The sequence below is a fragment of the Sulfitobacter sp. KMM 9851 genome (genome assembly GCF_057178245.1).
Map to the genome: position 1 here is coordinate 170098 of NZ_CM169991.1, position 57671 is coordinate 227768.

The 57671-nt window shown below is 58.6% G+C and carries 55 protein-coding genes (2 of these 55 only partly in view); 38 read left to right on the forward strand and 17 right to left on the reverse strand.

All coding sequences use genetic code 11. From position 1 onward, the window contains the following. The 3 genes in view from AC1965_RS00840 to AC1965_RS00850 are tightly spaced (at most 21 nt apart) and all read left to right on the forward strand, a layout consistent with a single transcriptional unit that may run on beyond the window. Positions 1-84, forward strand: partial view of an ArsR/SmtB family transcription factor gene (locus AC1965_RS00840; protein ID WP_483885420.1) — the final stretch only. It extends 249 nt beyond the left edge of the window; the window shows 84 of its 333 coding nt (coding positions 250-333); its start codon lies off the left edge, out of view; it ends in the stop codon at positions 82-84. After that, entirely contained in the window at positions 74-508 is a 435-nt protein-coding gene (locus AC1965_RS00845; protein ID WP_483885421.1) for an SRPBCC family protein, read from the forward strand. The genes AC1965_RS00840 and AC1965_RS00845 overlap by 11 nt, the downstream gene beginning before the upstream one ends. 21 nt (positions 509-529) lie before the next feature. After that, the gene (locus AC1965_RS00850; RefSeq protein WP_483885422.1) at positions 530-844 is read left to right on the forward strand and encodes a YciI family protein; all 315 of its coding nucleotides are present in this window, start codon (positions 530-532) and stop codon (positions 842-844) included. 73 nt (positions 845-917) lie between these two features. Here AC1965_RS00850 and AC1965_RS00855 read toward each other — a convergent pair whose 3' ends face one another. Then, a complete protein-coding gene (locus AC1965_RS00855; RefSeq protein WP_483885423.1) occupies positions 918-1898 on the reverse strand; it encodes an asparaginase in 981 nt (326 codons plus the stop codon). 179 nt (positions 1899-2077) lie between these two features. Between AC1965_RS00855 and AC1965_RS00860 the strand changes: the two genes are divergently transcribed. Both AC1965_RS00860 and rlmN read left to right on the forward strand, forming a co-directional pair. After that, complete coding sequence (locus AC1965_RS00860) at positions 2078-2608, forward strand: invasion associated locus B family protein (RefSeq protein ID WP_483885424.1); 531 nt, start codon at positions 2078-2080, stop codon at positions 2606-2608. A gap of 150 nt (positions 2609-2758) precedes the next feature. Further along, the gene (rlmN, locus tag AC1965_RS00865) at positions 2759-3952 is read left to right on the forward strand and encodes a dual-specificity RNA methyltransferase RlmN (RefSeq protein ID WP_483885425.1); all 1194 of its coding nucleotides are present in this window, start codon (positions 2759-2761) and stop codon (positions 3950-3952) included. A gap of 85 nt (positions 3953-4037) precedes the next feature. Here rlmN and AC1965_RS00870 read toward each other — a convergent pair whose 3' ends face one another. Continuing rightward, positions 4038-5180: an NAD(P)/FAD-dependent oxidoreductase gene (locus tag AC1965_RS00870; protein ID WP_483885426.1), complete on the reverse strand. Its 1143-nt coding sequence runs from the start codon at positions 5178-5180 to the stop codon at positions 4038-4040. A 491-nt stretch (positions 5181-5671) separates the two neighbouring features. Here AC1965_RS00870 and AC1965_RS00875 point away from each other — a divergent pair, with 491 nt between their 5' ends. From AC1965_RS00875 to AC1965_RS00935, 13 genes are all read left to right on the forward strand, one after another. Continuing rightward, entirely contained in the window at positions 5672-7165 is a 1494-nt protein-coding gene (locus tag AC1965_RS00875; RefSeq protein WP_483885427.1) for an ABC transporter substrate-binding protein, read from the forward strand. A gap of 50 nt (positions 7166-7215) precedes the next feature. Then, the gene (locus tag AC1965_RS00880; RefSeq protein WP_483885428.1) at positions 7216-8160 is read left to right on the forward strand and encodes an ABC transporter permease; all 945 of its coding nucleotides are present in this window, start codon (positions 7216-7218) and stop codon (positions 8158-8160) included. Next, the gene (locus AC1965_RS00885) at positions 8157-8975 is read left to right on the forward strand and encodes an ABC transporter permease (RefSeq protein WP_483885429.1); all 819 of its coding nucleotides are present in this window, start codon (positions 8157-8159) and stop codon (positions 8973-8975) included. Before AC1965_RS00880 ends, AC1965_RS00885 begins: the two co-directional genes overlap by 4 nt. Then, positions 8976-9950 (forward strand): ABC transporter ATP-binding protein, encoded by a 975-nt coding sequence (locus AC1965_RS00890; protein ID WP_483885430.1) that lies wholly within the window; start codon positions 8976-8978, stop codon positions 9948-9950. It abuts the gene before it with no gap. After that, the gene (locus AC1965_RS00895) at positions 9943-10731 is read left to right on the forward strand and encodes an ATP-binding cassette domain-containing protein (RefSeq protein ID WP_483885431.1); all 789 of its coding nucleotides are present in this window, start codon (positions 9943-9945) and stop codon (positions 10729-10731) included. Before AC1965_RS00890 ends, AC1965_RS00895 begins: the two co-directional genes overlap by 8 nt. Continuing rightward, the gene (locus AC1965_RS00900; protein WP_483885432.1) at positions 10728-11534 is read left to right on the forward strand and encodes a metallophosphoesterase family protein; all 807 of its coding nucleotides are present in this window, start codon (positions 10728-10730) and stop codon (positions 11532-11534) included. Before AC1965_RS00895 ends, AC1965_RS00900 begins: the two co-directional genes overlap by 4 nt. Positions 11535-11761: 227 nt before the next feature. Then, complete coding sequence (locus tag AC1965_RS00905; RefSeq protein WP_483885433.1) at positions 11762-12325, forward strand: helix-turn-helix domain-containing protein; 564 nt, start codon at positions 11762-11764, stop codon at positions 12323-12325. Between the two features lie 71 nt (positions 12326-12396). Beyond that, entirely contained in the window at positions 12397-13989 is a 1593-nt protein-coding gene (locus tag AC1965_RS00910) for an ABC transporter substrate-binding protein (protein WP_483885434.1), read from the forward strand. 81 nt (positions 13990-14070) lie between these two features. Next, on the forward strand, positions 14071-15180 hold the full coding sequence (locus tag AC1965_RS00915; RefSeq protein ID WP_483885435.1) for a M24 family metallopeptidase: 1110 nt from the start codon (positions 14071-14073) through the stop codon (positions 15178-15180). After that, complete coding sequence (locus tag AC1965_RS00920; RefSeq protein ID WP_483885436.1) at positions 15174-16181, forward strand: ABC transporter permease subunit; 1008 nt, start codon at positions 15174-15176, stop codon at positions 16179-16181. Before AC1965_RS00915 ends, AC1965_RS00920 begins: the two co-directional genes overlap by 7 nt. Next, complete coding sequence (locus AC1965_RS00925; protein WP_483885437.1) at positions 16181-17086, forward strand: ABC transporter permease subunit; 906 nt, start codon at positions 16181-16183, stop codon at positions 17084-17086. The genes AC1965_RS00920 and AC1965_RS00925 overlap by 1 nt, the downstream gene beginning before the upstream one ends. A gap of 3 nt (positions 17087-17089) precedes the next feature. Next, positions 17090-18067 (forward strand): ABC transporter ATP-binding protein, encoded by a 978-nt coding sequence (locus AC1965_RS00930; RefSeq protein WP_483885438.1) that lies wholly within the window; start codon positions 17090-17092, stop codon positions 18065-18067. Beyond that, positions 18064-19023: an ABC transporter ATP-binding protein gene (locus AC1965_RS00935; protein ID WP_483885439.1), complete on the forward strand. Its 960-nt coding sequence runs from the start codon at positions 18064-18066 to the stop codon at positions 19021-19023. The genes AC1965_RS00930 and AC1965_RS00935 overlap by 4 nt, the downstream gene beginning before the upstream one ends. Before the next feature lie 3 nt (positions 19024-19026). On the opposite strand, the gene doeB is transcribed toward AC1965_RS00935, so the two are convergent. The 7 genes from doeB to ehuR form a co-directional block, all read right to left on the reverse strand. Next, complete coding sequence (gene doeB, locus AC1965_RS00940) at positions 19027-20016, reverse strand: N(2)-acetyl-L-2,4-diaminobutanoate deacetylase DoeB (RefSeq protein WP_483885440.1); 990 nt, start codon at positions 20014-20016, stop codon at positions 19027-19029. Next, positions 20013-21194, reverse strand: a complete 1182-nt coding sequence (gene doeA / locus AC1965_RS00945) for an ectoine hydrolase DoeA (RefSeq protein WP_483885441.1) — start codon at positions 21192-21194, stop codon at positions 20013-20015. Before doeA ends, doeB begins: the two co-directional genes overlap by 4 nt. Before the next feature lie 29 nt (positions 21195-21223). Continuing rightward, positions 21224-22021 (reverse strand): aspartate racemase/maleate isomerase family protein, encoded by a 798-nt coding sequence (locus AC1965_RS00950; RefSeq protein WP_483885442.1) that lies wholly within the window; start codon positions 22019-22021, stop codon positions 21224-21226. A gap of 181 nt (positions 22022-22202) precedes the next feature. Continuing rightward, positions 22203-23489 carry a TRAP transporter large permease gene (locus AC1965_RS00955; protein ID WP_483887090.1) on the reverse strand — a complete coding sequence of 429 codons (1287 nt, stop codon included), beginning with the start codon at positions 23487-23489 and terminating at the stop codon, positions 22203-22205. 3 nt (positions 23490-23492) lie between these two features. Next, positions 23493-24131 (reverse strand): TRAP transporter small permease, encoded by a 639-nt coding sequence (locus AC1965_RS00960; RefSeq protein WP_483887091.1) that lies wholly within the window; start codon positions 24129-24131, stop codon positions 23493-23495. A 73-nt stretch (positions 24132-24204) separates the two neighbouring features. Continuing rightward, complete coding sequence (gene dctP, locus AC1965_RS00965) at positions 24205-25215, reverse strand: TRAP transporter substrate-binding protein DctP (protein ID WP_483885443.1); 1011 nt, start codon at positions 25213-25215, stop codon at positions 24205-24207. A 138-nt stretch (positions 25216-25353) separates the two neighbouring features. Beyond that, on the reverse strand, positions 25354-26730 hold the full coding sequence (gene ehuR / locus AC1965_RS00970; protein WP_483885444.1) for a MocR-like ectoine utilization transcription factor EhuR: 1377 nt from the start codon (positions 26728-26730) through the stop codon (positions 25354-25356). 64 nt (positions 26731-26794) lie between these two features. Here ehuR and AC1965_RS00975 point away from each other — a divergent pair, with 64 nt between their 5' ends. The 10 genes from AC1965_RS00975 to AC1965_RS01020 all read left to right on the forward strand — a co-directional run bounded on the left by AC1965_RS00975 (position 26795) and on the right by AC1965_RS01020 (position 36389). Beyond that, positions 26795-27292, forward strand: coding sequence for an Lrp/AsnC family transcriptional regulator (locus AC1965_RS00975; protein WP_483885445.1), 498 nt, complete (start codon positions 26795-26797; stop codon positions 27290-27292). Between the two features lie 141 nt (positions 27293-27433). Further along, positions 27434-28909 carry an NAD-dependent succinate-semialdehyde dehydrogenase gene (locus AC1965_RS00980; protein WP_483887092.1) on the forward strand — a complete coding sequence of 492 codons (1476 nt, stop codon included), beginning with the start codon at positions 27434-27436 and terminating at the stop codon, positions 28907-28909. Positions 28910-28957: 48 nt separating this feature from the next. Next, positions 28958-30328, forward strand: coding sequence for an aminotransferase (locus AC1965_RS00985; protein WP_483885446.1), 1371 nt, complete (start codon positions 28958-28960; stop codon positions 30326-30328). A gap of 304 nt (positions 30329-30632) precedes the next feature. Then, positions 30633-31583 (forward strand): glycosyltransferase family 2 protein, encoded by a 951-nt coding sequence (locus tag AC1965_RS00990; RefSeq protein ID WP_483885447.1) that lies wholly within the window; start codon positions 30633-30635, stop codon positions 31581-31583. Then, complete coding sequence (locus AC1965_RS00995) at positions 31583-31975, forward strand: GtrA family protein (RefSeq protein ID WP_483885448.1); 393 nt, start codon at positions 31583-31585, stop codon at positions 31973-31975. Before AC1965_RS00990 ends, AC1965_RS00995 begins: the two co-directional genes overlap by 1 nt. 6 nt (positions 31976-31981) lie before the next feature. Next, the gene (locus AC1965_RS01000) at positions 31982-32743 is read left to right on the forward strand and encodes a class I SAM-dependent methyltransferase (RefSeq protein WP_483885449.1); all 762 of its coding nucleotides are present in this window, start codon (positions 31982-31984) and stop codon (positions 32741-32743) included. Positions 32744-32746: 3 nt separating this feature from the next. Next, entirely contained in the window at positions 32747-34168 is a 1422-nt protein-coding gene (locus tag AC1965_RS01005) for a hypothetical protein (protein ID WP_483885450.1), read from the forward strand. An 81-nt stretch (positions 34169-34249) separates the two neighbouring features. Beyond that, on the forward strand, positions 34250-34858 hold the full coding sequence (locus AC1965_RS01010) for a carboxymuconolactone decarboxylase family protein (protein WP_483885451.1): 609 nt from the start codon (positions 34250-34252) through the stop codon (positions 34856-34858). A gap of 200 nt (positions 34859-35058) precedes the next feature. Further along, positions 35059-36033: a response regulator gene (locus AC1965_RS01015; protein ID WP_483885452.1), complete on the forward strand. Its 975-nt coding sequence runs from the start codon at positions 35059-35061 to the stop codon at positions 36031-36033. Continuing rightward, complete coding sequence (locus tag AC1965_RS01020) at positions 36030-36389, forward strand: Hpt domain-containing protein (protein WP_483885453.1); 360 nt, start codon at positions 36030-36032, stop codon at positions 36387-36389. The genes AC1965_RS01015 and AC1965_RS01020 overlap by 4 nt, the downstream gene beginning before the upstream one ends. A gap of 61 nt (positions 36390-36450) precedes the next feature. On the opposite strand, the gene AC1965_RS01025 is transcribed toward AC1965_RS01020, so the two are convergent. From AC1965_RS01025 to AC1965_RS01035, 3 genes are all read right to left on the reverse strand, one after another. After that, the gene (locus AC1965_RS01025) at positions 36451-36822 is read right to left on the reverse strand and encodes a response regulator (protein ID WP_483885454.1); all 372 of its coding nucleotides are present in this window, start codon (positions 36820-36822) and stop codon (positions 36451-36453) included. 12 nt (positions 36823-36834) lie between these two features. Then, positions 36835-38442 (reverse strand): ATP-binding protein, encoded by a 1608-nt coding sequence (locus AC1965_RS01030; protein ID WP_483885455.1) that lies wholly within the window; start codon positions 38440-38442, stop codon positions 36835-36837. A gap of 193 nt (positions 38443-38635) precedes the next feature. Next, entirely contained in the window at positions 38636-41731 is a 3096-nt protein-coding gene (locus AC1965_RS01035; protein ID WP_483885456.1) for a CHASE domain-containing protein, read from the reverse strand. Between the two features lie 609 nt (positions 41732-42340). Here AC1965_RS01035 and AC1965_RS01040 point away from each other — a divergent pair. Together AC1965_RS01040 and AC1965_RS01045 are read left to right on the forward strand one after the other, a co-directional pair. Further along, positions 42341-43954 (forward strand): GMC family oxidoreductase, encoded by a 1614-nt coding sequence (locus AC1965_RS01040; protein WP_483885457.1) that lies wholly within the window; start codon positions 42341-42343, stop codon positions 43952-43954. Between the two features lie 211 nt (positions 43955-44165). Beyond that, positions 44166-45128 carry an NAD(P)H-dependent flavin oxidoreductase gene (locus tag AC1965_RS01045; protein ID WP_483885458.1) on the forward strand — a complete coding sequence of 321 codons (963 nt, stop codon included), beginning with the start codon at positions 44166-44168 and terminating at the stop codon, positions 45126-45128. A gap of 2 nt (positions 45129-45130) precedes the next feature. Here the strand turns inward: AC1965_RS01045 and AC1965_RS01050 are convergent, their stop codons facing one another. Next, entirely contained in the window at positions 45131-45538 is a 408-nt protein-coding gene (locus AC1965_RS01050; protein ID WP_483885459.1) for a CopD family protein, read from the reverse strand. A gap of 155 nt (positions 45539-45693) precedes the next feature. Between AC1965_RS01050 and AC1965_RS01055 the strand changes: the two genes are divergently transcribed. Next, positions 45694-48711: an aminotransferase class III-fold pyridoxal phosphate-dependent enzyme gene (locus tag AC1965_RS01055; protein WP_483885460.1), complete on the forward strand. Its 3018-nt coding sequence runs from the start codon at positions 45694-45696 to the stop codon at positions 48709-48711. Here AC1965_RS01055 and AC1965_RS01060 read toward each other — a convergent pair. After that, positions 48708-49565, reverse strand: coding sequence for an LOG family protein (locus tag AC1965_RS01060; protein ID WP_483885461.1), 858 nt, complete (start codon positions 49563-49565; stop codon positions 48708-48710). The genes AC1965_RS01055 and AC1965_RS01060 overlap by 4 nt on opposite strands. 177 nt (positions 49566-49742) lie before the next feature. Between AC1965_RS01060 and dapD the strand changes: the two genes are divergently transcribed. The 3 genes from dapD to AC1965_RS01075 all read left to right on the forward strand — a co-directional run bounded on the left by dapD (position 49743) and on the right by AC1965_RS01075 (position 51294). After that, positions 49743-50570: a 2,3,4,5-tetrahydropyridine-2,6-dicarboxylate N-succinyltransferase gene (dapD, locus tag AC1965_RS01065; protein ID WP_483885462.1), complete on the forward strand. Its 828-nt coding sequence runs from the start codon at positions 49743-49745 to the stop codon at positions 50568-50570. 57 nt (positions 50571-50627) lie between these two features. Further along, positions 50628-50882: a GlsB/YeaQ/YmgE family stress response membrane protein gene (locus AC1965_RS01070; RefSeq protein WP_483885463.1), complete on the forward strand. Its 255-nt coding sequence runs from the start codon at positions 50628-50630 to the stop codon at positions 50880-50882. A gap of 73 nt (positions 50883-50955) precedes the next feature. Beyond that, positions 50956-51294 carry a hypothetical protein gene (locus tag AC1965_RS01075; protein WP_483885464.1) on the forward strand — a complete coding sequence of 113 codons (339 nt, stop codon included), beginning with the start codon at positions 50956-50958 and terminating at the stop codon, positions 51292-51294. Here the strand turns inward: AC1965_RS01075 and AC1965_RS01080 are convergent. After that, entirely contained in the window at positions 51260-52165 is a 906-nt protein-coding gene (locus AC1965_RS01080) for an EamA family transporter (protein ID WP_483885465.1), read from the reverse strand. The genes AC1965_RS01075 and AC1965_RS01080 overlap by 35 nt on opposite strands. Before the next feature lie 82 nt (positions 52166-52247). Between AC1965_RS01080 and AC1965_RS01085 the strand changes: the two genes are divergently transcribed. Further along, positions 52248-52739: a MarR family winged helix-turn-helix transcriptional regulator gene (locus AC1965_RS01085; protein WP_483885466.1), complete on the forward strand. Its 492-nt coding sequence runs from the start codon at positions 52248-52250 to the stop codon at positions 52737-52739. On the opposite strand, the gene AC1965_RS01090 is transcribed toward AC1965_RS01085, so the two are convergent. Continuing rightward, positions 52724-53818, reverse strand: a complete 1095-nt coding sequence (locus AC1965_RS01090; RefSeq protein ID WP_483885467.1) for a Hint domain-containing protein — start codon at positions 53816-53818, stop codon at positions 52724-52726. The genes AC1965_RS01085 and AC1965_RS01090 overlap by 16 nt on opposite strands. Position 53819: 1 nt before the next feature. Further along, on the reverse strand, positions 53820-55400 hold the full coding sequence (locus AC1965_RS01095) for a Hint domain-containing protein (protein WP_483885468.1): 1581 nt from the start codon (positions 55398-55400) through the stop codon (positions 53820-53822). 265 nt (positions 55401-55665) lie between these two features. Here AC1965_RS01095 and dapE point away from each other — a divergent pair, with 265 nt between their 5' ends. The 3 genes in view from dapE to AC1965_RS01110 are tightly spaced (each overlapping or abutting the next) and all read left to right on the forward strand, a layout consistent with a single transcriptional unit that may run on beyond the window. Then, positions 55666-56811 carry a succinyl-diaminopimelate desuccinylase gene (dapE, locus tag AC1965_RS01100; RefSeq protein ID WP_483885469.1) on the forward strand — a complete coding sequence of 382 codons (1146 nt, stop codon included), beginning with the start codon at positions 55666-55668 and terminating at the stop codon, positions 56809-56811. After that, positions 56808-57230: a GNAT family N-acetyltransferase gene (locus tag AC1965_RS01105; RefSeq protein WP_483885470.1), complete on the forward strand. Its 423-nt coding sequence runs from the start codon at positions 56808-56810 to the stop codon at positions 57228-57230. Before dapE ends, AC1965_RS01105 begins: the two co-directional genes overlap by 4 nt. Next, a protein-coding gene (locus AC1965_RS01110) for a TIGR04282 family arsenosugar biosynthesis glycosyltransferase (protein WP_483885471.1) crosses the window boundary here: on the forward strand, positions 57227-57671 show its 5' portion. It continues 128 nt past the right edge of the window; 445 of the gene's 573 nt are visible here — the first part of the coding sequence; it begins with the start codon at positions 57227-57229; its stop codon lies beyond the right edge, outside the window. The genes AC1965_RS01105 and AC1965_RS01110 overlap by 4 nt, the downstream gene beginning before the upstream one ends.

The window sequence follows — 57671 nt, forward strand, 5'->3', positions numbered from 1 at the left end:
ATTTCGCATCGCGCCTTTTGGGAGGCTGGTCTGGACCGGCTCGAAGCGGTGTTAGCAGAAACGGTCGGGGGCGATGATGACTGATATCCGATTAGCGCGCGACTTTGCGGTGACGCCTGCGCGCCTGTTCAAGGCACTTTCGACCCACGCGTTACTGATGCAATGGTGGGGCCATGACGGGATGCAGATTCCCGACGAACGACTTGATTTCAGCCGCCTTGGCCCGTGGCACGCGGTGATGATCAGCGACGAAGGCAACCGTTTCAAAATGTCCGGGCAGGTGACACATGTCGACCCGCCGCACAGCATCGGCTTTACTTGGGGGTGGCATGATCCCGATGATCAGCGCGGCCCGGAAAGCCATGTGATGTTTACGGTCGAGAAGACACCGACGGGCGCGCGGCTGACGATTGATCACCGTGCATTGCCAAATGACGACGTGGCGCGCCAGCATGAAAAAGGCTGGGGTGGACCCCTGAACAGGCTGGAACGCCTGCTTGCCGAATAACCAACCAAGGAGGAAAGAACGATGCCTGATTTCATGTTTGCCTACCATGGCGGCAAAATGCCCGAGAGCGAAGAAGAAGGCGCGCGGATGATGGCCGCCTGGGAGGCGTGGTATACCGAGTTGGGCGATAATGTCGTTCACCCCGGAAATCCGGTGGGCATGTCCAAAACGGTCAGCGCCAAGTCTGTGACGGACGACGGTGGGCCCAATCCATTGTCCGGTTTCACTATTGTGCGCGCTGCCGACATTGACGCGGCCTGCAAGATGGCGGCGCGGTGTCCAATGGTCGCCGATGGTTCCGGCACCGCCGAGGTCGCGCCCATCGTCGAGATGTAGCGCGACCCTATTTTCACTTTTTTGGACTAAAAATACCTTCTGTCGGTGGCTGCAGGCGCCACCGATGAATGGGTCAGGCCAGCCCGGCCGCCGGTTTCAGCATACCCGTTTCAACGCCGCGCCAGTTTTTGATCGGCGCGTTCATGCGCTTTAGGGCGGCGGGGTGGTTTGCATCCAGCGCGCCCAACCGCACCAGCAGTGCCGTGATGGCGCATTCGGCGGCGCGGGTGGTGCCGCAGGCGGCCTTGAGCGCGATACCCAATTTGCGGTCCGGCAGAATCGCGATGAAGAAGCCCTCTGCCCCGGTTTTTAGCGCCACCTTGCCGTCCATCGCGCGCATCAGCTCTGTGCAGGCCCGGCCCTCGCCAGCGACCAGTTCCGGGTGTAGACGCATCGCCTGCTGCAGGCGGGCCTCGGCCGATCCATCGGGTGCTGCGGCAAAACGCGCCATGGCGCGGGCCATGCCGTGCAAGGTGCTGGCGTGGTTCGGGGCGGAACAGCCGTCGATGCCATACCCGGCCGAGGTTTCGCCAACCGCATCCTCAAACGCGTCGAGGCAGGCGCGCTGAACCGGGTGGTCAAGGTCGATATATTCAGGGCCCGCGCCCAGATGTTTGCTGAGGGTCAGAAAACCTGCGTGTTTGCCGGAGCAGTTGTTATGTATTTGGCATGGGCTTTCATGAGCGCGGATCAGGGATTCGCGGGCGTCGCGGTCGTTGGGTTCTTGTGGGCCGCAACGAAAGGCACTGTCATCCAGACCCAGTGTATCCAGCCAGACGCCAACACGGTCGGTATGGATCGCCGCCCCCTGATGTGACGCACAGGCCAGTGCGAGTTGTTCGGTGCTCAGCCCGGCGGCATCGGCGGCCCCCGAGGTGATCAGCGGCAAGGCTTGCAGCATCTTTGATGACGAGCGTGGCAGGATCACGGCCTCGGGATTCCCCCATGCCTCGACGATCTGGCCGCTGTCATCGCAGATCACCGCATGGCCGGAATGTACGCTTTCGAGGAAGGGACCGCGCCATATTTCAGCAAAGGGAGCCGGGTTCACCATCAATTCATCCTTTTAGTGGGCGAAAACCTGCCAATCAGGCTTTCGTCTGTCGCGTGTTTGACGTTATTATGATTGTTGTCGAGAAGATAACAGGCGCTGGCAAGAGAGCAACCCACGCAAGGGGGGCCAAGGGGCGGTTGGTAGATGATTGAGGTCAAGGACGGCTGGAGGCTGGACAGATGGGAATGATGAAAGCATGTGGTCTTGCGTTGGGGGTTACGGCCCTGATGGCAAGCAGTGCATGGGCACAAGATCAAAGCACAAACCGGGTGGCGGCGAAAACCGACTGGAGCGTGTTTGTCGAAGATAACCCGACCGAATGCTGGGGCGTGTCGACGCCAAAGGAAATGGTGAACTCGCGCGATGGTCGTGTGGTTGCGGTGAACCGCGGCCAGACCTTGCTGATGGTGTTTTATCGTCCTTCGGCAGGTGCCAAGGGGCAGGTGGCCTTTACCGGTGGCTATCCCTTTGCATCGGGGTCGACCGTCAATATGAACGTCTCGGGCACGCAGTTCGAGCTGTTTACTGAGGGCGAGTGGGCTTGGCCTGCGACGACAGAGGACGACAACAAGATCATCACGGCGATGAAACGCGGTGCTGATGCGGTGCTAACCGGCAAGTCCGGGCGTGGCACCCAAACTCAGGACACCTTTTCCTTGCTGGGCTTTACCGCTGCTGTCGAGGATGCGGAAAAGCGCTGCGGCGGGTAAGTCACGCAGCACTGATCGACGTGACAGCCCTGCACACTGCGGGGCTGTTTTGTTTTGTGCCGGTATCGCGGCAGCCCTTGGGCCGACTCCTTTTGCAAATGGCGCGGAACCTTATATAGAGGCCCATCTACTCTGATCGGAGATTCTTCCATGTCTGTATCTGACACGCCATCCGCGCCCATCACCCAAGATGTGATGACAATTCCGCGTAAATTGCCGGAGGGGCCAATCAATCTGGTGGGTCTGACCCGCGAGGCCATGCGTGCCGCGTTGATCGCCCATGGCACGCCAGAAAAGCAGGCCAAGATGCGGGTTGGGCAGATCTGGCAGTGGATCTATCAGTGGGGTGTGCGCGACTTTGACAGTATGACCAACCTGTCGAAAGCGTTTCGCGCCGAACTGGCTGAGGCCTTTGTAATCGCGGTGCCGGAAGTTGTAACCAAGCAGCTCAGCGAAGACGGCACGCGGAAATATCTGGTGCGGATCGCTGGCGGGCATGAGGTTGAGGTCGTCTACATCCCCGAAGAAGGCCGCGGCACGCTATGCGTATCGAGCCAGGTGGGCTGCACACTAACGTGTTCGTTCTGTCACACTGGTACGCAGAAGTTGGTGCGCAACCTGACCGCCGCCGAGATTATTGGTCAGGTCATGGTGGCACGGGATGATCTGGGTGAATGGCCGGAGCAGGGACCGCTGAAAGAGGGGCCGCGCCTGTTGTCCAATATCGTTCTGATGGGCATGGGCGAGCCGCTGTATAACTTTGAGAACGTGCGCGACGCGATGAAAATCGCCATGGACGCCGAAGGCATCCAGTTGTCGCGCCGCCGGATCACCCTTTCGACCTCTGGCGTAGTGCCGGAAATTCACCGTACTGCGGCCGAGATCGGCTGCCAGTTGGCGGTGTCATTTCACGCCACCACGGATGAGGTGCGCAACAAGCTGGTGCCGATCAATAAACGCTGGAACATCGCCGAACTGCTAGGGGCACTGCGGGAATACCCCAAGGTCAGCAATTCCGAACGGATCACCTTTGAATATGTGATGCTGGAGGGGGTAAATGACAGCGACGCCGATGCGCATCGGCTGGTCGAGCTGATCCGTGGCATCCCCGCCAAGATCAACCTGATCCCCTTTAATGAATGGCCCGGCGCACCTTACAAGCGGTCCTCGAACAACCGCATCCGCGCCTTCTCGGAGATCGTATATCAGGCCGGTTATGCCAGCCCGGTACGTAAGCCGCGCGGCGAGGATATTATGGCGGCCTGCGGTCAGTTGAAATCGGCGACTGAGCGGGCGCGCAAGTCGCGCAAGGAAATCGCGGCTGAGGCCGGTTTGGACAGCTAAGTATTTCGTACCGTCCGCGCGATCAAACCGGCCCCGGGGGGCCAGCCCCCCGAGGGTATTTTTGGTCGAAAAAAGCCAAGCCAGCCTAGCGCGGTTCCGAGAGACCTTTGCGTTCGCGGGCGAGGGCGCTGATGGTAACGCCTTGGGCGGCGATATCGTCTGGGATATCCTGATGCATCACCAGCGCGGCGGCCGTGCGGGCCATGGCGGGCGCGGTTTGGATGCCATAACCGCCTTGACCAGCGAGCCAGAAAAAGCCTTCGGCTTGGGGGTCATATCCGACCACGGGATCGCCGTCGGGCAGGAAGCTTCGCAGCCCGGCCCATTTGTTTTCGATCCGCCGCATGGGCAAGTTAAAGGCGTTTTGAATACGGTCGACGCAGATGGCGATATCCAGTTCTTCTGGCTGGGCATCGCAGGGCGCGCTGGGCGCTTCATCGGCGGGCGAAATCAATAGCTTACCGGCGTCGGGTTTGAGATAAAACTCTTCTTCGACGTCCACAACCATGGGCCAGTCATCTACGTTCATGCCGTCTGGGCCCGCCACGATCAGCACGGTGCGGCGTTTCGGCGTCAAGCCCGCAGGGCGCACGCCGGCCAGTTCGGCCAGTTCGTCGGCCCAGGCTCCGGCGGCATTGATGACCACGGGCGCAGCAAAGTTTCCCGCCTTGGTTTCGATCTGCCACGCCCCATTTTTTCGCTGAACCGCGCGCACTTCGGCATCAAGGCAAAGCGTGCCACCCGCAGCGCGAAAGCTGCGCAGGTAGTGCTGGTGCAGGGCATTTACGTCGATGTCGGCTGCGGTGACATCGCGCAGGCCCGCGGCGGCATGGCCGCGTCGAAGCAGGGGCACTTCGGCCTCGATCTCGCGCACTGTCATGAGTTCGACGTGGGGTTGTAGCGCGACATATTGATCCGAAAGCACATCCATCTGATCGTCGCGGGCGACGAAGACCACGCTTCGGGGGCGCAGCAGCGGATGATCCACGTGTGGGCTATCCGGGGTGTGGAAAAAACTGGCAGAGGCGCGCGACATTGCCCGTATTACCGGAGGGCCATAGGTTTCGGTGAACAACGCGGCAGACCGCCCCGTTGAATGGCGGCCCGGCATGGTTTCACGCTCGACCAACAACACGCGGCGATGCGCGGCCAGTTCTGCGGCCACCGAGGCGCCGGCGATGCCCGCCCCGACCACAATGCAATCAAAGGTCGCTGCCGTATCACCCATTGTCAGCTCTCCTTTGGGTGGAATGCTAACACCGGGTTTCAACACGTAAAAGGTATAACTTTCTAGTTTTAAACCGGGAAGGTGCGGCCGATGCGCGCCTGTTGCCGGTTGAAGGTGTTGCACGGGAATCCAATCCAGGCAGCGTGTGGCGTTACCCTGTGGTGTGCAAATGGGGCTGTGACGTTGTGGTTCAAGGGGGGTGATTGGGTCGATCAAACGCCGGGGGACTGTTTCCAATGCGGTGGGTCGATCGGGCGTATCTATACCAAAGTCGGGGGATTCGGATGCGAGGATTGGTGTGGGTATGTTAAGTGCGCAACACGCGGCTTTTCTACTATGGCGGGAGCTAAGTTGCCGATTTGTAAAGGATTTGCGAAATTTCTGGGCGGTGGTGCAAAGGCGTTGACCCCTCGGCGGTAGGCGCGCAATCTATAGGGGGCAAAGGCGGCTGATCTGGTCGTGGCTGCCTCATGCCACAAGGAGGTCTGCTCATGTACCGTTTGCCCCAACCCACCGTTTTTCCCGTTCTGGCGCTTGGTCTCGGATTTGGTCTGATGGCCGGTGCGGCCCAGGCTGCCGATCTGGTGATCGGATTGCAGCAAGAGCCCACGTCGTTAGACCCGACAGCGGATGCCACGGCGTCGATTGATGGCATGATGACGCAGAACGTATTCGAATCGCTGACAATCGTCGCCGAAAACGGTGAGGTACAGCCGAACCTTGCCGAAAGCTGGGAGGTGTCGGAAGACGGTCTGACCTACACATTCCATCTGGTCGAAGGGGTGACGTTTCACGACGGTACGGCGCTGGATGCAGCAGACGTGGTGTTTTCGTTTGACCGCGCCATGGGCGACGGCAGCGTGAACCCGTCAAAGGATATTTTCGAGCCGATCGAAAGCGTTAGCGCGGTCGATCCGCAGACTGTTGAGATCAAGCTAAGTGGCAAGGATGCGTTTTTCCTGTTCAATATGGGGCAGGGTGACAGTGCGATCATTGCCGCCGAAAGCGTCGAGACAAATAATACCGCACCCGTGGGCACCGGGCCTTTCAGGTTTGACAACTGGACGCGGGGGGATCGGCTGACGCTGGTCAAGAACCCCGATTACCGCGATGCGGGCGATGTGGCGCTGGATAAGGTGACGTTCCGGTTCATCTCCGACCCGGCGGCCGCAACCGCCGCTATGTTGGCCGAAGAGTTGGACGCATTTCCCGGTTTCCCCGCGCCCGAGCTGTTGCCACAATTCCAATCCGATCCGCGGTTTCGCGTGAATGTCGGGTCGACAGAGGGTGAGGTCATTCTGGCGATGAACAACGCCAAGGCACCGTTTGATAATGTCGAGGTACGTCGCGCCGTGGCCACGGCAATCGACCGCGAAGAGATCATCGACGGGGCGATGTACGGTCAAGCCGTGCCCATCGGCAGCTTTTATCCGCCCCATGGCACCGCCTATGTCGATCTGACGGGGGCCTATCCACACGACACCGAGGAGGCCAAGGCGATGTTTGAGGCAGCAGGTGTTGCGGGCCAGACCATGACATTGCGCGTGCCGCCGTTTCCTTATGCCACCCGGTCCGCCGAGATCATTCAGGCGGAACTGGCTGCTGCCGGGATTGATGCCAAGGTCGAGAATGTGGAATGGGGGTTCTGGATCGACGAAGTCTATAAGAAAAAGAATTACGATATGACGATCATCGCCCATACGAGCCCCAACGATATGGGAAATTTTGCGCGCGGGCCGGACTATTTCTATGGCTACGATGACGCCGACTTTACCGCCCTTTGGAACAGTATCCAAACCGAGGTGGACGCAGCCAAACGTGACGAATTGCTCAAGCAGGGCCAGCAGATGTTGTCGGATCAGTCGGTGCATGCCTTCTTGTTTCAGATGCCGCTGCTGAGTGTTTTCCGCAAAGAGGTCGAAGGCTATTGGGCATCTTCGCCAGTGCTTTACATGCCTTTGAAGGGTGTCAGTATCGCCAATTAATCGGTGTGGCTGCGGCGGCCTTGTGCTGTTGCGGCCTCTGGACCTGACGCATGGTATATTTCCTTTTTCGCCGCACGCTGGGGTTTGTACTGACGCTGCTTGCGGTGTCGGTGGTTGTTTTTGCTGTGATGAATGTACTGCCGGGCGATCCGGCGCTGACCATTCTGGGTATGGACGCGACCGAGGATGCACTGGCTGCATTGCGCGACCAGTTGGGGCTGAATGAACCGTTGGTCACGCGGTATTTCTCTTGGATCTGGCAGGCGCTGCAGGGCGATTTTGGCATCAGCCATTCGTTTCGGGTGCCCGTGGCCACGCTGATCGCAGAGCGGTTGCCGATGACCGTTTCACTGGCTGTAGCAGGGATGGTGGTGACGCTGGTTCTGGCACTGTCGCTGGGGGTTGGTGCCGCGGCACAGCACGGCAGATTTGGGGATTGGGGCGTGATGTTCCTCAGCCAGTTGGGCATTGCGGTGCCGGCGTTCTGGCTGTCGATCCTGCTGGTCATGCTGTTTGCGGTGAAATTGCGCTGGCTGCCGCCGGGGGGGTTTTCTGGGTGGTCTGATCCGATTGCCGCGATACGGTCGCTGGCGCTGCCCACGGCCGCACTTGCGCTGGTGCAGTCGGCAGTGCTGGCGCGGGTGACACGGTCATCGGCGCTTGAGGTGATGCGGCAGGATTTTGTGCGGACGGCGCGGGCGAGTGGTCTGTCGCAACGGCGTATATTGTGGCGGCACGTGTTGCCCAACGCGCTGGTGCCGATTGTCACAATCGTTGGTATGCAATTTGCCGCCTTGGTCACAGGCACAATCGTGATCGAGAACGTGTTTTACCTGCCGGGGCTGGGGCGGTTAATCTTTCAATCCATCGCCAACCGCGATCTGCCGACGGTACAGGCGCTGGTAATGCTGTTTGCGGCCATCGTGGTGACCGCAAATTTCGTGGTCGATCTGCTTTATGTCGTGATTGACCCCCGGCTCAAGGCGCGGGCATGACGCGGCTGCCTGCAAACTTCATTTTGGGCGCGGTGCTGGTCAGCGTCGTGGTGGCCATCGCTGCGTTGTCGCTGGTCTGGACGCCGCATGATCCCACGCTGATGACGATCAAGGACAAGTTTGCAGCGCCCACGGCGACCCATTGGCTGGGCACCGACCAGTTGGGCCGCGATGTGGTGGCACAATTGATGGCGGCGGCGCGCAATTCAATGACGGTGGCGCTGATTGCCGTGTTGCTGGGCGGGTCAATCGGCGTATCTCTGGGGCTGCTGGCGTCCGCGCTGGGTGGATGGGTCGAGGATGGGGTGATGCGACTGGCCGATCTTGGCTTTGCCTTTCCGGCCTTGTTGTTTGCCATCATGCTGGCGGCGGTGTTCGGGCCATCGCTGACCAATGCGGTGCTGGCGATTTCGTTCATCAATATCCCGATTTTTGCCCGTGTCACGCGCGCCTCGGCCAACCAAGTTTGGACGCGCGATTACGTGGCGGCGGCGCGGGCGGCAGGCATGGGGCGGTTTGCCATCAGCCGCGACCATATCCTGCCCAATGTCGCCGCCGCGATCATCGTGCAGGCCACGATCGAATTTGCCGTGGCGATTCTGGCCGAGGCGGCGCTGAGCTATCTTGGCCTTGGGGCGCAACCGCCGGCGTCGAGCTGGGGGCGGATGTTGTCAGAGGCGCAGACGTTGATGTATCTCGCACCACAACTGGCGGTCTATCCGGGGCTGTGCATTGTGACGGCGGTGCTGGGGTTTGGCCTGCTGGGCGACGGGCTTCGCGACATCACCGATCCCCGGCTGGTGCGGGAGCGTTGAATGATTGAGCTGGATCACCTTTCAGCCCATTTCGGACAGGCGACGGCGCTGCGGAATGCGATGTTGGTGATCCGTCGGGGTGACCGGCTGGGCGTTGTCGGCGAAAGCGGGTCGGGCAAGACCTTGTTGGCGTTGTGTCTGATGGGAATGGCCCCCGACAGCGCACATCTAACTGGCAAGTTGCGCATCGACGGGCGGGACATGTCCAACGCGCGTGAGGCCGAATGGCAGGCGCTGCGGGCGCGGCGGGTCGCTATGATCTTCCAAGAGCCGATGGCGGCGCTGAACCCGCTGCGGCGGGTTGGCGATACGGTTATCGAACCGATGATGCTGCATGATGGGTTGAGCCGAAAACAGGCACTAAACAAGGCGCTTGCCCTGTTTGATGAGGTGGGCATCCCCGATCCAGCCGCACGGCTGCGTCAGTTTCCGCATGAGCTGTCGGGCGGGCAGCGGCAGCGGGTGCTGATCGCGCTGGCACTGGCCTGCGACCCGGCATTGCTGATCGCTGACGAACCGACCACTGCGCTGGATGCGAATGTGGCGCTGCGGATTACGGATTTGCTGGTGCGGCTGGCCCAAGAGCGCGACATGGCGTTGGTGTTCATCAGTCACGACTTGGCCGCCGTGTCCCGCGCCACGCGCGATATCGTGGTGATGTACGGCGGCGATATGGTTGAGCATGGACCGACGGATCAAGTGCTCTCTGCACCGTTGCATCCCTATACACAGGGCCTGTTGGGCGCGCGGCCTGACCCGACTGTATTGGCACGGGACGCAGCGGGCAAGCGGCGGCGGTTGCCGACAATCCCGGGCAGTGTGCCGCCCTTGGATCAACTGCCGGAGGGGTGCCGTTTTGCCGGGCGATGCCCCGTCGAGTTACCACACTGCGCCTCACAGAAACCGGAAATGCGTGAGACTGATCAGCATCGCAGAGCAGCATGTTTTCTGATGGAGGAGGCCCGTAATGTCTGACGTGCCTTTGCTAGAGGTCTGCAATCTGACCCGTCGCTACCACCTGCCGCGCAAATCTTTGCTGCGCCGACCCCCGGTGCTGACCGCGGTTGAGAATGCCAGTTTTACTTTGCGCGCTGGCGAAACGCTTGGGGTGGTAGGCGAAAGCGGATCGGGTAAATCGACGCTGGCCCGGATGATCATGGCGTTCGAGCGGCCAGACGCGGGTGACGTGCTGTTTCAGGGGCAGAACCTCAACACCACGTCTGCCAGTGGATTGCGAAAGCTGCGGCAGCAGTTCCAGATGGTGTTTCAGGACCCGTTTGGCTCGCTCGACCCACGCCGCCGGGTGGGGTGGTCGATTGCCGAACCCCTGCGCGCCATCGGCGCGGATGCCAATACGCCGCGCCGTGTGGCCGACGTGCTGGATCAGGTCGGGCTGCACCCCGGTGATGCGGGCAAGTATCCGCACGAGTTTTCCGGCGGGCAACGCCAGCGTATCGCAATTGCGCGGGCCATCGTGACGCGCCCTGCATTGCTGGTGGCAGACGAGGCGGTATCGGCGTTGGATGTGTCAGTGCAGGCGCAAATCCTGAACCTGTTGATGGATCTGCAAGACGATCTGGGGCTGGGGATATTGTTCATCAGCCATGATCTCGCTGTGGTGGCGTCGATCTGTGATCATTTGCTCGTTTTGCAGCATGGCAGGACCCTCGAGACGGGCACGGCTATCGAGGTATTGCGCGCACCAAAGCACCCTTATACCAAAACCCTGCTGAAGGCCGCAGGAGTACGCCCATGACCCGCTTTGTCCATCTGACCGACCTGCATGTTTCGCACCCCGACGCCGATGATGCGCATTTGCAGTCGGACACGCCCGAAACGCTGAGGCGTGTGGTGGCGGTGATCAACGACATGACCCCGCAGCCCGATTTCGTGGTGGCCAGCGGTGATCTGACCAACCAGGGCGATGTACAAAGCTATGAGTTGGTGCGCGATACATTCGCCAGGCTACGTGTGCCGCTGATACTCGCGCTGGGGAATCACGACAAACGGGCAGCGTTCAATGCGGTATTTAGTCCGGGCGTGGGCGACGCCCCCTATTTTCATGATTCGTCCCACGGCGATCTGCATGTCATCACACTAGACAGCAGCGTGCCGGGGCGGGTGGCCGGCGCGATTGATGCGGCGCAGTTCGACTATCTTGCGGCGGCTTTAGGTCGGCATCCAGAGATGGCAAAGCTGATCGTTATGCACCACCCGCCGCGCGTTGATCCTGATGCTTTGGTCTGGGGCAGTCTGGACACGGATAGTTCAGAACGACTGGCGGATCTGTTGCGCGGGCGCGATGTGGCAGGCATCCTGTCGGGGCATGTGCATATCAACCAGGTAAGCCATTGGCACGGCATCCCGGTGGTTATTTCAAACGGCCTACATTCCACGGTGGACCTGATGGAGACCACCGATCTGCGTATCGTCGAAGGCACCGGTTTCGGGCTTGGCGATTGGCGACCCTCCGGTTTGTCGGTGTCCTTTGTGCCGCTCAGCCCAGCGGGGCGAGAATTGGGATTGATTGATCGGACACGGCTTGCTGCCTTTCGGTAAATGATCGGTTCAGGTGCAAGTCCGGCCAATCCTGGCTGAGGCGGCATAGGTAAAAAAATTATTGTTGACCCTAAGCGATTTTACTTTCACACAATGGTGAAAAATAAATGGTCACCTCCGGCGACAAGATCGGACAGGCCACAGGGAGAAGATATTTGCCGCCTGCAAAGCGCGATAGCGTGACCGAACTGGGCCCGCGGATTCGCAAACAGCGACATCGTTTATCCATGACGCTTCAGCAATTGGGCGCGGCATCGGGCGTGTCCGTTGGGTATCTGAGCCAGGTGGAGCGCGGGTTGGCGACGCCGTCTCTTGGCACCCTGTCGCAGGTCGCGGCGGCGATGCAGGTCGAGGTCAGTTTCTTTATCCACACCCCACGCACACAGGACAGCCTGACACGAGGCGGCCAGCGAGCGCGGTTTTCGCTGGATGGGTCATCAATGGAATACGAACAGATCGGCGCAGACTTCCCCGGCCATGAACTAACGTCGTATATCATGATCGTGCCGCCGGGTTATGCGTCTGAGCAGGTGGTCCATGAAGGTGAAGAGATAGTTTATATTCTGGACGGCGAAATTGCTCAGGTCGTTGATGGCAGCGAATATGTTATGACGCAGGGCGATAGCATGCATTTTCTTGGAACCAGTCCGCATTCGTGGTCAAACAAGGCCGACCGACAGGCGCGGTTACTGTGGGTAGGGCTTATGCACTACGACCAATCCGGTGAGCTTCAGCAGATACGGCCAGACGTGGGTGCAATGACACCCCGGCTTGTGCCGTTGCGCCCATAACGGGCGCACAACCCCGCGGCGAGGATATCCGCCGCCACGAACAATCGATAAATCAGGAGAGAGAGAAAAACATGTCTTTTACAACCAAACTGGCCACTGGCGCCTTGCTTGCCGCGCTGGGTGCGTCGGCTGCATCGGCCCAATCGCTGGTCTACTGCTCCGAAGGCTCCCCCGAGGGGTTTGACCCGGCGCTGTACACCGCCGGCACCACCTTTGATGCCTCCAGCCACCCGATCTACAACCGTCTGGCGGAATTCAAGGTCGGCACAACTGAGACCATCCCGGCCCTGGCCGAAAGCTGGGAAGTCTCTGAGGATGGCAAGACCATCACCTTCAAGCTGCGTCAGGGGGTCAAGTTTCACTCCAACGACCAGTTCACGCCAACGCGCGATTTCAACGCGGATGACGTGATTTTCAGCTTTGACCGTCAGGGCAACCCCGAGAACCCCTACAATCAGGTTTCCGGCGGCACATGGGAATACTTTGGTTCCATGTCGATGCCAGAGCTGATCGAGAGCATTGAGAAGGTCGATGATTATACTGTCGTCTTCAACCTGACCCGCGCCGAGGCACCAATCATCGCCAACATGGCGATGGATTTTGCTTCGATCGTGTCCAAAGAATATGCCGATGCAATGCTCGAAGCTGGCACACCTGAGATGGTGAACCAAGCGCCGATCGGCACCGGCCCATTCACGTTCCAAGCGTACCAGAAAGATGCGGTCATTCGCTATCTGCGTAACGATGAGTACTGGGGCGACAAAGCCAAGGTCGAAAGCCTGATCTTCGCGATCACGCCGGATGCATCGGTTCGCTACCAGAAGGTTCAGGCGGGCGAATGTCACGTGACTGCCTATCCAAACCCTGCTGATGTTCAGGCAATGAAAGACGCCGAAGACATCGTAGTGATGGAGCAAGAAGGTCTGAACGTGGGCTATCTGGCCTATAACACCAAGGTCGCGCCATTCGACAACGCCAAGGTGCGCAAAGCGCTGAACATGGCGATCGACAAGCAGTCGATCATCGACGTGGTGTTCCAAGGCTCCGGCGAAATCGCCAAGAACCCGATCCCACCGACCATGTGGTCCTACAACGCTGCAGTTGAAGACGACAGCTATGACCCGGAAGCAGCCAAGGCGATGTTGGAAGCTGAAGGCGTGTCCGATCTGACCCTGAAGATCTGGGCCATGCCCGTACAGCGTCCTTACAACCCGAACGCCCGCCGTATGGCAGAACTGATGCAGGAAGATTTTGCAAAGGTCGGCGTGACAGTTGAGATCGTGTCCTACGAGTGGGGCGAGTACCTTGAGCGGTCGAAAGCAGAGGACCGTGACGGTGCCGTGCTGCTGGGTTGGACTGGTGACAATGGCGATCCAGACAACTTCCTGGCCGTTTTGCTGGGCTGTGACGGTGTTGGCCGTTCGAACCGCGCCCAGTGGTGCAACGAAGAGTTTGATGCACTGATCCAGAAAGCCAAGGTTCTGCCAACGCAGGAAGAGCGTGCGAAACTTTACGAAGAGGCACAGGTTATCTTCAAGGATCAGGCCCCTTGGGCGACCATCGCGCATTCGGTTGTCTACATGACCATGCGTCCCGAAGTTGAAGGCTATGTTGTTCACCCGCTGGGTGGCCACATCTTCAACCAGGTTGGTCTGTCGCAGTAACTCTGCATAGAAAATGAGTTGGGGGGTGGCATGTCGTGCCGCCCCCTCCTTTTAATGCGATTACCTACGGGAACCGATACCTTGTCAAACGCTCTGAACGATCGCCTGTCCGACTATGCGGCTATCGCCACTGATTTGGGCGTGGATGCCGTGGCGCTGGTGCCTGGCCCGAATTTCACACGTGCGGTGCAGCACAGTTTCATGAGCCACGAACGCCCGTTTCTGCTGGTAATTCCTGCAAATGCTCCCGCTGCGGCACTGGTGCCGAACCTCGAGTTGGGCAGCTGGGAGCTGGTCGGGTTCGATGGCGCAGTTTTTGATTGGCGTGATCAGACAGGCTACAAGGATGCCTTTGCCGCGTTGATGACGCATCTTAAGATTTCGTCACTCGCGGTCGAAGGCCAGGTGATGCGGGTCTTTGTGCATCATGCGCTGAAACAGGCCCAACCAGATTTGAAGATCATCGACGCCGAGCGCGAAATTTCCGCGCCGCGCATGGTCAAAACGCCGCAGGATGTGGCCGCGATGCGCGCCGCGATTGAAATTTCTGAACGTGCGCTGCACCGCACCATCGACAGCATCAAACTGGGCCAGTCCGAAAAAGACATTGAACAAAAGCTCGTACAGATGCTCTTTGCCGAAGGGGCAGACGATCTGGCGTTTCACCCGATTGTGGCCGCCGGCGATGGATCGGCACGTCCGCACGCCAAGGCGCGCAGCGATTACAAGGTCAAGGCGGGCGATGCGCTACTGTTTGATTTTGGTGCCCGCAAAAACGGCTTTGCCGCCGACATTACGCGCACGATCTTTCTGTCACATGTCAGCGATGAAGGGCGCGCGGTCTATGACACCGTTTTGCGCGCCAACCTTGCCGGGCTGGCTATGACCCGCGCTGGCGTGACGGCGCATGACATTGATGACACAGTGACGTCGGTACTCGAAGCGTCGCCCTATGCGGACCGCATCCGAACCAAGACCGGGCACGGTCTGGGCCGCGAGGTGCACGAGGCTCCTTATATCATGCGGGGCAACCACATGATTTTACCTGCTGGAACTGTGTACACCAATGAACCGGGCCTTTATGAGATCGGAAATTTCGGCGTGCGCATCGAAGATGACGTGCTGATTACCGACGATGGCTGCGAAGTCCTAACCCAATTTCCGAAGGAACTGATGGTGCACCCGTGCTGAAATATATTCTGAGCCGCCTGGCCACATTCGTGCCGACGTTTATCGGCGTTACATTGATATCCTTTGCGTTCATCCGGGTGTTGCCCGGTGATCCAATCGTCGTGATGGCCGGAGAGCGCGGCATCTCTGACGAACGCTATCAAGAGTTGTCGCAGCAGTTAGGCTTTGACCGGCCCATATACACGCAGTTCTGGGACTATCTGCTGGGCGTGATGCAAGGGGATCTGGGCAATTCATTCGTCACCAAACGCCCGGTCTGGGATGAATTTTTCGCGCTCTTCCCCGCCACCTTGGAACTGTCACTCTGCGCCATGATATTTGCCATCGCGCTGGGTCTGCCTGCCGGGGTGATTGCAGCCGTGAACCGCGGCAAGTTCTTTGATCGCGCGCTGATGTCGACCGCTCTGGTGGGCTATTCGATGCCGATCTTCTGGTGGGCACTGCTGCTGATCATCGTGTTCTCGGGGAATCTGCAATGGACGCCGGTGTCGGGTCGGATTGACCTGCTTTATTACTTCCCCAATGCCACCGGGTTCATGCTGTATGATAGTATCGCGTCGGGTCAAAAAGGGGCGTTCCTGTCCGCTGTGCGGCATCTGATACTGCCGACGATCGTCTTGGGCACCATCCCCTTGGCCGTTATTGCGCGGCAGACCCGCTCTGCCATGCTTGAGGTTCTGGGCGAAGATTATATCCGCACTGCGCGCGCCAAGGGCATGTCGGCCGGGCGGATCAATGGTATCCACGCACTGCGCAACGCGCTGATCCCGGTCATCACCGTGATCGGTCTGTCGGTGGGCACATTGCTGGCGGGCGCCATTCTAACCGAAACGATCTTTAGCTGGCCGGGCATCGGCAAGTGGATGGTCGACAGCATCTTCCGCCGCGATTATCCGGTCGTGCAGGGCGGGCTGTTGCTGATTGCCGTGATGGTGATGATCGTGAACCTTACCGTTGATATGCTCTATGGCATCATCAACCCCAAGATCAGGAAACGTTGATGACTGATACAACTTCAGCCGAAGCCGAAATGGTCGTGGATCGTCCCGGCCGTTTGCGCGAATTCTGGTTCTACTTCCGTGAAAACCGCGGTGCGGTGATCGGGCTCTGGATCTTTGCCGTCTTTGCGTTTCTCGCGGTCTTTGGCCCCTGGATCGCCCCACATGATGCCACTGCACAGTACCGTGCGGCGACCCTGCAACCCCCCGTTTGGCAAGATGGCGGTAGCTGGACCCATATTCTGGGCACCGATCCGCTGGGCCGGGACATGCTGTCGCGGCTGATTGTTGGCGCCCGGTATTCGTTTTTTGTCGGGATCGTCGTTGTGTCCATCGCGGCCTCAGGCGGGATCATCATCGGATTGATCGCCGGCTTTGCGCCAAGGTGGTTGGACAGCATCATCATGCGGGTGATGGATATCATCCTGGCCTTTCCATCGCTGTTGCTGGCGCTCGTGCTGGTTGCCATCCTCGGCCCATCACTGACCAACGCGATGATCGCCATCGCGATTGTGTTGCAACCGCATTACGTGCGCCTGACGCGTGCAAGCGTGATGTCGGAACGGCAAAAAGATTACGTAACCTCGGCGCGGGTCGTGGGGGCGGGGACACTGCGGTTGATGTTCATCACCGTGCTGCCCAATTGTCTGGCCCCGATCATCGTGCAAGCGGCACTGTCGTTCTCCACGGCGATTCTGGATGCAGCGGCTCTTGGCTTCCTTGGGATGGGGGCGCAGCCGCCCACGCCAGAGTGGGGTACAATGCTGGCCGAAGCACGCGAATTTATCCTGCGGGCCTGGTGGGTCGTAACGTTCCCCGGCCTTGCCATTCTTGTGACGGTTCTGGCCATCAACCTTATGGGCGACGGGCTGCGCGACGCCCTTGACCCCAAACTGAAGCGGAGCTGATTTATGTCTTTGCTACGTATTCGCAATCTTTCTGTCGATTTTGCCACTGCAACGGGCAAGTTTCGCGCGGTGGACAGGGTCGACCAGGATGTCGACACGGGTGAAATTCTTGCCATCGTCGGCGAAAGTGGGTCGGGAAAATCGGTGTCGATGTTGGCGCTGATGGGATTGCTGCCCTGGACCGCGACGGTGACCGCCGACGAGCTCAGCTTTGACGGGCATGATCTGCTGAACATGTCCAGCCGCGCGCGGCGGCGGATCGTTGGCAACGATCTGGCGATGATTTTCCAAGAACCGATGTCGTCGCTGAACCCTTGTTTCACGGTTGGCTGGCAGATCAAGGAATCGCTGCGGTTCCACCTGAAGATGAACCGGGCAGACCGCCATAAACGCGCGATCGAGCTGTTCGAGCAGGTCGGCATCCCGGACCCCGAAAAGCGGCTGTCGGTCTATCCGCACCAAATGTCGGGCGGGATGAACCAGCGGGTCATGATCGCCATGGCGATTGCGTGCAAACCCAAGTTGCTCATCGCGGATGAACCAACGACGGCACTGGATGTGACCATTCAAGCGCAGATTCTTGACCTGCTGGCGTCCCTGCGGGACGAAACCGGCATGGGGCTCGTGCTGATCACTCATGATATGGGTGTGGTCGCCGAAACCGCCGAACGCGTCAGCGTGCAATACGCGGGCCAAAAGATCGAAGAACAACCGGTTCTGCCCTTGTTCCGCACGCCGCATCACCCCTACACTTCGGCCTTGCTGGACGCACTGCCAGAGCGGGCAACGGAAAAACGACTGCCGACAATTCCTGGCGTGGTGCCGGGCCAGTTCGACCGGCCTGCGGGGTGCCTGTTTTCGCCGCGCTGCAAGTTCGCCAACGCCAAGTGCAAGTCTGAAAATCCTCCGCCGCTGAGCGAGGATCTGGGCCATGCGCGCTGTTTCTATCCGCTTAATACCGATGAAAGGGTCGCATCATGACCGCCCCTGTAATGTCTGCCGAGGCGCTAGAGCGTCACTATCAGGTTGGCGTTGGCCTGCTGCGTAAACCGCAAACACTCAAGGCCGTTGCCGGGCTGAATTTCGCGTTATATCCCGGCAAGACGCTGGCTGTCGTGGGCGAAAGCGGCTGTGGCAAGTCCACGTTGGCGCGCATGGTCACGATGATCGAAGAGCCCACCGCCGGGTCGCTGACGCTGGACGGCAAGGCCGTCACGCCTGATGACTGGGCCGACCTGCGCCAGCATGTGCAGATCGTTTTTCAGGACCCTTACGGATCGTTGAACCCGCGCCAGCAGATCGGGACGATCCTGCAAGAGCCGCTTGTGATCAACCGCAAGGATATGTCACGCAAGGACCGCGAGGAAAAAGCCCGCGAGATGCTGCGCCTTGTCGGGCTGCGGCCTGAACATTACGACCGCTATCCGCATATGTTTTCCGGCGGGCAGCGCCAGCGGATCGCGGTGGCCCGTGCGCTGATGCTAGACCCAAAGGTCCTGGTGCTTGACGAACCGGTTTCCGCGCTTGATTTGTCGATCCAGTCGGCCATTTTGAACCTGCTGGTTGATCTCCAAGAACGGCTCCAGCTTGCTTATCTGTTCATCAGCCACGACCTAAGCGTGGTGCGCCATGTGGCCGATGATGTGATCGTGATGTATCTGGGCCGAGCGGTGGAAAAGGGACCCAAGGACGAGGTGTTCAACAGCCCTCGTCATCCTTACACGCAGGCGTTGCTGTCTGCGACACCGCGCGCCGATCCCGAAGGCGGCAAGGAACGGATCAAGCTGGTGGGCGAATTGCCGTCACCGCTGGCGATCCCGGATGGCTGCCCGTTTGCGCCGCGCTGCTGGAAGGTGCAGGACGTCTGCCGGGGTGAACGGCCCCGGCTGGAAGGCACGCCGCATGGCGCCGCCTGCTATTTCCCCGATAACGTCTGAGCCTTAAACCTTCTGCGCGACCACGCCAATGCAATCGCCCATCTTGACCAGCCCCGGCACATGCCGGGCGGTCAAGATGCCGCTAAGGTTTGCATGGGCGGTAGTCGCAGCTTGACCGCTGCGGTCAGTGGGCCACAGCCGCGCGATGGGCTGGCCCTGTGTAACCTCATCGCCAAGATCGACCAGCGGCTCCAACAGGGCGCTTTCCTCACTGAAGGTGAAGCAACGCCCGTCAGGCATGTCGAGCGTGACGCTGGGCGCTCGCTCGGGTTCCCCTTGCAGTATCCCAGCATGAATCAACAGGTTCCGTGCGCCTTTGCGGGCAACGGCGACACTGGCGGCGGTCGACGTGCCTGCACCCCCCAGTTCGGTGGTGACCAGCACCTTGCCCTGTTCCTCTACTTCGGTGTCGAACATGCCGACACTGTCGATCTCAAGCATTTTCATCGAATATGGCGCGTTAAATGCGTCCATCGCAGCCATACAAGCCGCTTCGAGCTTTTTGTCCGGCAGGATATGTGCGGCGGCGAAAGGCAGGAAATCGAGCGTGCGCCCGCCCGAGTGGTAATCCAGCACGATATCGGCCAGCGGTACCAGTTCCGTGGCAATGAAATGCGCGATCTTTTGCGTCACGGTACCATCTGGGCGGCCCGGAAAGCTGCGGTTCATATTGCCACCGTCGATCGGTGAACAGCGCCGTCCAGCGGCAAAGGCGGGTTGGTTCATCATCGGCAGGATGATCACCCGCCCGGTCAGTTGCGCCGGGTCCAGCGTGGCGGCCAGCTCCTGCAACACAATCGGGCCTTCGTATTCGTCACCGTGGTTTCCCCCGGTCAGCAGGGCCGTCGGCCCCTCGCCGCCTGCAATCACGCTGATGGGTACCATGACCGACCCCCACGCGCTGTCATCGCGGCTGTAAGGCAGGCGCAGGAAGCCGTGATGCGCACCTTTGGCGTCCAGTGGGATGGTTGGGGTGATTGGGTTCTGGGTCATGCTGAGACAAACAACTTTCTGGGGGTGGTGCAGAAACACTCATAGCCGTCTTCAGTGATGCGGATCGGCTCGGTGATCTCAAGCCCGCCATCATCAAGCCAAAGTGCCGGCATGAAGTGGAACGTCATGCCAGGTTCAAGGATCGTGCTGTCGCCCCGTCGGAACGAGATCGTGCGTTCGCCCCAATCGGGGGGATAGCTGATGCCGATAGCATACCCGCAGCGGCTGTCTTTTTCAAAGCCGGCCTTGTTGAGTGTCTTGTTAAAGGCGTTTGCAATGTCTTCGGCACGGTTGCCGGGCTTGGCCTGTTCAAGCCCGGCGTCCATTGCATCCAGCACCGCCTGTTCGGCATCGCGGTATTTTTGCGGGACGTCGCCAAAGAACAGTGTGCGGGACTGCGGGCATTGATAACGTCGATGCGCACCCGCAATTTCGAAAAATGTCGCTTCGTTGGGCTGCATCGGGCGGTCATCCCATGTCAGGTGCGGCGCAGTTGCATCCATGCCGGACGGGGCCATCGGTACGATGGCGGGGTAGTCGCCCCAGAACCCGTGCGCGCCACGGATGCCGGTGGCGTAAATCTCGGCCACGAGATCGTTCTTGCGCATACCGGGCACCGCCACTTCGAGAATGCGCAGGTGCATTTCCTCGACGATGCGCGCGGCGCGTTCCATATATTCGATTTCGCGTTCGGATTTGACGGCCCGCTGCCAGTTAACCAAGGCGGTGGCATCCAAGAACGTGGCATCGGGCAGTTTGCGCAGCAGCGTGGCATGGGCGGCAGCGGAGTAGTAGTAGTTGTCCATCTCGACGCCGATGCGTGCTTTTTCAAGCCCTAGTTCACCTAGCAGGCCCGACAGATCCTCCATCGGGTGTTTTTCGGGGTTTTGCACATAGGTGTCATCATATCCACGGATGCGGTCGTCTTCCATGAACACGGTGCGCCGGGCACCTAGGGCATCCATGCCCCGGCCCCACCATGTCGGTTCACCTTCCTGTGTCAGGATGACAGTCTGAAAGACATAAAAGGACCAGCCATCATAGCCCGATAGCCAAGACATGTTGGACGGGTCGCTGACGACGACAGCGTCCATGCCGCGGTCAGCCATGACCTTGCGGGTTTTGTCGATGCGGCGCTGGTATTCGCTGTTGGTAAAATTCGCCTCATAGGTAGTCATTTGCCTGCCCCGTTCCCTATCTGAATGCCCTAATCAAGAATGCCTCTGGCGTGGTCTTCGGGCATCTCGCAATCGAACAGGCGGCCATACCCGCTCGGCCTTCCGGTCACGCCGCCCATACGGGCAAGCGCCCAGCACAAGGCCTGATTTGATGTCACGACGGGTTTGCCCAATTGCGCCTCGATCCTGTCTATCACATCGACGCCACGCATCGCCGTGCAGGACAAGAAGAACGCGTCGACCTGCGGCGTGTCTAATGCGATAGCGGCGTTGATCATGCTGTCTGCGTCAACGCGTGCCATATCGCGGTCATCTTCAAGCCCGAAAGCGCCGTTGCGAATGACGTTTAGGCCTTTCTCCTCAAAATAGCTGGCCAGCGGTGCGGCAGTGTCAGCCAGATAGGGAGTGATCATTGCAACACGGTGCAACCCCAGCGCGGCAAAGCCTGCGATGGCGGCAGAGGCGGGTGTGATAACCGGCACGCCGGGCAGGCCGTCGGCGATGGCACGTCGTACCGTGGGGTTGCCAATGGCCACGGCAGCCGACGTGCAGCAGAATGCCACCGCAGAAAGCTGTACACCCGGCACGAGCAACCCGGCGGTGCGCGCCAGATCGGGGACTATGGCACGCAAGCGAACCTGCGTTATCGGGTTTTCAAAGGCGATACGTGCCACGTGCAGTGATGCTTGTTCCTTGTCGATCAGTCGCGCGGCATCCCGTTCTAATGTCAGATCGGTCGATAACAATATCGCGCCCAACCGCGTTGGCCCGTCACTTGGAGCGCTTAAACGACAGTCAAGCGTTTCGCTAAGAGCGGCCTGGGTCATTGGCGCAGTTCCTTCCTGTTAGACGACGAAAATGCGGGCATCGCGTCAGCCCCGTGATTTGATGTGAGACCGATCCTAGCAGGAATCAGTCCCCGGTGGCACCCAGCGCGCGGTCGGCGTTCTTTGATCTGTCGTAGGGGGGCAAGCACATGGGTGAACATGGGGACGATCCGGGCCTAGATTATTTGGCAAAGGCAAGATCACGTAGGAACAGCGCAATCTGCGGACAAAAAATCAGCGTCACAGACAGGCTGAGCAGCATCAATATGAACGGCGGCGTGCCACGGATCACCTCCATGTAGGGGCGTTTAAACACGGCGATGGCAGTGAATATATCACAACCGAAGGGAGGCGTGGCAGAGCCGATGGCGACCTGCAACGTGATCACCGTGCCAACCAGCACTGGGTCAAGGCCCACGGATTTTACCACCGGGGCAAAGATCGGCACCAAAACGAGGATTACGACAATGGGGTCCACGAACATGCAGCCGATGAAAAATGCAATTGAGATGACAAACAGCACGCCAATTGGCCCCATGGTGTCAATTCCGATACCCGACAGCAGCGCCTGCGGGATCTGGGCAAAGGATATAACCCATGAAAACGCGGCCCCAGCGGCGACGAGGATAAACACCACAGCGGTGATCAACCCGGTGGATTTCGCAGTGGCATAGATGCCCGCCATGTCAATTTCGCGAAACACCACCATTTCGAGGAAGATGGCGTAAAGCACGCAGGCCGCCGCCGCTTCGGTCGGGGAAAAAACGCCGCCATAGATACCGCCAATGATGATGGCCGGAAAGCCGAGCGGCCAGAGCGCCTTTTGCACTGCTAGGGTGCGTTCGCCCCAGGTCGCCTTGTCCTCGGTCGGCACGTCATGGCGATAAGCGTAGATCACTGAATAGATCGAAAACATAACGAGTATCAGCAGCCCCGGGCCGATGCCCGCGATGAACAGTTCGGCGATCGAGGTGTTTGATACGACGCCATAGATGATCATCCCGATCGATGGCGGGATCAGAAAGGCGATGTCGGAGGAATTGACGATCAGAGCCAGCACGAAGCTGTCCTTATACCCGGCCTTGAGCATACGAGGCCGCAGCGGCGAGCCGACGGCCACGACGGTGGCCTGTGTCGATCCGGATACCGCGCCGAACATCGTGCAGGCGGCAGCGGTGGTGATGGCCAGCCCGCCTTTCATATGGCCGACAAAAGCCATGACCATATCAATCAACCGCCCTGCTGACTGCCCTCGCGTCATGATATCGGCCGCGAAAATGAACATCGGCACTGCGATCAGGGATGCGGGCCGGACGCCGGCCATCATCTGCTGGATCATGGTTTCAAGCTGCCCAAAGCCACCAAACAGCGTGTAGAACCCGACGAACGCCCCGACGATGAGCGGGATCATCATGGGAAAACCCAGCAGCAAAAGAACGATCATAATGGAAAAGATGGTAGTGGCGATCGCTCAGACCTCCCGCTGGGTTTCGTCATAACCTTCCAACACGTTGGTCGACAGGTAGATGTCCGGTTCGATCATGTTCTTGATGCCGGTCAGCAGGTATTGCAGGCCCGTCATGAAGAAACCCACGGGTACCCAGACCAGCGTCCACCACACCGGCACCTGCAGCGCAGGCAGCAACCGACCGCGCCCGGCCTGGGTCTGAATGTATTGCAGCGCATACCAGGCCAGCCCGAACATAACGACGGCGGTGGTAAGGGCGATGATAATCATCAGCGCCTTGCGCGGGCGCGGGGGAACAGCATCGAAAAACGCGGACATACGAATGTGACGCCCGTGCCGCGCGGCATAGGAAATACCGGCAAATGTGATCAGAATGATCAGGATGCTGTTCAGCTCTTCGGAAAAGAAGATTGACCTTTGAAACACGAACCGTCCGACGACATTCGCGCTGGTGTTGGCCACCATCAGTAACACCCCGATCGCCAACATTACGGATTCCACACGGCTGAGCGCAGTGTCGAGCGTGCCGAGTAGACCCGGTAAGCTGGACTTGTACGGTCCGATGGGCGCGTTGTCGGTGCCGGTCGTCTCCGTCTGCGATTGCAGTCGCGAGTTGTGTTTATCGTCCGTCACCGGCGTGATCCCGTAACTGATGTAGCAATGCACATTAGGTGGAATGGCCCCCCCGAGCGATAGGTGCCGGGGGGGAAGGAGGCTATTTCACCGCTTCAAGATCAGCTTTGAACTGTTTTAGAAGTTTTTTTCCGCTGTCGCCGGTCATCTCGATGAAAGCGGCTTCGACTTGGGCGGCCTTGTCTTTGAACGGCTGGCGCTCTTCCTCGGACAGGATGTTGATCTGCATTTCCGGCTTGGCTTCGGCGATGTTTTTCAACGATGCCTCCTGAAGGCCTGACTGATAATCGAGGATATACTCGAACGCGGCATTAGACGCGTCGCGAACCAGTTTCTGATCGTCATTAGACAGACCATCAAAGAAATCCTTGTTGGCCATCACGGCAGAGGTGAAATTGTTGTGACCAATACAGGTGATGACCTCGGTCACCTCATACATCTTGGTGGATTCCAGATAGAAACCGGGGTTTTCCTGACCTTGAATGATGCCCGTCTGCATCGCCCCATAAACCTCACCCCAAGGCAGGGGGGTGGGTGTTGCGCCAAAGGCTTTGTAGCTTTCAACCAGCAGAGGGTTGGTCATCACGCGGAATTTGACCTCGTTCAGGTCTTGGGGGGTTTTGACCGGTTCCTGTGTGGTCATGCAAACGTCACCCTCGGGGAACATGTTGAGAAGTTCGAGACCCTGTCCGGCATATAGGGCGGGAAACATCTCATTAATCGCTTTCGAACTGCGGAAGAATTCGAACAATTTTTCGTCGTCTTGTGGCAGCAGATAGGGAACAAAGAATACCTGCGCTTCTGGGATCAGCGCGCCGGTAAAGCCGGGTGACTGGTCGACGAATTGCAGAATACCGGCCTGGGCCTGCTCCATCGTGTCGACGGATTCGCCCAAGGTTCCATAGGGGAACAACTGCACGTCGTGGTCGGAATTCGCCTCGATCTCTTGCTTGAATTTCTGCGCATACTTGCCCTGCACCTCGTCCAGGGACTCTTCGAAGGCATAGCGCCAGGTTTCGGCAGTGGCGGCACCGGCCAAGGTGGACGCAGCAGCTAGGACTCCGCCGGTAAGGATGGTTTTGAAGGTTCGCATGAAACTCCCTTTCATTCTTTGGAACGCACAACCGAACGGCAGCGGCGCAGCGATTGTCTTGATCGGGCGATCATTGAAAGGGAAGGTAATCATGTCAATGCGATTATTGAACCATGACAATTTGCGCCGCTCGGCACGTCACCTTCCACTCCAGATATCGCGGGCGATCCGGTCAATGGTGCGAATCCCGCGGGCAAAATCGGGAAAAGGCAGCCCGCCAAGGGCAACACGAATCCCGGCGTGGCGGTCATGCGGGCCGATGGCAAAGCTGGTGCCGGGCGCAACCGCCACCCGCGCGCTGCGCAAGGATTGCACCAGCTGGCTTTCCTCCTGAGCGTCGCGGCAGCAGACCCAAAGGTGCAGCCCATTCGGGCTTGTACGATATGGCAAATCGCGCAGAACTGTGGCGGCGTAGTCCGCGCGGTCACGCAGGGCCAGCCGCTGACGAAGAAGCAGGGCCTCGGCTGTGCCATCGTCAATCCAGCGCGCGGCGATTTCTGTCATCAGGCTTGTCGCCATCCAGTTGGTCATCAGATGCCGGTTTGCTGCCGCCGATCCCAAGTGGTCTGGCACCACCAGATAGCCTGCGCGCAGGCCGGGCAGCAGGCATTTGGTGAAACTGGTAAAGTACAGCACCTGTCGCGGCGCAAGCGCAGCGAGTGGTGGTGGCGGGGCGTCTTGTAACGGGCCCCAGGCCTGATTTTCGATGATCATCACGTCATGCTGCCGGGCCACGTCGATGACATCTCTTCTGCGCCGTTCCGACATGGTAAACCCCAGCGGGTTGGCCCCGTTTGGCATGACACAAAGCGCTTTGACCGGTTCGGTCCTGCACGTACGCTCCAGCGCTTCGGGGCAAATCCCGTCCTCGTCCACCGTAACGCCCTGCAACTGAAGCCCTAGGAACCGGGTAAGCGGGCGCAGGGTATGGTGCCCGATGTATTCGGCTAGGATCAGATCGCCGGGACGCGCGACGGTCATCAAGGCGACATTCATCGCGCTGGTGCTGCCGTTGGTTGGGATCACGATGCTGGTGTCAGGATTCAGGCCGCACAGGGACAGCCATTTGTGCGTTGTCTCTGCCGTGTCGGCGGTCAGCGCATCCTGTCTGAAACTGTCCATGACGGTGGCAGGTATTGACCGGGCCAGGCTGCGCAGCACCTTTTGCATCGCCTCTTCGTGGGCGTGATCGGTGACCGGTTTCAGGATCGACATATCCAGCAATTGCCCGGATATCTTCGTGCTGACAAAGGGCATTGAAATGTTGTCCGTGGCGGCACGCACAAATGTGCCGCGCCCCACTTCGCCGATAATCTTGCCGCCCTCGATCAGTTTGTCGTAGGCCCGGCTGACGGTTTGCACGCTGAGCGACAGGTCAAAGGCCAACTGCCGTTGGGTGGGCATTCGGTCACCAGGTTTCAGAGTGCCGTTCTGTATCGCCGCCTCAACCGCCTGGGTCAAAGAACGGTAAGCCGGACGTTTCAGGGCGGTGGGGTCGGGGCGCCAATTTGTCATGACTGTAATGATCATCGCAATCATCACAATTGACAAGCCGACGTGCCGTACCCATGACTGCGATATGGGATTTCTAAAGTTGGATAAGCGCGATGTCGCCTTGTTGTCGATCCTGTCCCGAGAGGGACGGATTGCCAAGGCCGCGCTTGCTGCCCAGGTCAATCTGAGCGCCACTGCTTGTGGCGATCGGTTGGCCCGACTGGAATCTGCCGGGATCATTTCAGGTTATCGTGCCGACGTGGCGCTGCGCCACCTTGCGTCGCATGTGACGGTTTTCGTGCAGGTCGAACTGGGCAGTCACCGCGCCGAGGCGTTTCAGCGGTTCGAATCCGTGATCGCCCAGCACGACGAAATCGTGAACTGCTGGGCGCTTGGGGGCGGGTTCGATTACCTGATGCAGGTGATCAGCTGCGACATCGACAGCTATCAACGCCTGATGGACGCGCTGCTGGAACAGCAGGCGGGCGTGGCGCGGTATTTCACCTATATCGTGACGAAATCCGTGAAATCGGCGCCGCCGCCATTTGACGTTTTGCTTTCCGGGACGACAGAGCGACCGTGACCGAAGATTCTGCGGTGTTTGGCGGGTAACTCCGCAGAAGGTGCGGAAATTTTCGGGCAATTCGCTCAAACCCCAGTCGCATTCGCATTTAGCCTATCGGCAGTTATTCCCCCATGTTTCGGAGGCTGCCCCATGACCAAGATGACCCCAACCCCTGCCGACGGCCTGCCCGCCTTGGACCGTGCCGAGTTGGCCCGCCACTTTGCCTATGTGGGCGGTGCCTGGGTGGCCGGGGAAAGTAATGATCTGATCAAGGTAACCGACCCTGCGAGTGACAACGTGCTCGGTTCTGTTGCGCGGTTGACGGGCAATGACAGCCGCAAGGCGGTAGACGCCGCCCACGCGGCCTTTGCGGGCTGGGCCGGGCTGTTGCCGCAGGAAAGGGGCGTCATCCTGCGTCGCTGGCGCGATCTGATGCTGGAAAATAGCGAGGATTTGGCGCGCATTATGACTGCTGAACAGGGCAAACCCATCTCTGAATCGCGCGGCGAGATTGAGTATGCGGCGTCCTTTCTGGAGTTTTACGCCGAAGAGGCGCGCCGCCCGAATATCGAGGGTGTCACGTCGCATTTGCCAGATGCGGAAGTTGAGATTTGGCGAGAACCCGTTGGTGTGGCAGGCCTCATTACGCCGTGGAACTTCCCTTCGGCGATGTTGACGCGCAAGGCCGGTGCGGCGCTGGCGGCGGGCTGCACCGTTGTGGCGCATCCCGCGGCGGAAACGCCTTTTTCTGCCTTGGCGTTGGCCGAACTGGGTGAAAAAGCAGGGTTGCCTGCCGGTGTGTTCAATGTCGTCACCGGCCACGCGCCAGAGATTGTCGGCGCTTGGATGGCAGATACGCGCGTGCGTGCTGTGTCATTCACCGGCTCTACCGACGTTGGGCGACTGCTTTATGGGCAGGCGGCAGAAACGATCAAACGGCTGGTACTCGAGCTTGGCGGACACGCGCCGTTCATCGTCTTTGATGATGCTGATATGGGAAGCGCAGTGACCGAAGCAATAAAGGCAAAATTTGCCACATCGGGGCAGGACTGTCTGGGCGCTAACCGCTTTTTCGTCGAGCGAGATAGCTATGATGCATTTTGCGCCCACTTTGCAGAAGCGACCCAATCGCTGACGGTTGGGCCGGGCAACACCGACCCTGATATCGGCCCGCTGATAAATGAAAAAGCGGTGGCCAAGCAGGAAGAGCATGTCAAAGATGCGCTTGATCGTGGCGCGCGGCTGTTGTGTGGCGGCAAACGCCACGCAGCGGGGCCGTTGTTTTACGAGCCGACCGTGCTGGTCGATGTGCCCCCGGATGCCAAGATTATGTACGAAGAGACATTCGGCCCCGTGGCCGCCATCGCCGCCTTTGACAGCGAGGAAGAGGTGATCGCGCGGGCCAATGACACCGAATACGGGCTGGTGGCCTATTTGCACAGTCAGGACCCCCGCCGAATTTACCGCGCCTGCCGGGCGCTGAGTTTCGGCATGGTCGCGGTGAACCGTACCAAGGTGACCGGCGCGCCGATCCCCTTTGGCGGGATGAAGCAATCGGGCATTGGCCGCGAGGGATCGCGCCTTGGCCTCGAAGCCTTTACAGAGGTGAAATATGTTTGCCGTGACTGGGCCTAAGACGAGAACAGCCGGGGTGCAGACCAGCGCCCAAAGAAAGGAAAACCTATGCTGAAGAACGACATTCTTGACCAATGGGACCGCGAAAACTTTTTTCATCCTTCTACCCATTTGGCCCAACACGCGCGGGGTGACACACCGACCCGCGTGATCAGAACTGCCAAAGGCTGTCACATCACTGACCGCGACGGTAATCAGTCGCTAGACGCTTTTGCCGGGCTATATTGTGTGAACGTCGGCTATGGCCGCACAGAAATTGCCGAGGCGATCGCGGCGCAGGCGCATGAACTGGCTTATTATCACTCTTATGTCGGCCACGGCACGGAGGCCAGCATCACCCTGTCCAAGATGATCCTCGATCGCGCGCCTGCGGGGATGAGCAAGGTCTATTTCGGCCAGTCAGGGTCCGACGCCAATGAGACGAACGTCAAGTTGATCTGGTACTACAACAACATCTTGGGTCGGCCCGAGAAAAAGAAGATTATCAGCCGCTGGCGGGGTTACCACGGCTCGGGTCTGATGACGGGGTCGCTGACCGGGTTGGAGCTGTTCCACAAGAAGTTTGACCTGCCGCTGAGCCAAGTGGTCCACACCGACGCGCCCTACTACTTCCGTCGCGCCGACGCCGAGATGAGCGAAGCCGACTTTACCGCGCATCTGGTGGCCGAGCTAGAAGCGCTGATCGAACGTGAGGGCGCCGACACGATCGCGGCGTTTATCGGGGAGCCTGTTCTGGGCACAGGGGGAATTGTGCCGCCACCTGAAGGCTATTGGCCTGCGATCCAGAAGGTGCTGGATAAGCACGACATTCTGCTGGTGGCCGATGAGGTCGTGACCGGTTTTGGCCGTCTTGGTACAATGTTCGGTTCCGACCATTACGGCATGCGCCCGGATTTGATCACCATCGCCAAGGGTCTGACATCGGCCTATGCGCCGCTCTCAGGTTCCATCGTGGGGGATCGCATGTGGAAGGTGCTGGAGCAGGGAACCGACGAAAATGGCCCGATTGGTCACGGCTGGACCTACTCTGCCCATCCGATTGGTGCGGCGGCCGGGATTGCCAACCTTAAACTGATTGATGATCTCAAGTTGATTGACAACGCGGCAGACGTGGGTGGCTATTTGAATGCGCAGATGCGCGCGGCCGTTGGTGATCACCCCAATGTGGGTGACGTGCGCGGCGAAGGTATGCTTTGTGCTGTTGAGTTGGTCGAAGACCGCGGCGCCCGCCAATTCTATGACCCGTCGCGCAAAGTGGGCCCGGCGGTTGCCGCAGAAATGGTGAAATCGGGGGTGATCGCGCGGGCCATGCCGCAGGGCGACATCATCGGTTATGCGCCGCCGTTCTGTCTGAGCAAGGAGGAGGCAGATACCATCGTGTCGACGACCGCGGCGGCATTGAAAACCGTCTTGGGATAGACTGGACCAGAGCCAAATCAAAAACGGTCCGCGGGCATCCCCGGGCCGTTTTTGGTGCAGTTCATTGTCGGAATCTGCGGAGGGGCGCTGATGTTCTGATGCTGGCGGACGAGACAGGCCCGCTAGTGTGGGGGGGGGCGCCGCAGACATAATCGCGAAATTCCCTGACGTTAGCCAAGGTGTAGTCGCGTTGGCCGCGACGTGAAGACGACGGGTTTCAGGTAATCGCACGATCCGCGCCGTATTTTTGCCCTACTCCGCCGGTAAGAATTAACGAACTGATATTTCTGCCGGAGCATGCCCCATGCATCTATCTATCGTAATCCCCTGCATGAACGAAGAATTGGCCATTCCCGCTTTGGCCAAACGGGTCGGCGATGCAATTGCACCCTGGGCGGATCGTGCCGAGATCATTTTGGTGGATGATGGGTCAACAGACGGTACTTGGTCTGCGATTGAATCCGCAACAGCCCGCCATCCGCAGATTGTAGGGCTAAAGCTGTCAGCGAACCGGGGTCATCAAGTGGCTTTGACGGCAGGGCTCGAGGCGGCAAAGGGCGCGCGCATATTCATGCTGGACGCCGATTTGCAGGACCCGCCGGAATTGCTGGGCGACATGATGCATATGATGGATCGTGGCTTTGACGTGGTTTATGGCCGTCGTGCCGAACGTCAGGGTGAAACCATATTTAAACGGTTTTCGGCTTGGGGTTTTTACCGCGTGTTAAACGCAATGTCCGATGTGCCGATCCCCAAGGATACGGGCGACTTCAGACTGGTCAACCGCAAGACACTGGATGCGGTCCTTGCCATGCCGGAACGCGCGCGATTTGTGCGCGGCATGTTTGCCTGGGCCGGGTTCAAACAGGTCGGTATCGAATACGTCCGCGCGCCCCGCGTTACTGGCGAAACCAAATATCCGCTGCGCAAGATGCTGCGCTTTGCGATGGATGCCGTAACGGCCTATTCCACCAAACCCCTGAAAATCGCCACACGGCTGTCATTTGCCAGTCTCGGGGTTGCGGCGTTTATGGGGTTCTATGTGATGCGTTCGTTGATCTTGTATCAGACCGCACCGGGTTGGGCGTCGGTCGTATTGGCGATCAGTTTCTTTTCGGGTGCTCAACTGCTGACCTTGGGGATCCTGGGTGAATATATTGGCAGGCTTTATATCGAGGCCAAAAATCGTCCGCTGTATTTCGTCAGTGAAGAGACACGCTTTTCAACTCCGGTCGCGTTGAAGAAGACTGCCTAATGCAGAGGTCTCGTGACACTATCTTGCGGTTTGCGCTTGTGGGTGGCCTTGTCGCTGTAAGCTATGTGCTGCTGTACCTGACATTCCTCGCAATTGGTCTGACGCAGGTGGTGGCGAATGCCGCAGCGTTCCTGCTCGCGGTGGTGCTGCAATATGCCGGGCAGGCTGCTTTTACCTTTGAGCGCCGTCTGCTGGATCGTGCACAGATGCTGCGCTTTGCGGTGATGATCGGGTTGGGTTTTGTCACATCGGCAGTGATCACCGGTATAATCGGGCCTCAAATTGGCTTGGCGCCTTGGGCTGCCGCCAGTGCTGTCACGATCCTGTTGCCGGTTCAAAATTATGTTTTCATGACCCTTTGGGTCTTTGCCGCGCCCAGGGCGCAGGGATAATCCACCATGTCACATATCTATACCGACACATTTTTCGATTACATCAACCAAAGCGCGCGCGCCTCGGCCAAGCCGTTGATTGCGCAGCTTTACCCCTACCTGAAACCGCAGAGCGTGCTTGACCTTGGCGCCGGGCGCGGTGTCTGGCTGGTCGAGTGGCAGCGCGCGGGTGCCGGCGCTGTGCTGGGTCTCGATGGCGCCTATGTCGAGCGGCGGAACCTTGTGATCGCCGAGGATGATTTTTTAGCAGCGGACCTGACAGTTCCTGTTGATACGGGTCGGCGATTTGACCTGGCGCAAAGCCTTGAAGTCGGTGAGCATTTACCGACATCTGCTTCGGAAACTCTGGTGGACAGCCTGATACGGGGATCTGACCGCGTGCTGTTTTCGGCAGCCGTGCCGGGGCAGGGCGGCGAGTTTCATGTAAATGAGCAGCCACTATCCTTCTGGCAGTATCTATTCGCTGCGCGGGGGTATCGTGCCTATGATTGCCTGCGCCCACTGTTGAAGAACAACCGCAACATCGCGCCGTGGTATCGTTACAACGCCGTGCTTTACGTGAATGATGCGGGGCGCGCGGGGTTGCCCGAGGCTGTGCTGAACAGCCTTGTTCCGCAAGGACAGGACCTGTCAGAAGGCGGTGATCTGATGTGGCGGCTGCGCCGCGCGGTGGTGTCAAATCTGCCACGCAAAAGCGTGACGAAGATTGCACAGGTTCGTGCCGCGACGCTGGCCGCCGTGGCGCAGCGTCGGTGCAGGCAGGGTTAAGTTATGACCGCCATTGACCAACATGCAGGGCATATCCCAAGTGATGTGGCCGCGACCCGGACGATGCAAATCTGGCCGACCCTGTGGCTGACGCTGGTGGCCGTTCTGGTGATTTCCCTGCCTAACCTCGCGGACCCCATGATCCGCCACGATGATTTCCCGGCCTTTTTCGCCGACGCTGAGGGGTTTTGGTACAAGACCCTGCACGAAGGCCGCTGGGTCAGCTATTTTTGGCATCTGCGCGGGTTTCAGACACCTGCATGGTTGAATTTTGCCGTCTATCAGGCCTGTTGGGCGCTCTTGGCAGCCGCCATCGCTACGCTGTCATTGGGTCGCAGCGGGCTGACGTGGTTTTCAGGTGCCTTGGCCTTGATGATCCTGGCGTCACCGTCGGCTGCGCTGATCTCTCTGTGGTTCAATACTTTGCTGCCCGGTCTGGCGCTTGTCGCGCTTTTTGCTGCGCTGGGCTGCCGCCTGTCGAATCGCCAGATGCGCCTATTGTTGCCACCCTTTGTGGCGCTGACATTCATGTCCTACACGACCTACCCATTGATCTTGCTGTGCATCTGCCTGCTGCGCACTGAACGGCGTTCGCTGCTGGATCTGATCAGCCTGTTGGCACTTTTTGCCGTCAGTTTCGCAGGTGCGGTCCTTTTGACTTATGCGATCAATTGGCAGGTGCATGGTGTCTTTGGTGTTCCACTTGCGCCTTGGCGCGATGCAACCCCGGCCGCGGATGTGGCCGGCATGTTGGCCAACCTGCCAAAGCTGGGCGAATCGCTGGTCGATTTTGCGATGAAGACGAGCTATGAATTTGTGCCGGCATTGTTCTATCATATCCTTTTGTTGATCGGGGCAACGGTTGTGATAGCGCGCCGTAATGCACTGGAAGCGCTGTATCTTCATGCGGGGCTGTTCGCAGGCTTGGCTCTGGTCGCCGTTCAGGTGATGAAAGTCGGCGCGATCGCCCCACCCCGCGCGTTTATCTTTGTGTGGATTTTCTATGCCGTGCTTGCGGTTCGCGCGGCATGTATTTTGACCGCTCAGTCCGGCTTGGCCGGTCGCATGGGGCGCAACGCCGTGGCACTGGTGATCCTTAGCTATCTTTTGCAGGTTGGTGTGCAGTATGCGGATTACCGACCTTGGCAGCATGAAACCCGCGCGATCAGCCGTGCAGTAATAGCGCACCACGGCGACATCTATGTCTTTGGTGACCCGGCACGTGGCCCTGCCGCACAGCAGGCGTTCCTGCAAACTGGCGAGGCGTTGAATTACAGGATGCAGCAGCTTGCCCAACGGCACGTGATTTTCTGCGCTCGGACCCCGGCAGACTGCGTGGAGGCTGACGGTCTGCGCACCCGCAATCCAAAGGTTGTGCCGCATGTTGAGGGGCATCAGTTGGGCGTCTTTGTCAGCTATGATTAGGCCAAGTGATGCGATACTGCGCCGCTGTTCAACCTAGGCAGAACCTGCCAAGCTTGGCAGGTATTTAGACGAGGATCACCAATGGCTTGGATCAAGACAATTCCCTACGATGCAGCAACCGGCAAGCTCAAGCTGCTCTATGACCGGATCAAGGGGCCAGATAACAACGTCGACAACATCATGATGGTGCACAGCCTGCGGCCCCATTCGATGGAAGGCCATATGGCGATTTACAAATATGTGCTGCACCACTCTGGTAATACGATACCGAAATGGTTCCTTGAGGTGCTGGGCGTGTGGGTGTCGTCCCTGAACGAATGTACCTACTGCGTCGAACACCACTTTGCCGGGATGAAGCGTCTGTTGCAGGACGACATCCGCGCCGATGCGATCCGCGTGGCGATCACGGCCCGCGATCTGGACGCGGCGCCGCTGGATGCTGCGCAGATATGCGCAATGCGCTATGCCCGCCAGTTGACGCGCGATCCCGCAGGCGTGACGGCCAGTCAGATCGACGAATTGCGCGCGTCGGGCTTTGATGATGGCGAGATTCTGGAGATAAATCAGGTCAGCGCCTATTTCAGCTATGCCAATCGTACGGTTCTTGGGTTGGGCTGTTCGACCAAAGGTGACATCTTGGGCCTGTCACCTAACAAATCAGATAAGCCAGATGATTGGGCCCATAGCTGACGTGCAACATACGTGGCTCGGGGGATGTAAAATCCGGGCCAATCCGTGCTGAAATTCAACAATTGGAAACAGTTATCCGATTTTCCCGTCATTTTTTACAGATTCGCCCAAATTACGCCATGATTTCCCGTAAAGTTGTTAATAAGTTTGTCGGCACAGGGTGTCGTTTAAAATTAATTTGACTATCTTGGAGTAGCGCAATGAAAATCCTGGCTGTGGATGACGATCCAATCATCCTGGAATTGCTGGTCCAGTTCGTTGATGCCATGGGGGCGCACGAACTGATGACAGCAAGCTCTGGGGGTGCAGCGGTTGATCTGCTGGGCAAGCCTGGTGTCGGCCCGTTTGATTGCTTCATGCTTGATATCCAGATGCCCGGCATGGACGGGATAGAGCTGACCCGCAGAATACGCGATACGGCACGTTATGCCGATACCCCGATCCTTATGTTGACCGCCATGTCAGACAAACGCTATATCGACGCGGCATTTGCTGCGGGTGCCACCGACTATGTCACCAAGCCGTTTGAAGTGTCGGAATTGAAAGCGCGCATCGGCCTCGTCGAAGGTTTGGTGCAGGCGCGCAAATCGCGCACTAAGAAGATTTTCGCGGCGAAATCCGTTAGCGGCCAGTCCAATGCGATTGAGCTGCATGAGCCGATCTCGATCTACGACGTCGACAATGTGATCGAATATACCGCGATGGAAAACTATGTGGCGCAACTGTCGCGCAGCGCATTGTTTGGCTCCACCACATTTGCCTTCACCATCCGCGAGATCGAAGCCTTTCATGATGCGATGTCGCCATTTGAGTTCTACAGCCTCGTGTCTGATGTGTCTGAAGTGATCTCGGACACTTTGGAAGGTCACCAGTTCCTCATGTCCTATGCGGGCAACGGAACCTTTGTCTGTATCACGGAAAGCGGCTGGCGCCCGGATATGACGGCGTTGATGGATGCTGCCAACTTGTCACTGTCGCGGACAGAACTGTTCGATAACGACGGTCAACGGGTCCATCCACGGGTCAGTGCAGGCGATGCCGTGCGGCTCATCTGGAAGACCGGCAATTCGGTGATGGATGCCCTCGCAGAGGCCCATTCAAGCGCTGAGGCAGCCAGTGCTGCGCACACCAGATCACTTACCGACTTTTGGTATACGGCGGATCAGAGAGCATGAAAGACATGGTAGCTGAACTTCCTGGTCTCGACCGCATTCGCAAGCGCTTCATCGAGATGTTGGGCGAACGTCAGGCGCAGATCGCAAACCATGGGTTAGCGGCCTGGGATGGCGTAACCCTCGAAGATATCAACGGCAATCTGGCGGCGGCGCAAGCTATCCTGCACCAAATTGCAGGCAGCGCCGGGTCGCTTGGCTTTCACGAGCTGGGTCAGGCCGCGCGCGCCTGCGAGGCCGAGATATTGGAACATCTGGATGGGCCGGATGCCGATCTGGCAATCTGTCCAGGTGAGATGATCTTTCATCTTGATAGCTTTGTGGCCCAGTGCCGCACAGAAATCGAAAACAATAGTTAAGAGGGGCGTGCCCTCTTAGCGGTGTTTCCAATCGTCCTATTTGCAGCGGGCTCGGCCCGTTTTAGCTGTGCTTCATCGCAGTTTTGACCTGATCGGCCAGGGCGATGGGGTCGAACGGCTTGCTGATCACATCGGCCGCACCCAGTTCACGCAGTTCTTCGACTTCGTTATGTTGCGCGCGCGCAGTCATGAAAATAGCCGGTATATCCCGCAGGCTGTCCATTTCGCGCATCGCTTCTAGCGTCTGGCGGCCTGTCATACCAGGCATCATCATATCCAGCAGGATCACGTCGGGGGTATAGCCCTGAACCTGTTTCAATGCGGCCTCGCCTGACTCGCATTGGATAACGTCGAATTCGCCGCTCAACTCGAGCGCCATCAGGGCAATTTCACGGATATCCGCATCATCTTCGACGTGCAGCAGCTTGATCATGACATTCTCTTTCTAGGAAGCCACGCGCAATTGCGCAGCCGTTTCCTGCTGCGCCACCTTCGCAATGGTTTTGGGCAGGGTAAAGAAGAATGTCGTACCAAATCCTTCGCGGCTGTCAAAACCTATTTTACCGCCGAGGTTCTCGACGATAGCTTTGCAAACGCTGAGCCCGAGGCCGGTGCCACCTTTTCCGTTGCGGTCAGAGTTGGACATATCCGCAAAGCGCTGGAATACCTTGTCCTGATCGCCCATGGGAATGCCGGGGCCTTTGTCGGTGACAGATATCCTTATCTCTTCAACAGCGTCTTCGACCTTGATGATAATCCGGTCGTTGGGCTTTGAAAACTTGGCGGCATTTGACAAAAGGTTTGTCAGAACCTGAATAATCCGGTTTGGGTCCGTTGTGATGGATATTGCGTTTTCGGGTAACTGCGTCTCGAGGCGCACGCCAAAACGCTGCTCGAGCGCCGCGTTCGCTTGGCGGGTCTCGGCCAAAAGCTCGCCGATATCGGTTTCGTCCAGGTTGAATTCCAGACGCCCGTTGGCGATTTTTTCGAGATCAAGGATGTCGTTGATGATCAGAACCAGACGGTCCGCATTGCGGTGAGAGATTTCGAGCAACGCCCGCGCCTTTTCAGGTAGATCCCCCGCGGCGCGCGACAGCAGCAAACCCATTGACCCTTTGATCGAGGTCAGCGGTGAACGCAGCTCGTGGCTGACCATCGAAATAAACTCGGACTTCATCCGCTCTTGATCGACGATCTCGGAGATATCCTGAAGCATCACCAAAAAGCGGCCGCCGCTGCCATTGATGTCCAGCAGTTTGATGGTCACTTTGAAATGGCAATCGCCCAGCATCGTTTCGATGTGGGTCATGTTGGACTTGCTGTGAACAAGCGCTCGACAGGCTGTCGTGATATCGTCGCAACCCAGATGCGTGGCGATGTCGGATATGGTTTTCTGAGAATATGTTTCCGTGCTCCAACCACATCGGCGCATGGCGCTGCGGTTCATGTACGCAAAACCCTCGGTCTGGGCGTCGATGATCCAGATGTCATCGCGCAGTTCGTATAGCGTTTCGGTGATGTCATGTTCGGCTTGCAGTTCGTTGGCTCGCGTCACATCAGTACGCGCAGAGATCGAACCGACCCATTTCCCGTCGCAATCCACGAGAGGCATGACTGTTGTCTGGGTGTAAACGATTCTGCCGTCGGCGCAGCGCAACGGCGTTTCGCCTTGCCATGACTGTCCCTGAACCAGTTTTTCGCGGATGCTTGCCGCGAGGACCTGGAATTCCTGATCATACAGTTTCGAGACAGGCTGACCGATCAAATCGTCGCGGGAGTATCCGGTGAGTTGCAGAAGGTGGTCATTCACCTCGGTAAGCAAGCTGTGCGAATCCACAATATTTACGATGGCATGGGTGTTGAACGCCTGAAGCCGCTGCAACAAGGACAGATTATCAGACTGCGCGTCGCGTCGTATTCGGTTCTTGACCATCAAGATCGGTGTGATCCCTGACACGGCAATCGCGCCAATGATCGAAATAGCTTGCGCGGCGGAGCCAGAAAAAATGGCTGATGTGCCCGCGTACCAGCTGCCTGCTAATGCACTGCCCAACAATAGAGCTGTGCTGGTTCGTCTGTTGAAAAAATCTGACGACACTCGAATTCCTCGTACGTAAACTGGCGCTGCCCGCAGGTTTAAAAAGCGAAGTGCGGGGCACCTTTGCAATACATGCAAGGTTGCAAAGCAACTTGGCAATAATATGGCATGGCGCAATTTAGCGTCAGATTTATGAAATTGGTAATGATTAGGATGCTTTAGCTGTTTCCCCAGTGATGGAACGAAGGATTGTATCTAGCTCGGTACGCGACTTTACCAGATTAACTCCCACGCGGGAATCCCTTGCGCGATCACTGTCGGCTGACAGGCCAATAATTTTTGCCTGTGGTTGCATTTTTGACAGATCGTCAAGTAGACAGCGGGCATCGCCATCGGGCAGCGACCAGTCGACGATCACGACATCCAATTCGCCCCGGGCGATCATGATGCGGGCCTGTGCGAGGCTGGTGACGTTCACGACGTCTGCAACTCGCCCCAGCCCGGTACGAATGACTTCGGCAAAGTCGAGATCATCTTCGACGTGGAGCACTTTGATCTTCGACTGGGTTTTGCGGGCGGCTGGGGTGCTGAATTTTCCGGGCTGCACTGTGCCGGGCGCCGCCAGGGGACAGGTGAACCAGAACACGGTTACACCGTCCGGAATGCTTTCAAATCCGATGGTGCCGCCCTGACGTTTGACGATCTGGCGCGTGATGTTCAGGCCCAGACCAGTGCCGCCCTTTGCTCGGGTGTCTGAACTGTCAGCCTGGGAAAATGCTTGGAAAATCCGCGGCCTGAAGGCCTCTGGCACGCCGGGTCCGCTGTTCTGAATAAAGACAATTACAACCTCGCCCAACTGTTCTGCACGCACTGTTACCTCAGTGTTGGCGGACGAATACTTGCACGCGTTCGAGATAAGATTGGCCAAGACTTGACGCGTGCGCCCCTGATCCACGTGCACAAGCAGCGGTGAGTCTGGCACATCTACCCGCAAGGTGTTGTCGTGCGTCGTAGCAAAGGGCGACATTTCTTGAACAGCGCCTGCAATGACGTCTGACAGGCTCAGGTCTTCGAAGTGAAAATCCACCTCGCCCGATGATATTTTTTCAAGGTCCAAGATATCGTTCACGATATCAGACAGGCGATCGGCATTGCTTTTGGCAATCTCAATCAACCGGGTCGACGCGGGGGTTAGCGGCTTGCCATTGCTGGTGTCAATCAGGCCCAGCGCGCCCTTGATAGACGTCAGCGGGGTGCGCAGTTCGTGACTGACGGTCGAGACAAATTCACTTTTTATCTGTTCCAGTTTCTTCTGGTCGGTAATGTCGTTGATCTGCGCGATGAACACATCAGCGCGGCCGTTTTTGTCATAGGTCCAAGAGACATTGAAAAGGCCCCAGCGTTCGAATCCCAATTTATGGGTAAGCCTGTATTCGGCCTGATAGGTATCGGATGACTTGGCTTTCACCAGTGTCATCACCTCTTGGAACATCTTCTTGATGTCTTCTGCCGGCATGAGGTCGGAAATGCGCCCCTCCGAAATCAACTCGGTTTCGCTGAAGCCGGACAGTTGGCACAGCGCCTGATTGACGCTGGTAAACTCGCCCTTATCGTTGGTCAGCGCCATACCCACCGGCGCCGCAGCGATCACCTGGCGGAACCGGTTTTCACTGGCTTCAAGCGCAAAGCGCGCATGTACGAGGTCGTTCACGTCGGTTTGGGTTCCGATCATACGCAAGGCGGTGCCATCTTTGGCGCGTTCGATCACTACGGCATCGGACCGCATCCAGCGCCATTCGTCTTCGCCAAAACGCATGCGAAACTCAGTAATGGACCTTGGTGTCAGGCCGCTGGCGCAGGCTTCGTCCGCGGCGCTCACCAGAGGAAGGTCTTCGGGATGGATGCGCGCCATGAAGGCAGTCTGGGTGTCTAAATCGGCGTCGTCAGGGAATCCCATGATTTTCCGCCAAGTATCGGACACCTCTGATTTTCCGGTGGTTAAGTCCAGATCGAACACCCCGATCTGCGCGCCTTGTAGAGCCAGATCAAACACTGCCTTGTTCTTGCGCATTTCATCCTGCGCGGCGATCTGAGACGTCAGATCCCGGACAATCGCGGTGACCCGAGTTTCGCCTGTATAGGTCTTCCAATCATTGCGCTGAAGGTCCAACATCAGTGTGCCACCCGTCTTAGTGCGGCCGATTGCGTTGTACTGGTCGTCAGAATGACTTTCTGGAGCAATCGCGATCACATCGTCGAAATCCAGCCAGTCCATTTCCGATGTTGAATAACCAAAACAGATCAAGGCGGCCTGGTTGGCAAAAAGGATGCGGTTCTTTTGGTTCAGAATGAACATCGCCGTCACCGCGTTTTCGACGATGGAACGATTTTCGGCCTCATGGGCGTCGATCTGGCGCTCGCGCAGGCTTGCTATTTCGCGCAGTGCCACGCTTCGGGCGCGGATGCTGCGCAGGACAAGCACCAAAAGGCCGGTAAGCAAGCTCCCTACGATCAGCAAGATCAACGGCACTGGCGTGCTGGCAAGGGCATCAAATGCCAGGGTGCTGGAATAGACGATTGTCCAAGGTCGGCCAAACTGTTCGATGGTGTGGGAAACCTGATAGCGCCCAAGGTCAGAGGCATCGGTTGCGCTCTCATAGATCAACGCGGCAGGATCGGCGGTGGCGCCATCAAAAACGCTGATGTTATAGCTGTACCCTTGGCTCGGGCTGAGGTTGTTCAGCAGATTTGCCCCGATGAAAGGCGCGTAAACCCAGCCTTGTAACGCTTTGGTCTGATCGGTGCCCTGTGCGCCGAATACCGGGCGAAGCAAGAGAAAGCCGGGCTGTTTGGTCGCGTCCTGCACCAACAGAATGCGCTGGGTCAGTTGCGGTTCGCCGGTGTCGCGGGCCTTTGTTGCGGCGGCCCTGCGGCCCTGCTCAAAGCTGATATCAAGCCCGCGCGCCTTTAAATTCGGCGCAGAAGGAGAGATGTATTTGATGACGAACTTTTCGGCGTGGCCTGTATCTGGATAAATGGCGAAATCGCTGTTGCCCTGACGACGCATTTCATCAACGAATTGCGCTTCGCGTTCCGCTTGGACGGGTACGATCAAGCCGATGCCACTGATGCCGGGCAGAAAGGTGTCGATCTCGAGCGTTTCAACGAAGTTGGCAAAGTCTGCTTCCGTCACGTCATCAGAAGCATTCATAAAGGCCGCAGCGCCGTTGAGGCTTTGCAGATAGGTTTGCATCCGCGATACCAGACTCTGCAGCCCATCGTCGGAGATACGTTGGAACTCCATATTCGCGGCAACGGCGTGTTTGCGTGAACTGTTAAAGAACAGGCCGAGGGTTACCGCGAGGCAGCATAGGATCAACAGAAATTCTGGTCGCCTCAACAAAATTTTTTTACCTTCCCAAATACCCATGGAAGCAGTACAAACGGCGGCCTCAGCATACGATAGTTAGCGCCATTTAACTAAACGTCCAATGCGCAATATTCCCTTTATGGTGGAAAAAATCAACTAAACCAGTAGGAAGCTGTTAACTATTCCCGACCTGTGGCTAATCGGCAAGTCCCAGGTCTCAGGCGGCTTAGGCGCCGCTAACCGGTCCGGTATGCGCAGCTCGTGCTGCACGATCTGCGGGACGTCGATGCCGATCATGAATTATATGGATTATGACGTGCGATAGCTCATCGGGCGGTGCGATCCCTACGCCGATCCCTCTGACTATTGCAATGACTGGGTCGGCGCGGGGATTGCCGCAGGCGTCTTTGCTGATTACCAAAGCAGGGTCGGCGCGATGGCGCACCCGGCATGGCAGTGCCAGGCGAAGGCAGGCTATGATCGGCGCAAGCCGCTGTTTAACGATCCGGGCGGCCGGATGTAGTACGATTGGAAGGCTTTGGCATGAGCGACGAAACCCGGCTGGACGGCACCTATGATTACATCATCATCGGGGCCGGTACGGCGGGCTGTGTGCTGGCCAACCGGCTGAGTGCCGACCCCAAGAATCGCGTGCTGTTGCTGGAGGCTGGGGGTAACGATAATTATCACTGGGTTAAAATCCCGGTGGGGTATCTCTATTGCATCGGAAATCCGCGCACCGACTGGATGATGAAAACTGCCCCCGATCCGGGGTTGAACGGGCGCACATTGGCCTATCCGCGGGGTAAGGTGCTGGGTGGCTGCACCTCGGTCAATGGTATGATCTATATGCGCGGGCAGGCGGCGGACTATGACCATTGGCGCCAACTGGGCAACACCGGGTGGAGTTGGGAGGACGTGCTGCCCTATTTCCTGAAATCCGAGGATCACCACGCCGGTCCCTCTCAGATGCACAGTTCAGGGGGCGAATGGAAGGTGAGCAAGCAACGGCTGCGCTGGGACATTCTGGAAGCGGTGCAGGAGGGCGCGCGCGAGTTCGGCATCGAGCCACGCGCCGACTTCAACGATGGCGATAATGAAGGATCAGGGTTTTTCGAGGTCAATCAAAAGAATGGGGTCCGGTGGAACACCGCGCGCGGTTTCCTGCGCCCGGCGATGAAGCGCGATAATCTGCGGGTGCTGACCCATGCCCATACCGATGGGCTGATTCTTCAGGGCAAGCGCATCACGGGTGTACGCTTTACACACAAGGGCCGTGCCCTGCGTGCCAAAGCTGGTGCAGAGGTCTTACTGGCGGCGGGCGCCATCAATTCCCCCAAGATACTCGAGGCGTCAGGCATCGGTCGCGTCGATGTGTTGCGCGATCTGGGCATCGAGGCCCGACATGAGTTGCCCGGCGTTGGGGAAAACTTGCAGGACCATTTGCAAATCCGGACGGTCTATAAGGTAAAGAATGCCAAGACGCTGAATACCATGGCCAATTCATTGATCGGCAAGGGGCGGATGGGGCTTGAATACCTTTGGCGTCAAAGCGGGCCGCTGGCGATGGCGCCAAGTCAGTTTGGTATGTTCACCAAATCCGACCCGGCCTTGGCCACACCAGATCTAGAGTATCATGTACAGCCTCTTTCGACTGACAAACTGGGCGACCCGTTGCACGACTTTCCCGCGATCACCGTATCCGTATGTAACCTGCGTCCCGACAGTATTGGTACCTGCCACATCACCAGCCGCGACACCCAAGTGCAGCCCGATATCCGATTGAATTACCTGTCGTCGGGTACCGATCAACGTGTTGCGGTCAAGGCGCTCAAGCAGGCGCGACGGATCATGACTGCCAAGGCCCTGCACCCTTACGCGCCCCAAGAAATCCTGCCTGGACCGTCGGTGCAGGGGGATGATGAATTGCTGGCCAAGGCCCGTGACATCGCCACGACGATCTTTCATCCGGTCGGCACCTGCAAGATGGGATCAGATCCTCTGGCGGTGGTTGATACCGATCTTCGTGTGCATGGGCTAAGCGGGCTACGGGTGGTTGATGCCTCTATCATGCCGCGGATCGTGTCAGGCAACACGGCATCACCTACGGTGATGATTGCAGAGAAAACGGCTGACGCGATTCTCCGGGCGCGGTAGCCTCTGATCTCGGCACAATTTGATCTCAGCTTCTGCCTGCCACCTGGCCTGCGATGGGTCTGGCTGTGACGGCGCTGGACAAGTGCCCTGCAACGACCTTTGTTGTAATTGATGAGGTTGCGGCGGAAGATCGGCGGGTCGGGTGGTTCGCGGATTGCCGATGACCAAGAGCAGACCAAAGTCTGACGATACCGGCATTAAGGGATAGCAGATGATCAGCACACGATTGACCAAACGATTGGGTATCACACACCCCATCATTCAGGCGCCGATGGCCTATTCTGCCGGCGGAAAGCTGGCATCGGCGGTGACGTCGGCCGGGGGGCTGGGGCTGATCGGGGGCGCCTACGACGACGGCGCTTGGATCGAGGCGCAGTATGACATTGCAGGCAACCGCGCGGTTGGGTGTGGATTTATCACCTGGGCGCTGCATGATCATCCCACTGCATTGGATCAGGTTCTGCGACGTGACCCGCCTGCGGTCTTTCTTTCGTTTGGCGATCCGGCCCCCTTTGTGTCGCAGATCCACGACGCCGGTGTGCCAGTGATCTGTCAGGTGCAGACCCTGCGTGACGCCAAACATGCGATTTCTCTGGGAGTCGAGATTATCGTTGCTCAAGGGGCAGAGGCCGGGGGCCATGGCGAGGGCCGCGCGACATTTACCCTCGTGCCGGAAATTGCCGACGTTATCGCCAAGACGTCGCCCGATACCTTGCTCTGTGCGGCGGGTGGCGTGGGCGACGGGCGCGGTTTGGCCGCGGCGCTGATGCTCGGGGCGGACGGTGTTGTGGTCGGGTCGCGGTTCTGGGCATCAGAAGAAGCCTTGGTGCATCCGGCAATGTTAAAGGCGGCAGTGGCTGCGACGGGGGACGACACGCTGCGCACGCAGGTGACGGATATCGTGCGCAAGATTGATTGGCCCAGTCGCTATTCAGGCCGCGTGCTGCGTAATAAATTTACGGATAAATGGCATCAGGTGCCGGAGGTGCTGCGACGCAGCTTAGACAGCGAAGCGCCGCGCTGGCAGGCCGCACTGGCCGACGGCGATGCGGCGAATGCAAATGTGTTCATCGGCGAGGTGGCTGGGCTAATCAAGGGGGCCAAACCTGCGGCAGAGATTGTTGAGGATATCGTGCGCGGCGCTGAAATCGCCATGAACAGGCGCTTTGACTAGCGTCAGAACGGTTTTACCACCGCCAGAAATGCCACCCCGATCAGCCCTGCGACGACAATGATGGATTGGATTTGAACGCCCATCGGGCCTGCCGGATTGTTGCGGCGTAAACGTCCCGACAACATGCCGTGCAGCGCGCTGAGTACAACTACCAGCACCAGTTTAAGCTGAAGCCACGGGGCCGAGAATGCCCCCGACTGGACGGCGATCCAGATGCCAAAAACCCAAGCCAGCAGCAAAGCGGGGCTTGTGATCCGGCGATCCCATCGTAAAACGCCTTTTTGCAGCGATGAGGTGCTGCCGGGTGTCGCGGCTGCGGTGATCCGGTTGGTGACCAGCAGCAACACCAAACCGCCCACAAATACCAGCACGCTGGCGACATGCGCCGCCTTGAGAAAGTCATAGCTCATCGTTAGCCCCTGATCCCTTGAGTGCGGGTGGCTGCACCTTGTCCGGCAGGTGCCACTTAAACAATGGGCTTTGTTGCCGCAGGGGAAAATCGCCTTGTTATTCCCGGATAATTCCCGATCAATGGCGGCAATTCAATCGGGTGCCGGGGACGATCATGCAGAACAATTGGGCAGGCTTATTGCAGCAGCACTGGGGAATCTCAGCCAAGCTGGAGCAGTTGGATGGCGAATACGATCTGAACTTTCGCGCCGTTGCCGAGGACGGTCGTACCTATGTGATGAAGGTGATGCGTGCAGGGTGTGATCCGGTACTGATTGATATGCAGGTGGCTGCCCTGGCCCATGTGGCGACCCATGCGCCGGATATCCCGATGCCGCGCGTGATCCCAGCACATGATGGTGCGCTGATGGTGACCGCGCAGGACGAAACAGGTGCGCCGCGACTGATCTGGGTGCAGTCGGCCTTGCCGGGCATGTGCTATGCTAAATTCCGTCCACATTCCGAAGCTTTGGTAGAGGCATTAGGACGCGAAGCCGGGGCGTTGTCTGATGCGCTGGCAGGGTTTGAGCACCCCGGTCTTGCGCGCGATTTCAAATGGGACCTGATGCAGGCAAGTTGGGTGAGGCCCCAGCTTGACGTGATACAAAACAGTGTACGGCGGGCGCTGCTGTCCGACGTCTGCGCGGGTTTTGATGCGATCAGTCCGGTTCTTGAGACCCTGCCAAAACAGGCGACGCACAACGACCTGAACGATTATAATATCCTTGTCGATCTGATGCCTGAAGGCGCGCGCGTTTCGGGGCTGATTGATTTGGGTGATATGTGTGCCGCGCCGCGGGTCTGTGATCTGGCGATTGCAGCGGCCTACGTCGTGCTTGACCATCCAGAGCCCGAGGCGGCGCTTGTTGCACTGGTGCGCGGCTACCACGCCGCCACTCCGCTGAGCGGTTCCGAGATTGATCTGATCTATCCTTTGCTGCGGATGCGGCTGGCCCTGAGTGTGGTCAATTCAACGCTGATGGCGCGCGAGGTGCCGGATGATCCGTATGTAACGATATCGCAGGCGCCGGCATGGCGCTTTCTTGAAGGGGTTGATCTGGACGCGCCCCTGTTGCGGTGCCGGTTGCGGGCGGCCTGTGGATTGCCACTGGATGATGCGACCGCCCGGATTGCTGCCTGGATCAACAGCGCAAGTGGCGGGTTCTCTCCGGTGATTGGCGTACCGCTGGACGCGGCGCCGACTGGCGCGCTGTCGGTCGAAGCCACGAGCACGCCGCGCAATCCGTTTGAAATGAGCCATGCGGAGGCCGCAGCGCTGGGGGCTGATACGTTTGGGCCGGACGACATCTGGCTGGGTTTCTACGGCGAGCCGCGACTGATCTACACCGCCCCGGCGTTTCGCAAAGGGCCGTGGAAATCGTCAAACCGCCGCACCATTCATCTGGGGGTAGATATCTTTGCCCCTGCGGGTACGCCGGTAAGCGCGCCACTGGCCGCCACGGTCGCCTTTACCGAAGACCGCCGGGGCGCGCTGGACTATGGCGGTATGGTGATCCTGCGGCACGAAACACCCGGCGGCGATGTTTTTCATACGCTTTACGGTCACCTTGATCCCGGTAGCATTTCCAACCTGAAAGAGGGGCAGAAAATCGCTTCTGGCGCGGTGTTTGCCTGCTTTGGCGCTGATGACTGCAATGGCGGTTGGGCGCCGCATCTGCATTTCCAATTGGCCTATACGCTGGCGGGGATGGGCACGGATTGGCCCGGTGTGGCGGATGTGGACGAGATGTATCTGTGGGGTGCCATCTGCCCAAACCCGGCGGCGTTGCTGAACCTCAGCGATGACCATGTCGCCCATAAACCAACGGACAAAAACCACGTTGCCCGGATGCGGCAAGATCACTTTGGCGGCAATCTAAAGCTGACGTATAATGATCCGGTCATGCTGCTGCGGGGCTGGCGGCACCATATGTTCGATGAATGGGGGCGGCCCTATCTGGATGCTTACAACAACGTGCCGCATGTCGGTCACGCCCATCCGCGCCTGCAATCCGTCGTGGCGGACCAGTTAACGCGCATGAACTCCAACACCCGCTATCTGCACCCAGCACAGGCGGCATTTGCCGACAAGCTGCTGTCGAAACTGCCGCCAGAACTGTCGGTGTGCTGGTTCGTGAACTCGGGCAGCGAAGCAAACGAACTGGCCCTGCGGCTGGCCCGCGCGGCCAGTGGTGGCCGGGCGATCATCACGCCCGATCATGGCTATCACGGCAACACGACCGGCGCGATGGACATGTCGGCCTATAAATTCAATGCCGAGGGGGGTGCGGGCCAACCCGATTGGGTTGAACTCATCGACCTGCCCGACGATTACCGAGGCACTTTTTGCCGCGATAGGCCTGATGCCGGGGCCGCCTATGCGGCGCAGGTCGACGGGGCGCTGGCCCGGCTTGAGGCCAAGGGCCACAAATTAGCGGGGTTCATCGCTGAAACATTTCCGTCCGTCGGGGGGCAAATTATCCCGCCGGCAGGCTATCTGGAAGGCGTCTATCGCCGTATCCGCGCGGCTGGTGGGGTCTGTATCGCGGACGAGGTACAAACCGGGTTGGGCCGTCTGGGGTCACATTACTTTGCGTTCGAAGCGCAGGGTGTTCTGCCGGATATCGTGGTACTGGGCAAGCCGATCGGCAATGGCCACCCCATCGGTGTGGTAATCACCACGCCAGAGGTCGCCGCCGCTTTTGCCCAAGGCCCCGAATTTTTCTCGACGTTCGGCGGATCGACCCTGTCTTGCCGGGTGGGAAAAACCGTGCTGGATATCGTCGATGACGAAGGTCTGATGCAGAACGCCGACGCTATGGGAAAACGGTTGATGGTCGGGCTTGAAACGCTGGCAGACAAACACGCGCTGATCGGTGATCTGCGCGGCATGGGCCTGTTTATAGGCGTGGAGTTGGTCAATGACCGGAATGCACGTACCCCTGCAACCCGCCAGACCGCGCATATCCTGAACCGGATGCGCGACGAACGCATCTTGATCGGCTGTGAGGGGCCGGACAACAACATCCTGAAAATCAGGCCGCCGCTGACGATCGAAGCGGACGATATCGATCTGCTTCTGGATCGGCTGGACACCATCCTGTCCGAAACCGCCAGCGCGCCGGGGGGTTAACCCCCCAGCTTTTCGCGGCCCGGCACGTGGTCGCGGGCGGGCGCTGTTTCCCAATTCTCGATCAGGTGCATGGCGTCCTGCGCCGTTTCGACAAAACGGAACAGGCCCAGATCTTCGGCAGAGATCGTGCCGGCGTCGGCCAGGGCATCCCAGTTGATGATTTTTTCCCAAAAGGCGCGCCCGAACAGCAGGAACGGCACCCGGTTCATGCGGCCGGTCTGGATCAGCGTCAGCGCCTCAAACAATTCGTCCATGGTGCCAAAGCCGCCCGGAAAGACGCAGATCGCGCGGGCGCGCATCAGAAAATGCATCTTTCGGATCGCGAAGTAGTGAAAATTGAAACACAGCTCGGGGGTGACATATTCATTGGGCGCCTGTTCGAATGGCAGCACGATGTTCAGCCCGATGGAATGGCCGCCTGCGTCAATCGCGCCGCGGTTGCCCGCTTCCATCACGCCGGGGCCGCCGCCGGTGACAATGACGTTTTCGGTGCCGTCGCTTTCCATAGACTTCAGCGTCATCAGTCGGGCAAATTCGCGGGTCTCGTCGTAAAACCGAGACAGTTCTGCCAGCGTTTCCGTCCGGGCAGTGTGTTTCAGGGCGGGGGCCGGTATGCGCGCGCCGCCGAACAATACGATCGTAGATTTGATGCCATGCGCATCCAAAAGCAGCTCAGGCTTGAGCAGTTCCAGTTGCAGCCGCACCGGGCGCAACTCGTCGCGGCACATGAAGTCATCGTCGGTAAAGGCGAGACGATACGCGGGCGCACGCGTCTGGGGTGTATCTGGGGCATCCTCGGCCTGCGCGCGGTCAGTATGGGCGTCGCGCAGCGGGTGGCGTTTAGGGTTGGTCATCGGTGTCTCCGGTCATGAATTCGCGTCGGGCGTACCCGCTTGGGATTAACATGCAGTGTCTTGTAAGGATTGACCACGCCGTTCTAGCGATGCCGGGTGTCGCGCGTGGCAATTGCACCCAAGGCTTAGCCCCGGTATAGCGCGACAAAGCCTTTTGCAGCACCGGAGAGCACGTCCATGTCCAACGCCCAACTTGAAACCGCCATCGAAGCCGCTTGGGATACCCGCGATAAGATCACCTCTGCCACCGGTGGGGAAACCCGCGCCGCAATCGAAGAGACACTGAACGCCCTCGACAGTGGCAAGCTGCGGGTGGCGGAAAAGCAGGACGATGGCAGCTGGCACGTCAATCAATGGGCCAAGAAAGCTGTGCTTTTGGGGTTTCGGATCAAGGACATGGAACATCAGGAAGGTGGCCCGCAGGGCGCCGGCTGGTGGGACAAGGTCGACAGCAAGTTCAAAGGCTGGGGTGGCGCGGAATGGAAAGAAGCGGGGTTTCGTGCGGTGCCGAACTGTGTCGTGCGCCGGTCAGCCTATATCGCGCCAGGCGTGGTGTTGATGCCATCCTTTGTGAACATCGGCGCCTATGTCGATAGCGGCACCATGGTAGATACTTGGGCCACGGTGGGTAGCTGCGCGCAGATCGGCAAGAACGTGCACCTCTCTGGCGGCGTTGGCATTGGTGGCGTGTTGGAGCCAATGCAGGCCGGTCCGACCATCATCGAGGATAATTGCTTTATCGGCGCACGGTCAGAAGTTGTCGAAGGCTGCATCGTGCGGGAAGGGTCCGTTCTAGGGATGGGTGTCTTTATTGGTCAGTCGACCAAGATCGTAGATCGCGAGACCGGCGAGATCATGTATGGCGAAGTGCCAGCAGGCTCTGTCGTGGTCGCGGGAACGATGCCTTCCAAGAATAACGTGAACCTTTACTGCGCTGTCATCGTCAAGCGGGTGGATGCGCGGACGCGCTCCAAGACGTCGATTAACGAATTGTTGCGCGACTGATTGGAACCAAATCGCCCTTACTGAGTTAATGTCGAGAAATCTCAGGAGGGAATACGTATGGAAGGTCTTGGTTGGTTTGCAGCGATTATCGTTGGCGGCTTGGCTGGTTGGATTGCTGAAAAGATCATGAAGTCCGATATGGGGCTGCTCATGAATATCATCTTGGGCATCATCGGTGCATTGGTGGCAAACTTCTTGTTGGTCACCATCATCGGTTCGACCCTTGGTGGTTGGATTGGTCAGTTGATCGTCGGTGTCATCGGGGCATGTCTGCTTATCTGGGTTACCCGGATGGTGCGTGGACGCGCCTGACAGTGAAGGTCTGACCTTTTCAAGGTCAATTGAACAAGGTAGGGCTGCTGGATAACAACCAGCGGCCCTAATCATGTCTGATCTAAAGAAACCCAAGAAGCCGTCCCGCCAGCAGGTCTATACGCTGTTGGTAGAGATTGGCCGCAAAGACGGCGATGGTCTGCCAGACAAGGCGACGGGTGCGGCCTTGATGTGTTTCGCCTCCGGGGTTGATGAGGCCGAGGCTGTGCGTGAGACAGTGGCAATCCTGAAGCAGGCTGATACCAATCCGCTGGACGTTACGGGTTATGGCACCTTGGCCGAGCGTGAGGCCGAAGGTCACGAGATTGACGACGAAGAACGCGCGCTGATGCAGCGCGCGCTGGAAGAAAATTCTGTCATCGTGGCGCAGATGACGCCATTTTTCGACTGAAAGACCATCTGACAGGGTGATCGGGGCGTCGCATCGCGTATTGCCCAAGCAGTACACTGCCCAGCACCACTGCCATGCCGACCAATTGCAGTGCGTTCAGGCTTTCACGCAGGATGAGCCAGCCCAGCAAGCTTGCCGTTAGCGGGCTGAGCAGGCCAAGAATGGCAACCGCTGCTGAGGGAAGCTTTGAAATGCCATTCAGCCAAATGACATAGGTTACCGCCGCACCGATTAAGCCCAGATAGGCCAGCCCCAATAGATTGGTGCCGCTGATTGTCGACCAATCTGTGCCGCTGAACATCGCCATCGGAATCAACAGGATGCCACCTGCCGTTAATTGCCAGGCAGTGAAGGTGAGGGCGGACACCGGAGGTTGCCATTTCCGACTGAGCACGGTGCCAAATGCCATCGAGGCCGATCCGGCGATGCCTGCTATCACGCCAAGTAGATCCAGCTTTGCGGCGGGCGTCAGGATCAAGAGCGCTACGCCGAGAATGCCAGCGGCTGCGGCAACCAAGGATAGTGGTTTGATGGTCTGTCCCAAAAGCCCGCGCGCGGCAAAGATCACGATAAAGGGTTGCAGGGCGCCCAGCACGGCAGCAATCCCGCCGGGTAGGCGGTAAGCGGCGAGAAACAAAAGGGACCAGAAGATCGAAAAGTTTAACGCTCCAAGCACGAACATACGCCAAATCCACGCGCCTTGGGGCAGTTGGCGCACGAATAACAACAACAGCAGTCCCGCGGGCAGGGCCCGCAGGACAGATACGCTAAGAGGGTCGAGATTGGGCAGAAATTGTGTGGTTACGATGTAGCTGCTGCCCCAGATCGCCGGCGCAAGGGCAGTCAACAGCAGGGTCTGATTATGTGACATCCACGATTCCTTGTATATATCTTGACGTCAAGATACATGTATAAATCTTGACGTCAAGATACTTGCGTGCAAGGTAACGGGGATGGATGATATCGACCGGATCAAAGCGCAGTGGGCGGCCCAACGCCCCGATCTTAACACCGACCCAATGGCGTTGATCGGGCGCTTGGGACGATTGCGGGCCCATGTGGCCGATGAAATGGGCAAGACTTTTGCCAAGCACGGGTTAACCAGCGCAAGTTTCGACGTATTGGCAACGCTGTTACGTGCTGGTCCGCCGCATGCGCTGACGCCGAACCAACTGCTTGATACGATGATGATAACGTCGGGTACGATGACAAACCGCATTGATCAGCTGGTGCGCGCGGGGCTGGTTAGACGGGTGCCAAACCCGGACGACAAACGCAGCGTGAGTGTGGCGCTGACGGATGTGGGTCGCGCGCTGATTGGCCGCGCGGTGACCGAACATGTGGCGACGCAAGAACGCATCGTATCAGTGCTAAGCCCGGATGAGCAGACGCAGTTGAACGCGCTGCTCAAGACGTTTCTGGCAAAGGCTCAGGCGGCGCGTTGACGTGCGAGATGGATCGCTTCGAACCAGCGCAAAACCTGATGGCCCGGCCGCCCGTGTTCCGGCAGGCCCGCCCGATCCAAGCCGCGCAAGACACTGCTTTCCAATTGTGCGGCGTTGCGGCGTAGGCGTCCGATGTAAAGGCTTTCTGCTGCGGTGCCGGCGGCCAGCATTGTATCATGCCCCGGCAAGAGCAACTGGGCGTATTGAATCACAGGTCCGCAGGGTTCGTTCAGCGCCGCAAACCCGTTGACCAGATGCCGTGCAGGCACCAATACGGCCTCTTGGTTGAACAGATACTCTACCTCCGGCCCGTCGATCTTTATCCTTTGATCCGGGGCGACGATGATGTCTTGCTGCAAGCCAAAGTAGGGCGCGCGCAGGCGCACGGGACGATAGCTGCCCCGCGCGGGCACGGTACGACTGACCTGATGCAGCACCGGTACAACGCCCGAGGTTTCTGTCATCACCGTGTCGCCACGGCGCAGTTTTGCCAATGGGCGATATCCCCATGGCGTCGCCACAGGAGTGTCCGCCGTCATTGTAGGCATCGGGCCGACGGGTTCGATTTGATCAGAAAGGGCGGCAAAGATCATGTCAGGGCCGAAACTTTGTCCGCCGCGGCCCAGCATGAGATTGCGAATGTCATCCAGTGATAGAGGCCGGGGGTGGGGCACGACCACGCTTGTCACTTTGGTCTCTTCGGGTTTTTCAAGCGTCAGGCGGCCCCATTTTGCCGTTGAATCCCAAGAATAGCTGATACGCATGACATCGGTACGGCCCGCGTCCTTGTGTTGGATCGCTGCATGGGTAATCGCATCGCCTTGCACTTGAACCATCGCGATACCGCCGCCGGGAATTGCCTGAAACGTCAGACTGCGCAAAACGGGATGGGGTGTCTTGTAGCCAAACAAGACGCGAGGGCGCTCGTCCGGCATCATGTGAGTTTCAAACAAGATTGTACCGCGCGTGAGCAGGTGTCGGGGGTCATCTGCCAGCAAAGGCGCCGCGCGTTTGTCGACGCCTAAACCGCGCAGTGACAATCGGCGGTCGTCGTGGTCGCACAGGGCAAGCCATGTCATATCAAGCAGCCTTTGCCGCACGCAGCAGATCGGCTTCGAACCGTTTGAGCATCCGCCGTGCAGCCGGGGGATAACCTTGGCCGGTTTCGGTACAGATTTCGGGGAAAATCGTGCGGATTTCCTCCACGATCTCGCGTTCAAAGCTTTTGGCGGTTTGCGGTCCGGGAAGATAGCTTTCCGTCGCCAGACCTTCGGAAAACACGACTTGATGGCGGTCAAACATCAGATGGACATAAGTGACGTTTCCGCCGGTTAGTCGGGTAACCGACCGGTCGTTAATCAGATCTCGGGCGGCGATCAACACTTCGGATTCACCGAACAGCAATTCAGCAAGGTTGTCGCGGATCAGCACCCGGTGCAGGGGCGAAACAAGCAGATCACGGTGCGTGCCGAATGTATTTGCGCGGATGTGGATCGGGGCGAAATCACCGATGGCGGCGACCGAACGGGTGCCGATCCAGCGCAGCGGTTGCGGCCCGTCGTCCTGCGTTAAAACCAGATCGCCCGCACACAGGGTTTCCGCCGCCCGTTCGCCATCAGGCGTGGCAATCAGGGTACCGGCCACAAAGCAGGGCACCGAGGTGGCGTTCACAAAGCCAACATCAGCGTTGACGCCGTTGTCGACCGTATAGGTAAAGTTGAAATTCTCGGTGTCGCCATCGCCAGCGACGGTAAAGGTGCCATTGGCGTTCAGTGTCACCTGTTGCCCCGTAGGCAGTGTGATCGTGGTGCCGGCACTTACCGCTTGGCCGTTGACATGTGTGATCGTCAGCGTGCCGTTGCCATTATTGATGTCATTGGACAGCACATCGACGGTCGTGACGCCCTCGGGGTAGACATCGACATTGTCGGTGACGGCGACCAGATTGGTCTGCACCGAATTGCCCGCAATCAGCAGGTTGGAATCATAATTGCTGTCGGACACGTCGGCGATGGCGATACGCATGGAGTTCACAACGCCAGGATTGACCGGCATCGTCAGCGTCATTGTGATGGTGAACCCGTCCATCTCGGTGTTGAACTGGTCGTTCTGGTTGTTGACGTACATGTTGATGTTGTTGGTGGTGTTGATGTTGCCAGGATCGGTATCACCATTGCCCACCTCCAGCGGCACCAGCGTGCCGTTGATCCATACGCCCACGAAATCCTGATAAATGGAGTTTTCGAACTCGGGGTATTCCTCCGACGAGAACACGAACTGCATTGTCATCACGTCGGAGTCCGGGATGAAATCAATGTCTAGAGTAGCCGCATCATAGGTGCGCGCGCCGGCAGCCGCGTTGTACTGTCCGTGCCCATTGGTCCCTGATGTATTGGTCGACGTGCTGGCGCTTTGGTTGGACTGTCCCGATGAGTTCGTGAAATCCTGCGCGTTGCCTGTCGACAGGATCACGCCCGTGTCACTGGGGGTCACCCCCGGTGCCGTCGCCGTGCCGCCTGTGTAAATCCCGGCGCTGTCATTGTCGCCGTAGTAGGTGGCCCCTGTTACGGTGACGCCATCGCCAAAGATCGTCTGCGCCATATCTGTGGCCGACGTGCCTTCACGCACTGTTTCAATCGGAAGTTCCGACGCTGCTACCATGTCACTGCCTCATACCCGGTTCGAGACAGAACAGATCAGCGCGGCACGGATTTATCCCGTACCCTGAGTTAACCGTTTTGATACGGGTGGCCCTGTTTTCAGGTGCCTATACTGCTGATGCCCTGCCTCGGGTCATATTATTGCCTTAATCTAACACGGAAAACTCGGTTCTGTTAAGCAATTCGTTCATATCGGCCCTTGGCACCGCGCTCTTTTGGCCACAAATGTGGGGGAACCGCCGAGAAACTGCTGAAAAGGATCTACTATGCCCGGTCTCGACCCTGTCGACTTGACTGCAAAATTGGTGCGCTGCGCCTCTGTAACTCCTGCGGACGACGGCGCATTGGGCCTGTTGGAACGCGTGTTGACCGACGCGGGGTTCGAATGCCACTGGGCAGACCGTGGCGGTATCCGCAATTTGTTTGCGCGCTGGGGGACCAAGGGCAACAGGCGGTCTTTCGGGTTTAATGGTCATACCGACGTTGTCCCCATCGGGAACGAGGCGGATTGGTCTATGCCCCCGTTCGGGGCCGAGGTGAAGGACGGTGTCATGTTTGGCCGAGGCACCACCGACATGAAGTCCGGCGTTGCCGCATTTGTCGCGGCGGCCGTCGACTTTGTGGCCCAGACGCCCCCGGATGGGTCCATTGTGATTGCTATCACCGGGGATGAAGAAGGCGACGCGCTGGACGGCACGACCGCGCTGCTGGATTACATGGCTGAAAATGGCGAACGCATGGATGTATGTCTGGTGGGGGAACCAACCTGCCCGGAAACGATGGGCGAGATGATCAAGATCGGTCGGCGCGGGTCGATGAATGCGCATTTCCGTGTGGTCGGCAAACAGGGCCATGCTGCCTATCCTCACCGCGCTAACAACCCCTTGCCTGCGATGGTGCGACTGATGGACACGCTGGCCAGTCACGAACTGGACCAAGGGACCGACCACTTCGATCCCTCCACGTTGGCGGTGGTAACTGTCGACACGGGCAACCCCGCGACCAATGTCATCCCCGCGCAGTGTCGGGCAGCGGTAAACATCAGGTTTAACGATCTGCATTCCGGCGCCAGCCTGAGCGATTGGTTGCGGCAAGAGGCGGAAAAGGCCGCCACAGAGTTTGGCGTGCAGATCGGCGTTGATATCAAAATCTCGGGCGAGAGTTTTATCACGCCCCCCGGCCCGCTATCCGATATGGTTTCGGCCGCGGTGCGGGCGGAAACCGGGGTCGATCCTGTGCTATCCACAAGTGGTGGCACCTCGGATGCGCGATTTGTAAAGGCGCATTGCCCAGTGGTCGAATTTGGGTTGGTCGGCCAGTCGATGCATCAGGTCGATGAACATGTGCGGGTGGATCATATTCACCAGCTCAAAGGTATCTACGGCCGCATCTTGCAGGATTATTTTGCATGACAGTGACGATCGCCGAGACCGACGACATTACCACCTGCCTGGAAATCCGTCGCAAGGTGTTTATTGACGAACAGGGTGTGCCCGAGGCTGACGAGGTTGATGCGCTTGATCCTAAGTGCCTGCACTTGCTGGCAACCGACGCAGGAGCGGCAGTTGGCACAGCGCGTGTTTACATGAAGAATGGCACGGCAAAGATCGGGCGTGTTTGCGTGCTGCCGTCACATCGTGGCACCGGTCTGGGCGCGGCACTGATCCGCGCCGCACTGGTCGCCGCCCGGCAGAACGGCGGCATCCACCAGGCCAAGCTGGGCGCGCAGGTCCATGCCTTGGGGTTCTACGAGAAGCTGGGATTTACGGCCGTGGGGCCAGTTTTTGACGATGCCGGAATTGATCACCGGATGATGGTGGCCCCATTGTGAGGGCGACACTGATCGTGATGGTGAAAGAGCCGAAGCCTGGGCGGGTGAAAACGCGACTGGGACGCGACATCGGGATGGTCGGTGCCGCGTGGTGGTTTCGCCACCAGACGCGCCGTCTGATCCGCCGAATCCACGACCCCCGGTGGCAAGTGGTGCTGGCGGTGGCCCCCGACGTTGCCGGACTGCAAAGCCGCGTCTGGCCCGCGCATCTGCCACGCTGGCCGCAAGGGCGCGGGCATCTGGGTGATAGGATGGGGCGGATGTTGGCACAGGTGCCATTCGGGCCCGCCTGCGTTATAGGTGCCGATATTCCGGGGATCACGCGGATGCATCTGGCGCAGGCATTTCGCGCGCTGGGCGATCACGATGCGGTCTTTGGTCCGGCGCCCGATGGGGGGTATTGGCTGGTGGGGTTAAAGCACCCCCGCCGTCAGCCCGCTG

Bases quoted from the DNA above. Each gene is read 5' to 3' on its own strand.
- AC1965_RS00845 (WP_483885421.1), top strand. From the start codon at position 74: ATGATGACTGATATCCGATTAGCGCGCGACTTTGCGGTGACGCCTGCG.
- AC1965_RS00850 (WP_483885422.1), top strand. From the start codon at position 530: ATGCCTGATTTCATGTTTGCCTACCATGGCGGCAAAATGCCCGAGAGC.
- AC1965_RS00855 (WP_483885423.1), bottom strand. From the start codon at position 1,898: ATGGTGAACCCGGCTCCCTTTGCTGAAATATGGCGCGGTCCCTTCCTC.
- AC1965_RS00860 (WP_483885424.1), top strand. From the start codon at position 2,078: ATGGGAATGATGAAAGCATGTGGTCTTGCGTTGGGGGTTACGGCCCTG.
- rlmN (WP_483885425.1), top strand. From the start codon at position 2,759: ATGTCTGTATCTGACACGCCATCCGCGCCCATCACCCAAGATGTGATG.
- AC1965_RS00870 (WP_483885426.1), bottom strand. From the start codon at position 5,180: ATGGGTGATACGGCAGCGACCTTTGATTGCATTGTGGTCGGGGCGGGC.
- AC1965_RS00875 (WP_483885427.1), top strand. From the start codon at position 5,672: ATGTACCGTTTGCCCCAACCCACCGTTTTTCCCGTTCTGGCGCTTGGT.
- AC1965_RS00880 (WP_483885428.1), top strand. From the start codon at position 7,216: ATGGTATATTTCCTTTTTCGCCGCACGCTGGGGTTTGTACTGACGCTG.
- AC1965_RS00885 (WP_483885429.1), top strand. From the start codon at position 8,157: ATGACGCGGCTGCCTGCAAACTTCATTTTGGGCGCGGTGCTGGTCAGC.
- AC1965_RS00890 (WP_483885430.1), top strand. From the start codon at position 8,976: ATGATTGAGCTGGATCACCTTTCAGCCCATTTCGGACAGGCGACGGCG.
- AC1965_RS00895 (WP_483885431.1), top strand. From the start codon at position 9,943: ATGTCTGACGTGCCTTTGCTAGAGGTCTGCAATCTGACCCGTCGCTAC.
- AC1965_RS00900 (WP_483885432.1), top strand. From the start codon at position 10,728: ATGACCCGCTTTGTCCATCTGACCGACCTGCATGTTTCGCACCCCGAC.
- AC1965_RS00905 (WP_483885433.1), top strand. From the start codon at position 11,762: ATGACGCTTCAGCAATTGGGCGCGGCATCGGGCGTGTCCGTTGGGTAT.
- AC1965_RS00910 (WP_483885434.1), top strand. From the start codon at position 12,397: ATGTCTTTTACAACCAAACTGGCCACTGGCGCCTTGCTTGCCGCGCTG.
- AC1965_RS00925 (WP_483885437.1), top strand. From the start codon at position 16,181: ATGACTGATACAACTTCAGCCGAAGCCGAAATGGTCGTGGATCGTCCC.
- AC1965_RS00930 (WP_483885438.1), top strand. From the start codon at position 17,090: ATGTCTTTGCTACGTATTCGCAATCTTTCTGTCGATTTTGCCACTGCA.
- AC1965_RS00935 (WP_483885439.1), top strand. From the start codon at position 18,064: ATGACCGCCCCTGTAATGTCTGCCGAGGCGCTAGAGCGTCACTATCAG.
- doeB (WP_483885440.1), bottom strand. From the start codon at position 20,016: ATGACCCAGAACCCAATCACCCCAACCATCCCACTGGACGCCAAAGGT.
- doeA (WP_483885441.1), bottom strand. From the start codon at position 21,194: ATGACTACCTATGAGGCGAATTTTACCAACAGCGAATACCAGCGCCGC.
- AC1965_RS00950 (WP_483885442.1), bottom strand. From the start codon at position 22,021: ATGACCCAGGCCGCTCTTAGCGAAACGCTTGACTGTCGTTTAAGCGCT.
- dctP (WP_483885443.1), bottom strand. From the start codon at position 25,215: ATGCGAACCTTCAAAACCATCCTTACCGGCGGAGTCCTAGCTGCTGCG.
- ehuR (WP_483885444.1), bottom strand. From the start codon at position 26,730: ATGACAAATTGGCGCCCCGACCCCACCGCCCTGAAACGTCCGGCTTAC.
- AC1965_RS00975 (WP_483885445.1), top strand. From the start codon at position 26,795: ATGGGATTTCTAAAGTTGGATAAGCGCGATGTCGCCTTGTTGTCGATC.
- AC1965_RS00980 (WP_483887092.1), top strand. From the start codon at position 27,434: ATGACCCCAACCCCTGCCGACGGCCTGCCCGCCTTGGACCGTGCCGAG.
- AC1965_RS00985 (WP_483885446.1), top strand. From the start codon at position 28,958: ATGCTGAAGAACGACATTCTTGACCAATGGGACCGCGAAAACTTTTTT.
- AC1965_RS00990 (WP_483885447.1), top strand. From the start codon at position 30,633: ATGCATCTATCTATCGTAATCCCCTGCATGAACGAAGAATTGGCCATT.
- AC1965_RS00995 (WP_483885448.1), top strand. From the start codon at position 31,583: ATGCAGAGGTCTCGTGACACTATCTTGCGGTTTGCGCTTGTGGGTGGC.
- AC1965_RS01000 (WP_483885449.1), top strand. From the start codon at position 31,982: ATGTCACATATCTATACCGACACATTTTTCGATTACATCAACCAAAGC.
- AC1965_RS01005 (WP_483885450.1), top strand. From the start codon at position 32,747: ATGACCGCCATTGACCAACATGCAGGGCATATCCCAAGTGATGTGGCC.
- AC1965_RS01010 (WP_483885451.1), top strand. From the start codon at position 34,250: ATGGCTTGGATCAAGACAATTCCCTACGATGCAGCAACCGGCAAGCTC.
- AC1965_RS01015 (WP_483885452.1), top strand. From the start codon at position 35,059: ATGAAAATCCTGGCTGTGGATGACGATCCAATCATCCTGGAATTGCTG.
- AC1965_RS01020 (WP_483885453.1), top strand. From the start codon at position 36,030: ATGAAAGACATGGTAGCTGAACTTCCTGGTCTCGACCGCATTCGCAAG.
- AC1965_RS01025 (WP_483885454.1), bottom strand. From the start codon at position 36,822: ATGATCAAGCTGCTGCACGTCGAAGATGATGCGGATATCCGTGAAATT.
- AC1965_RS01035 (WP_483885456.1), bottom strand. From the start codon at position 41,731: ATGGAGTTCCAACGTATCTCCGACGATGGGCTGCAGAGTCTGGTATCG.
- AC1965_RS01040 (WP_483885457.1), top strand. From the start codon at position 42,341: ATGAGCGACGAAACCCGGCTGGACGGCACCTATGATTACATCATCATC.
- AC1965_RS01045 (WP_483885458.1), top strand. From the start codon at position 44,166: ATGATCAGCACACGATTGACCAAACGATTGGGTATCACACACCCCATC.
- AC1965_RS01050 (WP_483885459.1), bottom strand. From the start codon at position 45,538: ATGAGCTATGACTTTCTCAAGGCGGCGCATGTCGCCAGCGTGCTGGTA.
- AC1965_RS01055 (WP_483885460.1), top strand. From the start codon at position 45,694: ATGCAGAACAATTGGGCAGGCTTATTGCAGCAGCACTGGGGAATCTCA.
- AC1965_RS01060 (WP_483885461.1), bottom strand. From the start codon at position 49,565: ATGACCAACCCTAAACGCCACCCGCTGCGCGACGCCCATACTGACCGC.
- dapD (WP_483885462.1), top strand. From the start codon at position 49,743: ATGTCCAACGCCCAACTTGAAACCGCCATCGAAGCCGCTTGGGATACC.
- AC1965_RS01070 (WP_483885463.1), top strand. From the start codon at position 50,628: ATGGAAGGTCTTGGTTGGTTTGCAGCGATTATCGTTGGCGGCTTGGCT.
- AC1965_RS01075 (WP_483885464.1), top strand. From the start codon at position 50,956: ATGTCTGATCTAAAGAAACCCAAGAAGCCGTCCCGCCAGCAGGTCTAT.
- AC1965_RS01080 (WP_483885465.1), bottom strand. From the start codon at position 52,165: ATGTCACATAATCAGACCCTGCTGTTGACTGCCCTTGCGCCGGCGATC.
- AC1965_RS01085 (WP_483885466.1), top strand. From the start codon at position 52,248: ATGGATGATATCGACCGGATCAAAGCGCAGTGGGCGGCCCAACGCCCC.
- AC1965_RS01090 (WP_483885467.1), bottom strand. From the start codon at position 53,818: ATGACATGGCTTGCCCTGTGCGACCACGACGACCGCCGATTGTCACTG.
- AC1965_RS01095 (WP_483885468.1), bottom strand. From the start codon at position 55,400: ATGGTAGCAGCGTCGGAACTTCCGATTGAAACAGTGCGTGAAGGCACG.
- dapE (WP_483885469.1), top strand. From the start codon at position 55,666: ATGCCCGGTCTCGACCCTGTCGACTTGACTGCAAAATTGGTGCGCTGC.
- AC1965_RS01105 (WP_483885470.1), top strand. From the start codon at position 56,808: ATGACAGTGACGATCGCCGAGACCGACGACATTACCACCTGCCTGGAA.